The organism is Paraoerskovia marina, from assembly GCF_900105445.1.
GTDB classification, from domain to species: domain Bacteria; phylum Actinomycetota; class Actinomycetes; order Actinomycetales; family Cellulomonadaceae; genus Paraoerskovia; species Paraoerskovia marina.
Map to the genome: position 1 here is coordinate 2,914,401 of NZ_LT629776.1, position 57,055 is coordinate 2,971,455.

The 57,055-nt window shown below is 70.8% G+C and carries 50 protein-coding genes and 4 tRNA genes (2 of these 54 only partly in view); 21 read left to right on the top strand and 33 right to left on the bottom strand.

What is annotated here, in order from left to right:
- Positions 1-740: the 5' portion of an MFS transporter gene (locus BLU20_RS13215; protein WP_157270505.1), read on the bottom strand. The gene continues 541 nt to the left of window position 1, outside the view; only the first 740 of its 1,281 coding nucleotides appear in the window; its start codon is at positions 738-740; the stop codon falls past the left edge of the window.
- Positions 741-973: 233 nt separating this feature from the next.
- On the opposite strand from BLU20_RS13215, the gene acs reads away from it, so the two are divergent.
- From acs to BLU20_RS13235, 4 genes are all read left to right on the top strand, one after another.
- Positions 974-2,983 carry an acetate--CoA ligase gene (gene acs, locus BLU20_RS13220; RefSeq protein ID WP_083372807.1) on the top strand — a complete coding sequence of 670 codons (2,010 nt, stop codon included), beginning with the start codon at positions 974-976 and terminating at the stop codon, positions 2,981-2,983.
- Positions 2,984-3,161: 178 nt separating this feature from the next.
- The gene (gene mshD / locus BLU20_RS13225; RefSeq protein WP_083372808.1) at positions 3,162-4,091 is read left to right on the top strand and encodes a mycothiol synthase; all 930 of its coding nucleotides are present in this window, start codon (positions 3,162-3,164) and stop codon (positions 4,089-4,091) included.
- 43 nt (positions 4,092-4,134) lie between these two features.
- Positions 4,135-6,387, top strand: a complete 2,253-nt coding sequence (locus BLU20_RS13230) for an RNA degradosome polyphosphate kinase (RefSeq protein WP_083372809.1) — start codon at positions 4,135-4,137, stop codon at positions 6,385-6,387.
- Entirely contained in the window at positions 6,387-7,406 is a 1,020-nt protein-coding gene (locus BLU20_RS13235) for an NUDIX domain-containing protein (RefSeq protein WP_231959231.1), read from the top strand. Before BLU20_RS13230 ends, BLU20_RS13235 begins: the two co-directional genes overlap by 1 nt.
- Before the next feature lie 9 nt (positions 7,407-7,415).
- On the opposite strand, the gene BLU20_RS13240 is transcribed toward BLU20_RS13235, so the two are convergent.
- The 3 genes from BLU20_RS13240 to BLU20_RS13250 all read right to left on the bottom strand — a co-directional run bounded on the left by BLU20_RS13240 (position 7,416) and on the right by BLU20_RS13250 (position 9,920).
- Positions 7,416-8,420 (bottom strand): inorganic phosphate transporter, encoded by a 1,005-nt coding sequence (locus BLU20_RS13240; protein WP_083372810.1) that lies wholly within the window; start codon positions 8,418-8,420, stop codon positions 7,416-7,418.
- A gap of 4 nt (positions 8,421-8,424) precedes the next feature.
- Complete coding sequence (locus BLU20_RS13245) at positions 8,425-9,045, bottom strand: DUF47 domain-containing protein (protein ID WP_029251977.1); 621 nt, start codon at positions 9,043-9,045, stop codon at positions 8,425-8,427.
- A gap of 275 nt (positions 9,046-9,320) precedes the next feature.
- The gene (locus BLU20_RS13250) at positions 9,321-9,920 is read right to left on the bottom strand and encodes a hypothetical protein (protein ID WP_083372811.1); all 600 of its coding nucleotides are present in this window, start codon (positions 9,918-9,920) and stop codon (positions 9,321-9,323) included.
- A 125-nt stretch (positions 9,921-10,045) separates the two neighbouring features.
- On the opposite strand from BLU20_RS13250, the gene BLU20_RS13255 reads away from it, so the two are divergent.
- From BLU20_RS13255 to BLU20_RS13265, 3 genes are all read left to right on the top strand, one after another.
- On the top strand, positions 10,046-10,507 hold the full coding sequence (locus BLU20_RS13255) for a MarR family winged helix-turn-helix transcriptional regulator (RefSeq protein ID WP_083372812.1): 462 nt from the start codon (positions 10,046-10,048) through the stop codon (positions 10,505-10,507).
- 13 nt (positions 10,508-10,520) lie between these two features.
- Positions 10,521-12,107 carry an MFS transporter gene (locus tag BLU20_RS13260; RefSeq protein ID WP_331713058.1) on the top strand — a complete coding sequence of 529 codons (1,587 nt, stop codon included), beginning with the start codon at positions 10,521-10,523 and terminating at the stop codon, positions 12,105-12,107.
- A gap of 78 nt (positions 12,108-12,185) precedes the next feature.
- Positions 12,186-12,605, top strand: coding sequence for a phage holin family protein (locus tag BLU20_RS13265; RefSeq protein ID WP_029251973.1), 420 nt, complete (start codon positions 12,186-12,188; stop codon positions 12,603-12,605).
- A 67-nt stretch (positions 12,606-12,672) separates the two neighbouring features.
- Here BLU20_RS13265 and msrB read toward each other — a convergent pair whose 3' ends face one another.
- Both msrB and BLU20_RS13275 read right to left on the bottom strand, forming a co-directional pair.
- Positions 12,673-13,080: a peptide-methionine (R)-S-oxide reductase MsrB gene (msrB, locus tag BLU20_RS13270; protein WP_172829081.1), complete on the bottom strand. Its 408-nt coding sequence runs from the start codon at positions 13,078-13,080 to the stop codon at positions 12,673-12,675.
- Positions 13,081-13,123: 43 nt separating this feature from the next.
- Positions 13,124-14,575, bottom strand: coding sequence for a DEAD/DEAH box helicase (locus BLU20_RS13275; protein WP_083372814.1), 1,452 nt, complete (start codon positions 14,573-14,575; stop codon positions 13,124-13,126).
- Positions 14,576-14,762: 187 nt separating this feature from the next.
- On the opposite strand from BLU20_RS13275, the gene BLU20_RS13280 reads away from it, so the two are divergent.
- Genes BLU20_RS13280 through BLU20_RS13290 form a run of 3 tightly spaced genes read left to right on the top strand, consistent with a single transcriptional unit; the run spans position 14,763 to position 16,646 of the window.
- Positions 14,763-15,503: a M50 family metallopeptidase gene (locus tag BLU20_RS13280; protein WP_083372815.1), complete on the top strand. Its 741-nt coding sequence runs from the start codon at positions 14,763-14,765 to the stop codon at positions 15,501-15,503.
- Between the two features lie 34 nt (positions 15,504-15,537).
- Entirely contained in the window at positions 15,538-15,942 is a 405-nt protein-coding gene (locus BLU20_RS13285; protein ID WP_083372816.1) for a DoxX family protein, read from the top strand.
- Positions 15,939-16,646 carry a hypothetical protein gene (locus BLU20_RS13290; RefSeq protein WP_083372817.1) on the top strand — a complete coding sequence of 236 codons (708 nt, stop codon included), beginning with the start codon at positions 15,939-15,941 and terminating at the stop codon, positions 16,644-16,646. Before BLU20_RS13285 ends, BLU20_RS13290 begins: the two co-directional genes overlap by 4 nt.
- A gap of 60 nt (positions 16,647-16,706) precedes the next feature.
- Here the strand turns inward: BLU20_RS13290 and BLU20_RS13295 are convergent, their stop codons facing one another.
- Positions 16,707-16,988: an iron-sulfur cluster biosynthesis family protein gene (locus BLU20_RS13295; RefSeq protein WP_083372818.1), complete on the bottom strand. Its 282-nt coding sequence runs from the start codon at positions 16,986-16,988 to the stop codon at positions 16,707-16,709.
- A 228-nt stretch (positions 16,989-17,216) separates the two neighbouring features.
- Between BLU20_RS13295 and BLU20_RS13300 the strand changes: the two genes are divergently transcribed.
- Positions 17,217-17,288 (top strand) — tRNA-Lys (locus BLU20_RS13300).
- A 20-nt stretch (positions 17,289-17,308) separates the two neighbouring features.
- On the opposite strand, the gene BLU20_RS13305 is transcribed toward BLU20_RS13300, so the two are convergent.
- Positions 17,309-18,691 (bottom strand): glycosyltransferase family 2 protein, encoded by a 1,383-nt coding sequence (locus BLU20_RS13305; protein ID WP_083372819.1) that lies wholly within the window; start codon positions 18,689-18,691, stop codon positions 17,309-17,311.
- 136 nt (positions 18,692-18,827) lie between these two features.
- Between BLU20_RS13305 and BLU20_RS13310 the strand changes: the two genes are divergently transcribed.
- Positions 18,828-19,598 carry a glycerophosphodiester phosphodiesterase gene (locus BLU20_RS13310; protein ID WP_083373084.1) on the top strand — a complete coding sequence of 257 codons (771 nt, stop codon included), beginning with the start codon at positions 18,828-18,830 and terminating at the stop codon, positions 19,596-19,598.
- 5 nt (positions 19,599-19,603) lie between these two features.
- On the opposite strand, the gene BLU20_RS14070 is transcribed toward BLU20_RS13310, so the two are convergent.
- Positions 19,604-21,472 carry a mechanosensitive ion channel family protein gene (locus BLU20_RS14070; protein WP_231959233.1) on the bottom strand — a complete coding sequence of 623 codons (1,869 nt, stop codon included), beginning with the start codon at positions 21,470-21,472 and terminating at the stop codon, positions 19,604-19,606.
- 376 nt (positions 21,473-21,848) lie between these two features.
- Here BLU20_RS14070 and BLU20_RS13320 point away from each other — a divergent pair, with 376 nt between their 5' ends.
- A complete protein-coding gene (locus tag BLU20_RS13320; protein WP_083372821.1) occupies positions 21,849-23,087 on the top strand; it encodes a M15 family metallopeptidase in 1,239 nt (412 codons plus the stop codon).
- A gap of 65 nt (positions 23,088-23,152) precedes the next feature.
- Here BLU20_RS13320 and BLU20_RS13325 read toward each other — a convergent pair whose 3' ends face one another.
- The 8 genes from BLU20_RS13325 to BLU20_RS13360 form a co-directional block, all read right to left on the bottom strand.
- Positions 23,153-24,019, bottom strand: a complete 867-nt coding sequence (locus tag BLU20_RS13325) for a prenyltransferase (protein WP_083373085.1) — start codon at positions 24,017-24,019, stop codon at positions 23,153-23,155.
- Between the two features lie 5 nt (positions 24,020-24,024).
- Positions 24,025-24,369, bottom strand: coding sequence for a lycopene cyclase domain-containing protein (locus tag BLU20_RS13330; RefSeq protein WP_083373086.1), 345 nt, complete (start codon positions 24,367-24,369; stop codon positions 24,025-24,027).
- Positions 24,366-24,710 (bottom strand): lycopene cyclase domain-containing protein, encoded by a 345-nt coding sequence (locus BLU20_RS13335; RefSeq protein ID WP_083372822.1) that lies wholly within the window; start codon positions 24,708-24,710, stop codon positions 24,366-24,368. Before BLU20_RS13335 ends, BLU20_RS13330 begins: the two co-directional genes overlap by 4 nt.
- Entirely contained in the window at positions 24,707-26,380 is a 1,674-nt protein-coding gene (gene crtI, locus BLU20_RS13340) for a phytoene desaturase family protein (RefSeq protein ID WP_083372823.1), read from the bottom strand. Before crtI ends, BLU20_RS13335 begins: the two co-directional genes overlap by 4 nt.
- A gap of 2 nt (positions 26,381-26,382) precedes the next feature.
- Positions 26,383-27,264, bottom strand: a complete 882-nt coding sequence (locus tag BLU20_RS13345) for a phytoene/squalene synthase family protein (protein ID WP_083372824.1) — start codon at positions 27,262-27,264, stop codon at positions 26,383-26,385.
- Positions 27,261-28,412, bottom strand: a complete 1,152-nt coding sequence (locus BLU20_RS13350) for a polyprenyl synthetase family protein (RefSeq protein ID WP_231959234.1) — start codon at positions 28,410-28,412, stop codon at positions 27,261-27,263. Before BLU20_RS13350 ends, BLU20_RS13345 begins: the two co-directional genes overlap by 4 nt.
- A gap of 100 nt (positions 28,413-28,512) precedes the next feature.
- Positions 28,513-29,505, bottom strand: coding sequence for a UDP-glucose 4-epimerase GalE (gene galE / locus BLU20_RS13355; RefSeq protein WP_083372826.1), 993 nt, complete (start codon positions 29,503-29,505; stop codon positions 28,513-28,515).
- Positions 29,506-29,591: 86 nt separating this feature from the next.
- Positions 29,592-29,936, bottom strand: coding sequence for a metallopeptidase family protein (locus tag BLU20_RS13360; RefSeq protein ID WP_052366909.1), 345 nt, complete (start codon positions 29,934-29,936; stop codon positions 29,592-29,594).
- Positions 29,937-30,041: 105 nt separating this feature from the next.
- On the opposite strand from BLU20_RS13360, the gene BLU20_RS13365 reads away from it, so the two are divergent.
- The 5 genes from BLU20_RS13365 (at position 30,042) to BLU20_RS13385 (ending at position 31,297) form a co-directional block, all read left to right on the top strand.
- A tRNA-Glu gene (locus tag BLU20_RS13365) sits at positions 30,042-30,114 on the top strand.
- Positions 30,115-30,200: 86 nt separating this feature from the next.
- Positions 30,201-30,274, top strand: a tRNA-Asp gene (locus tag BLU20_RS13370).
- Positions 30,275-30,319: 45 nt separating this feature from the next.
- A tRNA-Phe gene (locus tag BLU20_RS13375) sits at positions 30,320-30,392 on the top strand.
- Between the two features lie 126 nt (positions 30,393-30,518).
- Positions 30,519-31,013, top strand: a complete 495-nt coding sequence (locus BLU20_RS13380) for a phage holin family protein (RefSeq protein ID WP_052366782.1) — start codon at positions 30,519-30,521, stop codon at positions 31,011-31,013.
- Entirely contained in the window at positions 31,010-31,297 is a 288-nt protein-coding gene (locus tag BLU20_RS13385; RefSeq protein ID WP_029251953.1) for a DUF3618 domain-containing protein, read from the top strand. Before BLU20_RS13380 ends, BLU20_RS13385 begins: the two co-directional genes overlap by 4 nt.
- A gap of 82 nt (positions 31,298-31,379) precedes the next feature.
- On the opposite strand, the gene BLU20_RS13390 is transcribed toward BLU20_RS13385, so the two are convergent.
- Entirely contained in the window at positions 31,380-31,589 is a 210-nt protein-coding gene (locus BLU20_RS13390) for a BldC family transcriptional regulator (protein WP_029251952.1), read from the bottom strand.
- Between the two features lie 324 nt (positions 31,590-31,913).
- Between BLU20_RS13390 and BLU20_RS13395 the strand changes: the two genes are divergently transcribed.
- Positions 31,914-32,099, top strand: coding sequence for a DUF3073 domain-containing protein (locus tag BLU20_RS13395; protein WP_029251951.1), 186 nt, complete (start codon positions 31,914-31,916; stop codon positions 32,097-32,099).
- A 215-nt stretch (positions 32,100-32,314) separates the two neighbouring features.
- Here BLU20_RS13395 and purM read toward each other — a convergent pair whose 3' ends face one another.
- The 11 genes from purM to BLU20_RS13450 all read right to left on the bottom strand — a co-directional run bounded on the left by purM (position 32,315) and on the right by BLU20_RS13450 (position 47,527).
- Positions 32,315-33,427, bottom strand: a complete 1,113-nt coding sequence (gene purM, locus BLU20_RS13400; protein WP_083372827.1) for a phosphoribosylformylglycinamidine cyclo-ligase — start codon at positions 33,425-33,427, stop codon at positions 32,315-32,317.
- A gap of 120 nt (positions 33,428-33,547) precedes the next feature.
- A complete protein-coding gene (gene purF / locus BLU20_RS13405; protein ID WP_083372828.1) occupies positions 33,548-35,095 on the bottom strand; it encodes an amidophosphoribosyltransferase in 1,548 nt (515 codons plus the stop codon).
- A 70-nt stretch (positions 35,096-35,165) separates the two neighbouring features.
- Positions 35,166-35,543 (bottom strand): hypothetical protein, encoded by a 378-nt coding sequence (locus BLU20_RS13410; RefSeq protein ID WP_083372829.1) that lies wholly within the window; start codon positions 35,541-35,543, stop codon positions 35,166-35,168.
- 62 nt (positions 35,544-35,605) lie between these two features.
- Positions 35,606-40,252 carry an ExeM/NucH family extracellular endonuclease gene (locus BLU20_RS13415; protein ID WP_083373087.1) on the bottom strand — a complete coding sequence of 1,549 codons (4,647 nt, stop codon included), beginning with the start codon at positions 40,250-40,252 and terminating at the stop codon, positions 35,606-35,608.
- A gap of 266 nt (positions 40,253-40,518) precedes the next feature.
- The gene (locus BLU20_RS13420; protein WP_083372830.1) at positions 40,519-40,893 is read right to left on the bottom strand and encodes a sterol carrier family protein; all 375 of its coding nucleotides are present in this window, start codon (positions 40,891-40,893) and stop codon (positions 40,519-40,521) included.
- 99 nt (positions 40,894-40,992) lie between these two features.
- Positions 40,993-41,868 carry an ABC transporter ATP-binding protein gene (locus BLU20_RS13425; RefSeq protein WP_083372831.1) on the bottom strand — a complete coding sequence of 292 codons (876 nt, stop codon included), beginning with the start codon at positions 41,866-41,868 and terminating at the stop codon, positions 40,993-40,995.
- The gene (locus BLU20_RS13430) at positions 41,868-42,725 is read right to left on the bottom strand and encodes an ABC transporter ATP-binding protein (RefSeq protein WP_029251944.1); all 858 of its coding nucleotides are present in this window, start codon (positions 42,723-42,725) and stop codon (positions 41,868-41,870) included. Before BLU20_RS13430 ends, BLU20_RS13425 begins: the two co-directional genes overlap by 1 nt.
- Complete coding sequence (locus BLU20_RS13435; RefSeq protein WP_029251943.1) at positions 42,722-43,756, bottom strand: ABC transporter permease; 1,035 nt, start codon at positions 43,754-43,756, stop codon at positions 42,722-42,724. The genes BLU20_RS13430 and BLU20_RS13435 overlap by 4 nt, the downstream gene beginning before the upstream one ends.
- Positions 43,749-44,738, bottom strand: a complete 990-nt coding sequence (locus BLU20_RS13440) for an ABC transporter permease (protein WP_083372832.1) — start codon at positions 44,736-44,738, stop codon at positions 43,749-43,751. The genes BLU20_RS13435 and BLU20_RS13440 overlap by 8 nt, the downstream gene beginning before the upstream one ends.
- Positions 44,739-44,818: 80 nt before the next feature.
- Positions 44,819-46,525, bottom strand: coding sequence for an ABC transporter substrate-binding protein (locus BLU20_RS13445; RefSeq protein WP_083373088.1), 1,707 nt, complete (start codon positions 46,523-46,525; stop codon positions 44,819-44,821).
- 276 nt (positions 46,526-46,801) lie between these two features.
- Complete coding sequence (locus BLU20_RS13450; protein ID WP_083372833.1) at positions 46,802-47,527, bottom strand: copper homeostasis protein CutC; 726 nt, start codon at positions 47,525-47,527, stop codon at positions 46,802-46,804.
- Positions 47,528-47,683: 156 nt separating this feature from the next.
- Here BLU20_RS13450 and BLU20_RS13455 point away from each other — a divergent pair, with 156 nt between their 5' ends.
- On the top strand, positions 47,684-49,915 hold the full coding sequence (locus tag BLU20_RS13455; protein WP_083372834.1) for an NADP-dependent isocitrate dehydrogenase: 2,232 nt from the start codon (positions 47,684-47,686) through the stop codon (positions 49,913-49,915).
- Between the two features lie 90 nt (positions 49,916-50,005).
- Here the strand turns inward: BLU20_RS13455 and BLU20_RS13460 are convergent, their stop codons facing one another.
- The 3 genes from BLU20_RS13460 to BLU20_RS13470 all read right to left on the bottom strand — a co-directional run bounded on the left by BLU20_RS13460 (position 50,006) and on the right by BLU20_RS13470 (position 53,897).
- Entirely contained in the window at positions 50,006-50,371 is a 366-nt protein-coding gene (locus BLU20_RS13460; protein ID WP_231959236.1) for a hypothetical protein, read from the bottom strand.
- A gap of 129 nt (positions 50,372-50,500) precedes the next feature.
- Positions 50,501-52,867 carry a phosphoribosylformylglycinamidine synthase subunit PurL gene (gene purL, locus BLU20_RS13465; RefSeq protein ID WP_083372835.1) on the bottom strand — a complete coding sequence of 789 codons (2,367 nt, stop codon included), beginning with the start codon at positions 52,865-52,867 and terminating at the stop codon, positions 50,501-50,503.
- Positions 52,868-53,000: 133 nt separating this feature from the next.
- On the bottom strand, positions 53,001-53,897 hold the full coding sequence (locus tag BLU20_RS13470; RefSeq protein ID WP_083372836.1) for a LysR family transcriptional regulator: 897 nt from the start codon (positions 53,895-53,897) through the stop codon (positions 53,001-53,003).
- Between the two features lie 72 nt (positions 53,898-53,969).
- Between BLU20_RS13470 and BLU20_RS13475 the strand changes: the two genes are divergently transcribed.
- A complete protein-coding gene (locus tag BLU20_RS13475; protein WP_083372837.1) occupies positions 53,970-54,929 on the top strand; it encodes an EamA family transporter in 960 nt (319 codons plus the stop codon).
- A gap of 4 nt (positions 54,930-54,933) precedes the next feature.
- Here the strand turns inward: BLU20_RS13475 and BLU20_RS13480 are convergent, their stop codons facing one another.
- Positions 54,934-57,055, bottom strand: the 3' portion of a protein-coding gene (locus tag BLU20_RS13480) for an acyl-CoA dehydrogenase family protein (RefSeq protein WP_083372838.1). The gene runs 23 nt beyond the window's last position; only the last 2,122 of its 2,145 coding nucleotides appear in the window; its start codon lies beyond the right edge, outside the window — the gene reads right to left on this strand; its stop codon occupies positions 54,934-54,936.

Genomic DNA, 57,055 nt, shown 5'->3' on the forward strand with positions numbered 1-57,055 from the left:
CCCCAGGGTGCCGCCCAGGTCAGGTTGAACACGAGGATGACGATCGCCAGGGTGCGGATGGCCGCGTGGTTCCACGTCCACCGCAACCCCTCGGCGATGTCGCGCAGGACGTGGGTGCGGGCACCAGCACCGGCGGGCAGCGTGCGGGACGGCAGCTCGAGCCGGAAGATCAGGTACACCGCGAGCAGCACGCAGACGACCTGCACGACGAACGGCCATGCCGCCCCCAGGGCGAAGAGCGAGGCGCCCACCAGCGGTCCGACGAGCTGGTTGGCGGTGAGATAGCCGGCCTGGAGCCGCGCGTTGCCGGTGCCGAGGTCCGCAGGTCGGACGAGCATGGGCAGCAGGGTCTGGGACGTCGTGTCCACGAAGACCTCGGCGATGCCGATGAGCAGCATCGCGACCAGCACGACGGCGATGTTCACGGAACCGGACACGATCGCCGCGCAGAGGACCGCGACCACGACCACGCGGGCGAGGTTCGCACCGATGATCACGCGGCGCCGGTCCCAGCGGTCCGCCACGACCCCGGCCCAGAGCCCGAAGACGAGCCACGGCAGACGCTGCAGCACCGCCGCGAGGGCGACGAGGAACGCCGACCCCGTCTGGGAGTTGACCAGCAGCGGCCCGGCGGCGAGCGCGATGCCGTCACCGATGTTGCTGGCCCAGGACGAGCCGAGCAGCCACCGAAACCCCCGGCCCATCCGGGGCGGGACGACGGCGTCGACGATGCGGCTCACGGGCGCCGACGCTACCGGAGCGGCACACGACCGGCGGACCGGTGCGACGTCGCCACGGTTCCGGCACGTTTGTCAGCACCCTGACCGAATCGCGGTCCAGGGTGACCCCGGTCACCGCCAGGGGTCTACACTCACGCTCGTCGGGTGCATGCAGAGCCCCGACGTGTCCGTCGAGCGCGTACGTGCGTGCGTGCCACGGACCGCACCAGCGTCGATGCGCACAGGAGGTCCGCGTGCCCGAGAACGAGTCCACCCCCGCCCAGACAGGTCTGGAGAACCTCCTCCACGAGACCCGGGCGTTCCCTCCCAGCCCCGAGTTCGCCGCGCAGGCGAACGCGAAGCCGGAGATCTACGGCCAGGCTGCCGACGGCCCGGCGTTCTGGGCGACGCAGGCCCGTGACCTGATCAGCTGGAAGAAGGACTTCACCGAGACGCTCGACTGGTCGGGCGCGCCCGTCGCCCGTTGGTTCGCCGACGGTCAGCTCAACGCCGCGTACAACGCCGTGGACCGCCACGTCGAGGCCGGGAACGGCGACCGTGTCGCCATCCACTTCGAGGGAGAGCCGGGCGACACCCGCACGGTGACGTACGCCGAGCTGCAGCGCGAGGTCTCCCGCGCCGCGAACGCCCTGGCCGCTCTCGGGGTCGAGAAGGGCGATCGCGTCGTCATCTACCTGCCGATGATCGTCGAGTCCGTCGTGGCGATGCTCGCCTGCGCGCGCCTGGGTGCACCGCACTCCGTCGTCTTCGGCGGCTTCTCCGCCGACGCGCTGCGCAGCCGGATCTCCGACGCCGGCGCCAAGGTCGTCATCACCGCCGACGGCGGCTACCGCCGTGGCAAGCCGTCTGCGCTCAAGCCGGCCGTCGACGACGCGATCGCTCCCAAGGACGGGGCCGAGGCCAGCACGGTCGAGCACGTCCTGGTGGTGCGCCGCACCGGCCAGGACACCGCGTGGACGGACCACCGGGACGTGTGGTGGCACGACGCGCTCGAGTCCGCCGACGTCCAGCACACCCCTGCATGGGTCGACGCCGAGCACCCGCTGTTCATCCTCTACACCTCCGGGACCACCGGGAAGCCCAAGGGCATCCTGCACACGACCGGCGGCTACCTGACCCAGGCCGCGTTCACCCACAAGAACGTCTTCGACCTCAAGCCCGAGTCGGACGTCTACTGGTGCACCGCCGACATCGGATGGATCACCGGTCACTCGTACGTGACCTACGGACCGCTCGTCAACGGCGCCACCCAGGTCATCTACGAGGGCACGCCCGACAGCCCGCACCAGGGCCGCTGGTGGGAGATCGTCGAGAAGTACAAGGTCTCGATCTTCTACACCGCACCGACCGCGATCCGTGCGTGCATGAAGTGGGGCGAGGAGATCCCGGCGAAGTACGACCTGTCCTCGCTGCGCGTCCTCGGCTCCGTGGGTGAGCCCATCAACCCCGAGGCGTGGATGTGGTACCGCCGCGTCATCGGCGGCGACAAGGCGCCCATCGTGGACACCTGGTGGCAGACCGAGACCGGCGCGATCATGATCTCGCCGCTTCCCGGCGTCACGGCCACCAAGCCCGGCTCGGCACAGGTGCCCCTGCCGGGGATCGCGGCGACCGTCGTCGACGACGAGGCGCACGAGGTCCCGAACGGTGGCGGCGGCTACCTGGTCCTCTCGGAGCCGTGGCCGTCGATGCTCCGCGGCATCTGGGGCGACCTGGAGCGGTTCAAGGACACCTACTGGTCCCGCTTCGAGGGCATCTACTTCGCCGGCGACGGCGCCAAGAAGGACGAGGACGGCGACGTCTGGCTCCTGGGCCGCGTCGACGACGTCATGAACGTCTCGGGGCACCGCCTCTCGACCACGGAGATCGAGTCGGCGCTGGTCTCCAACCCGCTGGTGGCCGAGGCCGCCGTCGTGGGTGCCGCGGACGAGGTGTCGGGACAGGCCGTCGTCGCGTTCGTGATCCTGCGCGGCGAGCACGCCGAGGAGGCCTCGACGCCCGAGGGGTCGGCGACCATCGAGAAGACCCTGCGCGACCACGTCGCGAAGGAGATCGGCCCGATCGCCAAGCCGAAGAAGATCCTCGTCGTCCCCGAGCTCCCGAAGACCCGCTCGGGCAAGATCATGCGTCGCCTCCTGCGCGACGTGGCGGAGAACCGTGAGGTCGGCGACGCCACGACGCTCGCGGACTCGTCGGTGATGAACCTGATCTCGTCGGGTCTGAACACGCCGTCCGAGGACTGACGCTCGGCCCTCTGCGCCAACTGCACCAACTGCGCCGAGGTCGACCCTCAGCGCGCGAGGTAGTGCCTGGCAGGCACTACCTCGCGCGCTGGGGTCGACCTCGGCGTCGTCGTTCCGGGGAGCGGTCGTCATTCCGGGGACCGGTCGTCGTTCCGGGAAACAGTGGTGTGATGGGGGCATGCGCCCTGACCTGGAGATCGGCCCGCCCGACGACGCCACCGCGACCGCCGTCCGCACCCTCGCCGCCGCAGCAGCCGCGGCCGACGGGGTCCCGCCGCTGTCCGAGCAGCCCCTGCTCAACCTCCGCACGGACAGCGCCGACCTGACCCACGCCGTCGTGCGCGTGGGTGACGACGTCGTGGGATACGCCCAGGTCGACCGGGGGGCGGACCCCGCGTCGGCCGAGCTCGTGGTCCACCCCGACCACCGACGCCGCGGGCTCGGCACGACGCTCCTGCGCACCGCCGTCCGCGACGCTCGCCTGCCCGCCCGCTCCGGGGCGCCCGGACGACGCAGCGGCCGGCTTCACGTCTGGGCCCACGGCTACGTCCCGGCCGCGCAGGCGTTCGCGGCCGCACTCGGGTGGGAGCCGGTCCGTGACCTCCGCATCCTCGAGCGAGCGCTGTCCCCCGCCGACTCAGACCCGCAGTTCCCGGACGGGCTCCGCCTGCGCACCGCACGCCCGAACGACGACGCGGCCTGGCTCGACCTGAACTCCCGGGCGTTCGCCGACCACCCCGAGCAGGGTCGGACGACGCAGGCAGACCTCGACGCCCGTCGGGCCGAGGCGTGGTTCCGGGAGGACGGGCTGCGGCTCCTCGTCCCCGACGACGGCGCGCCGCTGGGTTTCATCTGGACCAAGGTCGATCCCGAGAACCCGTCCGAGGGTGAGATCTACGTCGTCGGCGTCGACCCGGCGGCCCAGGGACGCGGTCTCGGCAGGGCGCTGACGATCGCCGGTCTGGCGCAGCTGGCAGCGCGGGGATGCACGACGGCGGTGCTGTACGTCGACGGCGACAACGCCGCAGCCGTGCACACGTACGCCGCGCTCGGATTCGACGCCCGAGCGACGGACGTCCAGCTGGCTCCGTCGGCGACGCGCGAGTGATCTTGTCACCCGCCGTTCACACGATGGTGTCAGGATAAGCAGCATGAGCGACTCGACCGCGCCGCGGACCATGGACCCGGAACTCGCTGCGTACATCGCCGAGCACATCGCCGAGGAGCCGGAGCCCGAGCACGAGGGTCCCACGCGTGCTCCGCTGCCGGACGACCGCTTTGCGGACCGCGAGATCAGCTGGCTCGCGTTCAACGAGCGCGTGCTCGAGCTCGCGGAGGACGACCGGCAGCCGATGCTGGAGCGCGTGCGCTTCCTGTCGATCTTCGCCTCGAACCTCGACGAGTTCTTCATGGTGCGCGTGGCCGGTCTCAAGCGGCGCATCGCCACCGGGCTCGCGGTGACCGCGGCGTCCGGGCTGAGCCCGCGCGAGGTCCTTGAGGCGATCAGCGTCCGGGCGCAGGACCTGATGGCCCGCCACGCCCAGGTCTTCCGCGACTCGGTCCAGCCGGCCCTCGCGTCCGAGGGGATCACGCTCGTCCACTGGGACGAGCTGGAGGCCAAGGAGCAGGACCGCCTGCACAAGTTCTTCCGCAAGCGGATCTTCCCGGTGCTGACCCCGCTCGCGGTCGACCCGGCGCACCCGTTCCCGTACATCTCGGGACTCTCGCTGAACCTCGCGGTCCTCGTCGCCAACCCGACGACCAACAAGGAGCACTTCGCGCGGGTGAAGGTGCCGCCGCTCCTGCCGCGATTCATCGCCGTCGACGCCAAGGGCCGTCCGAGCGAACCGACGTCGTCGCCGGTCGCGGCGGGCAAGCCGATGTCGTACGTGCCTCTCGAGGAGGTCATCGCCCAGCACCTGGACCAGCTGTTCCCCGGGATGGAGGTGCGCGAGCACCACACGTTCCGGGTGACCCGCAACGAGGACGTCGAGGTGGAGGAGGACGACGCCGAGAACCTTCTCAAGGCGATGGAGAAGGAGCTGCTGCGCCGCCGTTTCGGACCGCCCGTGCGGCTCGAGCTCGCGACGGGCATCAGCGCCCGCATCCGCTCGCTGCTGGTCCGCGAGCTCGGCGTCGCCGAGCACGAGGTCTACGAGCTCCCGGCGCCGCTGGACCTGACCGGGCTCAACGTCATCGCGGACCTCGACCGTGCCGACCTGCACTTCCCGCCGTTCGTCCCGACGACGCACCGGCTGCTCGCCGAGGTCGAGAGCGCCAGCCCGACCAACGTCTTCGCCGCGATCCGGCAGCAGGACATCCTGCTGCACCACCCGTACGACTCCTTCTCGACGTCGGTCCAGACGTTCCTGGAGCAGGCCGCGGCCGACCCCGCGGTCCTCGCGATCAAGCAGACGCTGTACCGCACGTCCGGGGACTCGCCGATCGTCGACGCGCTGATCGACGCGGCCGAGGCCGGGAAGCAGGTCCTCGCCCTCGTCGAGATCAAGGCCAGGTTCGACGAGCAGGCCAACATCTCCTGGGCCCGCAAGCTCGAGCAGGCAGGTGTGCACGTCGTCTACGGCATCGTCGGCCTCAAGACCCACTGCAAGCTCTCGCTCGTCGTCCGGCAGGAGGAGGACGGGCTGCGGCGGTACTGCCACGTCGGGACGGGCAACTACCACCCGAAGACCGCCCGCCTGTACACGGACCACGGCCTGCTGACGGCGTCGACCGAGGTCGGGCAGGACCTGACCCGGCTGTTCAACCAGCTCAGCGGCTACGCCCCGACGTCGCGCTTCCACCGGCTCCTCGTCGCCCCGCGCACGGTCCGCAGCGGCCTCGTCGAGCGCATCGAGCGCGAGGCCGACGCCGCCCGCCAGGGGCACGAGGCCTGGATCAAGATCAAGGTGAACTCTGCGGTCGACGAAGCCACGATCGACGCGCTCTACCGGGCGTCGCAGGCCGGCGTGCAGGTCGACCTCGTGGTGCGCGGCATCTGCGCGCTGCGTCCCGGGGTGCCGGGCCTGAGCGAGAACATCCGCGTGCGGTCGATCCTCGGGCGGTTCCTCGAGCACTCGAGGATCTACGGCTTCGCCAACTCGGTCGGCCCCGCCATCGGCGACGGACCGGACTCGGGCCCCGAGGTCTTCATCGGCTCCGCCGACCTGATGCACCGCAACCTCGACCGTCGCGTCGAGGCCCTCGTCCGGATCAGCGAGCCGAGCCAGATCAACGAGCTGATCGACCTGGTCGACGTGTCGATGGACGAGAACACCTCGTCCTGGCGCCTCGAGGACGACACCTGGTCGCGGCGCTCGCGGGACGAGCACGGCGAGCCGTTGCGAGACCTGCAGTCGAGCCTCGTCAAGCGTCAGCGGCGGCGCACCACGGCAGGCCGCTAGTGCCCGCCTCCGCCAAGGCCTCGCCGCTGCACGAGCCGATCCGACCGGCCCCGGTGGAGCACGCTCCCGTGGTGGAGACCGCGGGGGCACTGGTCTGGCGCGTGCGCCAGGACGCCCTGCAGGTCCGACTGATCCACCGCCCGCGGTACGACGACTGGTCGTGGCCGAAGGGCAAGCTCGACACCGGAGAGGCGTTCCCGACGGCCGCCGCGCGCGAGGTCGCGGAGGAGACCGGCGCCCCCGTCTCCCTCGGGGTCCCGCTGCCGGGTCTGCAGTACCTGACGAGCGACGGCAGCGTGAAGCGCGTGCACTACTGGGCGGCGCGGCGCGCTCCTCGCCGGTCGGCGCCCGTGACCGCCCGCGCACCTGTCTCCGACGTCGACCCGCAGGAGATCGACGACGTCGTCTGGCTCGACGTCGCGGAGGCGTCGGCGCGCCTGACGCGAGCCGTGGACCGCGGGCCGCTCGAAGCACTCGTCGAGGAGCACGAGAACGGTCGCCTCGACACGCATGCGGTCGTCATCGCCCGTCACGGCCGCGCCGAGGCGCGCTCGCGGTGGGTCGGCGGCGAGCAGGACCGCCCGTTGACGCCGATCGGCCACGCCCAGGCCGTGGCGGCTGTCCCGGTGCTCGCCGCCTACGGCGTCGAGGCGGTGGCGACGAGCATGTGGGAGCGCTGCTCGGCCACGATCTCCCCGTACGCCCAGGCGGCCGACGTCGACACGGCTCGCTACGAGACGTTCACCGAGGCGCACCACGAGCGCAAGCCTGGCCGAGTGGCGGCCGCGGTCCGCGCGATGCTGGAGTCGCGCCGCTCGTCGGTGCTGTGCACCCACCGGCCGGTGCTCCCCACGGTGCTGGACGTGCTTGGCCAGCACGCACGTCGCTCCGTCGCGGACATGCTGCCGACGGTCGACCCGTTCCTCGAGCCCGGCGAGATGATCGTCGCGCACGTCGCGCAGATGAAGAGCGGTCCGCGCGTGGTGGCCGCGGAGATCGCCGCGCCACCGCTGTACTGAACGCTCCGCTCAGACCATGATCGGCGCGAGCACGAAGTAGACGGCGGCGGCGACGAGTGCAGCCGCGGGGATGGTCAGCACCCAGGCCCCCGCGATGTTCTTGGCGACGCCCCAGCGCACGGCGGACAGCCGCTTGGTGGCGCCGACCCCCATGATGGCCGACGTGATGGTGTGCGTCGTCGAGACGGGCGCGTGCAGGATGAACGCGTTGGCGTAGAGCACGAGCGCCGAGACCGACTCCGCGACGAACCCGCGGGCCGGGTCGAGCTCGATGATCCGGCGGCCGAGGGTCCGCATGATGCGCCAGCCGCCCGCGTAGGTCCCCAGGGAGATGGCGGTGGCGGCGGAGATCTTGACCCAGAACGGGATCTCCCCGTTGTCCTCGTGGTAGCCGCCCGCGACGAGCGCGAGGAGGATGACGCCCATCGTCTTCTGGGCGTCCTGCAGCCCGTGGCCGAGGGCCATCGCGGCGGCGGAGGCCGTCTGCGCGATCCGGAAGCGACGGTACGTCTTGTGCGGGTTGGCCCGGCGGAAGATCCAGAGCAGCGCGACCATCGCGAGGTAGGCGCCGAAGAAGCCGATCAGGGGCGAGAAGATCATCGGGAGGACGACCTTGTCGACGATCGCGCTCCAGTAGACCGTGATCCCCGAGGCGATCCCGACGCCGGTGAGCCCGCCGATGATGGCGTGCGTCGAGGACGACGGCAGGCCCAGCCACCAGGTGATGAGGTTCCACGTGATGGCGCCGATCAGCCCGCAGAGCACGATGACGAGGCCCTGGTGGGCCGGCGCGTCGTCGATCGCGATGATCTCCTCGGCGATCGTCGTCGCGACCTCGGTGCCGAGCATCGCGCCGACGAGGTTGAAGAAGGCTGCCATGAGGAGCGCGGCGCGGGGGGTGAGCGCGCGGGTGGAGACGGACGTCGCGATGGCGTTGGCGGCGTCGTGAAACCCGTTCGTGTAGTCGAACGAGAGCGCGACCACCACGACGATGATGACGAGTGCGAGCTCCACGGGCTCAAGACTCCTTGAGCACGATGGTCTCGACGGTGTTGGCGACCTTCTCGAAGGCGTCGGCCGCCTCCTCGAGGATCTCGACGATCTCCTTGAGCTTCATCAGCAGGATCGGGTCGGTGATCTCGTCGAAGAGCTGCGCGATGAGCTTGCGGTGGATCTTGTCGGCCTGGTTCTCGAGCCGGTTGACCTCGATCCAGTAGTCCTCGAGGTCGTCCATCGTCCGCAGCTTCGGCATGGCCTCGCAGGTCAGCTCGGACGCCCGCTCGAGGACCTGGACCTGCTCGGAGACCCGCCGCGGGATCTCGTCGATCTTGTACAGGACGATGAGGTCGGCGGCCTCCTCCATGCAGTCCATGCAGTCGTCGAGCGCCGAGGCGAGGTTGTAGATGTCGTCACGGTCGAACGGCGTCACGAAGGTCTGGTTGAGCATCTTCATGATCGCGTGGGTCGAGTCGTCGGCGGCGTGCTCGGCGTCGTTGAGCTTCTTGGCGATGGCCTTCCGTCCCGGCCGGTCTGCCCCGAGGAGCTCGGAGAGCAGCTTGGAGCCGTCCACCAGGTGCTGGGCCGACTCCGTGAGGAGATCGAAGTACGACGTTTCTCGGGGGGTGAGTCGAAATCGCACGGGGCGCTCCGGTCCGACGCAGGAAGTGAGGTCGGGTTCAGCCTAGGGCAGCAGTTCCCTGACGAGGAATTCAGCCCGTGTTCACCGTGCGTTCACCGATCGACGCGCCGATCGAGAGGCGAGGAAGAGGTACGACGCCGGACCGGGAGCGCCTCTCGGCGGGTGGCCACTCGTAGTGGCTCAAGATGGAGCCCGGGGCTACCGCGGCCCGACGTCGTCCGTCCACGGTACGCCTGCCGCGCCGGTGAACGAAAGCGGGGCGGACGCGATCCGTGTCACTCCAGCATCCCGGCCCGCCAGAGCGCCCCGGCGTGCTCGAGCTCCTCGGCCGTGCGAAGCAGCGCGGAGGCTCCGTGGGTCATGCGGGAGGCGGCGAGGTCGTCCGAGGCCTCCCGGGCGTCGGCGTCGTGCGCGGCACCCGCCGCGAGGATCCGGCAGAACGCGCCGGCGCGCTCGAGCGCCACGTCGAGGTCTCCGGTGAAGACGCCGGACAGGACCGCGTCGGCGAGGTCGCAGAGGTCGTCCGGGCCGGGTGGCGTCACCGCGCCGGCGACGACCTCCGAGACCGGGGCGGCCCCGACCCCGAGCCGGTACCTGAGGGTGACCGTCTGCGGGTCGTGCCGTACCCACGTGCGCAGGACGTAGAGCCGCCACAGCGCGCCCGGCAGGGTGTTGGAGGCGGCGTCCGCCCACAGCCCGGCGACGACGTCGAGCCCCTCGTCCTCGACGAGGCGCACGAGCCGGTCGATGACCGCAGGGTCCTCGCTCGCCCTCCCCCGGTGCACGACGACGGCTGCCGTCGTGTGGGCGATCTCCTCGCGGTCTGCGGGCGCGAGGTCGCCGGGAATCTCCTGGGCGGCGTTCTGGTCGAGCATCGCAGGACGACGTGGTCGGTGTTCCATCCCTCCAGCATGCCCCCGGGACGGGCCATCAGGCGAGACGGATTTCTTGCATGCTGCAAGCAATATATCTATCCTGGGCGACGACCCCGGAGGACGACATGACCACTGAGACCACCGACGCCGTCGGACCGCACGGCGGACGCACCGTCGACCTGCTGCGCGCCCTCGACGAGTTCGCCCGGACGCAGCGCGACATCGGCAACCGCATGGCCGCCGACCTCGGCCTGCAACGTTCCACGCTCACCGTGCTCCGCATCCTGGAACGCGAGGGCTCCCTGCCCCTCGGCGACCTCGCGGCCGCTCTTCGTGTCGACCTCTCGGTGGCCAGCCGCCACGTCAACGCGCTCGTCGAGCGGGGGTACGTCGACCGTGAGGTCTGCGCGACGGACCGACGGGTGCGCCTCCTGACGCTCACCGGGACGGGCCACGCGACCGTGCGACGCATCTCCGAGGTCGGAGCAGAGATCGTCGCCGCCACCTTCACCTCCTGGACCGACACCGAGATCGACGACGCGGTCGCGGTCGTCACCCGGGTCACCGAAGCCCTGCAGAACGCCTGACGAAAGAGAACTGTTGACCACGCCACCCTCAGCCCCCGCCACCACCCCCGGCACGGGCATGACGCATCGCCAGACCCTGGAAGCGCTCTCGGGAATCCTGCTCGGGATGTTCGTCTCCGTGCTCGCGACGACCGTCGTCTCCTCCTCCCTCCCCCGCATCGTCAGCGACCTCGACGGGTCCCAGGAGTCGTTCACCTGGGTCGTCACCGCGACCCTGCTGACGACGACGGTCTCCACCCCGCTGTGGGGCAAGCTCGCCGACCTCGTCGACCGCAAGCTTCTCGTCCAGATCGCGCTGACGATCGCCGTCGTCTCCTCCGCGCTCGCGGGGCTCTCGCAGAACGTCGGGACGCTCATCACGTTCCGCGCGTTCCAGGGCCTGGGAGCCGGCGGCCTGACGGCTCTGTCGACCGTCCTGATCGCCGACATCATCTCCCCGCGCGAGCGCGGCCGGTACATGGGGATCCTCGGCTCCGTGATGGGCATCAGCATGGTGGGTGGCCCGCTCCTCGGCGGCGTCATCACCGACTCGATCGGATGGCGCTGGAACTTCTACGTCGGCCTGCCGTTCGCCATCGCGGCGATCGTCGTCCTGCAGCGCACCCTCCGGCTCCCCGGCGTCCCGCGCCGCCGCGTCTCGATCGACATCTGGGGCGCGGTCCTGATCGCGACCGGGATCTCCCTCCTGCTGCTGTGGGTGACCTTCGCCGGCCACGACTTCGACTGGGCCTCGTGGCAGACCGCGGCGATGCTCGGCGGGTCCGCGCTGACGCTCGTGGCCGCCGTCTTCGTCGAGAAGCACGCGGCGGAGCCGATCATCCCGCTCGCGCTCTTCCGCAACCGCACCCTCGTCCTCGCGGTGATCGCGTCCGTCGCGGTCGGTCTCGCGATGATCGGCACGTCCGTGTTCCTCAGCCAGTACATGCAGATCGCCCGGGGCAAGACCCCGACCGAGTCCGGGCTGATGACCATCCCGATGGTCTTCGGGCTCTTCGCGGTCTCCACCGTCGTCGGCCAGCTGATCTCGCGCACGGGCCGGTACAAGGGCTTCATGATCGCCGGGGGCGTCGTCCTGACGACCGGCCTGCTGCTCCTGTCGAGGATCGACTACGAGACGAGCTTCGTCGTCGTCGGCGCCTACCTCATGATCCTCGGCGCGGGAGTCGGCGCCCTGATGCAGAACCTCGTCCTGGCCGTCCAGAACACGTTGTCGATCTCGGAGATAGGCTCCGGGACCGCGATGATCGCGTTCTTCCGCACCCTCGGGGGCGCGATCGGCATCTCCGCGCTCGGGGCCGTCCTCTCGCACCAGGTCACGGCGTCGATCACCACCGGGCTTGCCGAGCTCGGGGTCCCCGCGTCCGCGATGGACGGGGGGACCGGCTCGATCCCCGACGTCACGGCGCTGCCCGAGGCCGTCCGGACCGTGGTGGAGAAGGCCTACGGCGACGGGATCGCCCACATCTTCCTCGTCGCGGCCCCGCTCGCGGTGATCGCGACGATCGCGATCATCTTCATGAAGGAGATCCCGCTCGGCACGAGGTCAGGCGTCGAGCAGCTCCTCGAAGAACAGGCCGACGCCGTCGCACCCGGCGCGTGAGCCGACCGGACCCCGACGGCACCCTCGGACCGGCGCGTCAGCGCGCGCCGGTCCGTCGACCGGACTAGCATCCGGCGCATGGTCAAGTTCCTGCTCCGCACCCTCGTCTTCGTCCTCGCCGCCGCGGTCGGCATCGTCCTGACCGACTGGATCTTCGGCATCTTCGACCTGTCGACGTTCGACGTCCACTGGTCCGACCCGGTCGGCTTCATCCTCGCGATCGTCATCTTCGCGCTCGCGCAGGCGATCCTGTCGCCGTTCATCGCCAAGGCGGCCCGCAACAACGCCCCGGCGCTGCTGGGCGGTGTCGGTCTGCTCTCCACCTTCATCGCGCTGCTGATCGCGGCCCTCGTCAGCGACGGGCTCGAGATCGGCGGCTGGGCCGGCTGGATCCTCGGCCCGATCATCGTCTGGCTCGTCTCCATGGTCGCCACGCTCGTCCTCCCGGTCTTCCTCCTCAAGGAGGGGGCGGAGAACCGCAAGGACGGCGACGACTGACAGCACTCACCGCAGGAACGCGACGAGGCCCGGACGGAGATCCGTCCGGGCCTCGTGCTGTGCCGACCTACTCGTCGGGGGTGAAGCTCAGGCTCACCGAGTTCATGCAGTAGCGGTCGCCCGTGGGCGTCTGCGGGGCGTCCGGGAACACGTGGCCCAGGTGCGACCCGCAACGGCGGCAGCGCACCTCGGTGCGTCGCATGCCGAGCGTGTTGTCCTCGAGGAGCTCGACGGCGTCGGACTCCTTCGGCGCGTAGAAGCTCGGCCACCCGCAGTGGGAGTCGAACTTCGTCTCGGCGCGGAACAGCTCCTGCCCGCAGCCTCGACAGGTGTAGAGCCCCTCGCGAGACTCGTGGAGCAGCTCACCGGTGCCGGCACGCTCGGTCCCGGCGCGGCGCAGCACCGCGAACTCCTGCTCGCTGAGCTTCTCGCGCCACTGCTGGTCGGTCCATGTCACGTCGTACGTCAATTGCATCGCCTCCACCCTCTCCAACCGGCGAGGGTGGCCGTGCATTCCCTCAGCCCTGGCGCGGCGCGCCCGCAGGGCGACCGGAGCGGCCACCGCGACGACGGCCACCGCCGCCGCCCGAGGTCGACGAGCCCGCAGGTGCTCCCGCGCGCCCTCCGCTCGAGCGACCGGTGCCGGCGTGCCCTGCACCCGACTGGCCGCCGCTCGCGCGACCCGACGACGAGCGCGGCGCGCCGGAACGACCGCCGGAGCGTCCGCCTCCGGACCGTGCGGGCTGGCCGCTCTTGGGCTTGCGAGCCTGCTGCTGCGGGGCCTGGACCGGTGCCGGCTTCACGTACGGCGCGACCTCGCCCACGAGGGCCTTGATCGTGTCGTCACCCGGCGCCGCGGGCTTCGGCTGCGCCGAGATGCGGGCCTTGCGGGTCAGGTCGCGGACATCGCCGCGCTGCTCGGGGAGCATGACGGTCACGACGACGCCCTCCTCGCCGGCACGCGCCGTCCGGCCCGAACGGTGCAGGTACGCCTTGTGCTCGGCGGGCGGGTCGACGTGGACGACGAGCTCGATCTCGTCGACGTGGATGCCGCGTGCCGCGATGTCGGTCGCGACCATCACCTTGACAGAGCCGTCGGAGAACGCGGCGAGGTTGCGCTCGCGTGCGCCTTGCCCGAGGTTGCCGTGCAGGTCCACGGCGGGCACGCCCTGGGCGGTGAGCTGCTTGGCGAGCTTCTTGGCCTGGTGCTTGGTGCGCATGAACAGGATGCGGCGGCCGGTGCCCGAGGCGAGCTCGCGCACGACCTCCTTCTTGGCGTCCGCGTCGCGCACCGCGAGGATGTGGTGCGTCATCTTGGGCGGAGCCGAGGCGGCGTCGTCCACCGAGTGGCGCACGGGGTTGTTCAGGTACAGCTTGACGAGCTGGTCCACGCCGTTGTCGAGCGTCGCCGAGAACAGCATGCGCTGGCCGACCTTCGGGGTGCGCGCCATGATGCGCTTGACGCCGGGCAGGAACCCGAGGTCGGCCATGTGGTCGGCCTCGTCGAGGACCGTGATCTCGATGCCGTCGAGCGTCAGGACACGCTGGTTCAGCAGGTCCTCCAGACGCCCGGGGCACGCGATGACCACGTCGACGCCCGCGTTGAGCGCGGTGACCTGACGCGACTGGGCGACGCCGCCGAAGATCGTCGTCGTCACGAGCCCGAGCGCCTTGGCGATCGGCTCCATCGTGGCGTTGATCTGGTTGGCGAGCTCACGCGTCGGGCAGAGCACCAGCGCACGGGGACGGCGCGGCTGGCGCGACGTGCCGGCGCCGTCGAGTCGCGAGACGAGCGGCAGGGAGAACGCGAGCGTCTTCCCGGACCCGGTGCGCCCACGGCCGAGCACGTCGCGGCCCTGGAGCGAGTCCGGGAGCGTGGCGGTCTGGATGGGGAACGGAGCGTCGATGCCCTGGCGCGACAGCTCGCGGACGACAGGGGTGGGTAGGCCGAAATCGGCAAAGGTAGTCACAGAAAGTATCGCCTCTCGAGGCAGCAAAGTGCTGGGTCGGGATCCGCCGCACGACAATCCGGGGGGATCTCTACGACGCGGGGCGCGCAGGTGTGCGCAGCCCTCGTCCTGACATCATGACACGTCCGGCGCCGGATCGGGGACGACTGTGACCCGACGCACCCGTCGCCCGGCAACGTGTGGTTGCATGACGCGCGTGGAAGATGCCCTCAGATCCGTCGGCGACGTCGTCAGCACCATCTGGACGGCAGCGACCTCACCGGTCGCCGTCCCCGACCAGACACTGGCCCTCGCGACCGCCGCGGTCGCCCTCGCCGTCGTCCTGGTCACCCCGGTCTGGAGGGTGGCCCGTCACGTCGTCACGATCGCCCACGAGGGCGGGCACGGGGTCATGGCCCTGCTGACCGGACGCAAGCTCTCCGGCATCCGTCTCCACTCGGACACGTCCGGCCTCACCGTCTCGTCCGGACGCCCCCGTGGCATCGGGATGATCCTGACCGCCGCCGCCGGCTACACCGCCCCGGCCCTGATCGGTCTCGGCGCGGCCGCCCTGCTCGAGGCGGGGTACGCCGTCGGACTGCTGTGGCTGCTCGTGCTGCTCCTCGCGCTCCTCCTGCTCCAGATCCGCAACTGGTTCGGGCTCTGGTCCGTCCTCGTCAGCGGTGCGGCGCTCGTCGGCGTGTCCTGGTTCCTGGACGCCGAGACGCAGACGGCCGTCGCCGCCACCGTCACGTGGTTCCTCCTGCTCGGCTCGGTCCGGCCCGTGCTCGAGATGCAGGCGCAGCGCCGCCGGGGCCGCGGGGGCCGGTCGGACGCAGACCTGCTCGCCCGCATCACACCGCTGCCCGGGCTCGCCTGGGTCGGGATCTTCCTGGTGGTGACCGTCGCCTGCGTCGTCGTCGGCGGCCGGTGGATCCTCGGGTACTGACGCGCCGGGGCCCTCGGGTCGATAGCCTCGGGGTATGGCTCGACTCCCGGACGTCCTCGCCACCTCGCTCAGCGTCGGCCTCGCCGCCGCCGGGGTGCTGCACCTTGCCCGCCCTCGCGTCTTCGAGTCGCTGATCCCGCCCGCGCTCGGCAGCCCGCGCCCCTGGGTGGTCGGCAGCGGTGTCGCCGAGCTGGCGTGCGCCGCTGCCGTCGCCGTGCCCACCACGCGCCGCGCGGGCGGGTACGCGACGGCCGCCCTGTTCGTCGCCGTCTTCCCCGGCAACGTGCAGATGGCCCTGAACTCCCGGGAGAACGCCCGGCACTGGTCCCAGAACCGGGCGATCGCGTGGGGTCGCCTGCCCGGGCAGGTCCCCCTGGTGCTCTGGGCGCTGCGCGTCGCCCGGACCGCCCCCGCCCGCGCGACGGCGGTCGGCGCGTGAGGGGGCGGGCGCGCGTCGCGCTCGTCGCCGCGGTCGGCGTCGCTGCCACGACCCTGGCCCTCGCGGGATGCTCCGAGGGCATGGGTGGGCCGACGGGGTCGGGCGAGGTGTCGATCTCTGACGACGGCGTGACCCAGGCCTACCTGCTCGTCGAGGGCGGGGCCGACCGGCTCGAGATCAGCGCGGACGCCGACGACGGCACGCTCGTCGACGTCGCCGGGACCGACACGAACAAGCCGCCGTCGAGCGAGTCCATCGACGTCGACGCGGACGTCGACGAGGCGCTCGCCGTGCGGGCGGACGGCGGGACGATCGAGGTCCACGTCTCCCCGACGTCGTCGTGGACGATCGAGATCGAGGCCGGGACCGAGACGTTCGTCGCCGACTTCACCGACGCGACGCTCGATCGCCTGGCGATCAAGAACGGCTCCTCGGACGGGACGATCCGGCTCTCGACGCCCGACGCCGTCGTGCCGATCGAGCAGACCGCGGGGTTCAGCTCGCTCACGCTCGAGGTGGAGTCCGGCACCCCGGTGCGCTGGACGACCTCCGCCGGGGCCGGAGAGATCGACTTCCTCGGGGACGTCACCGAGGGAGCCGAGGCAGGCCTCGAACTGACGTCCGACGCGTTCGACGAGTCCCAGCCCTACGTCGACCTGCGCAGCTCCGCGGGACTCGGCAAGCTGACCGTCTCCGACGAGTAGCCCAGGACGCACGAACGGCGGGCCACCCGAGGGTGACCCGCCGCCGTCCTCAGTCTGGGACTAGCCCTGAGGGGAAAGCACGAACGCAGGACCCTCTGCTGCGGGGTCGCTGTCAAGCGTGAGGTTGTCCAGGCTCACAGAAGCCTGCTGGTCCACGAACACGCGGGCCTGGCCGTTCTCGACCACCGCGTCCTCCGGCTCAGGGCTGGGCACGAGCGCGAGCTCGAAGCTGCCCTCCTGCGCCTGAGACGCCGCGATCCGCAGGCCTCCGCCCTCGGGGACGCCCGCCTGGGTGGCGAGCTCGGTCACAGCAGTGCTGGCGTTGTCAGTCAGGGTAAGCACGAGAGCTCCTCTCGTCGCCGGACGGACCCACGGAACACCTGTCGGTGCACCCGTCCATGGGCCTCTCGGACACCAACCACCGAATCAACCACAGCCGCTCGTGGCAAGCCCGGACACGAGAATCGGCCGAACCTCTCACCCATCAAGACCCCGCGTGACGCGGGCGCCGTCGCCGGTTACCGTACGCGCGAGGGCTGCACGTAGGGTGGTCTCGGACCACGCGGTCCAGGGCCTCTAGCTCAATGGTAGAGCTGCGGACTTTTAATCCGTAGGTTCCGGGTTCGAGCCCCGGGGGGCCCACCCGCAGCACGTCGCCGGACTCAGGCCGCGGCCCCGTACCCGTCGTCGAGGCTCGGGCCACCCGGCCCCGCCGACTCCTGCGGCACGGCGTCCTTGACCGGCTCGCGCGCGGTCTTGGCCCAGCTCGACCGCCCCATCAGCTGCCGGAAGAGCGCGCGCCAGACCACCGGGTACATCACGAACGCGTAGAGCAGGTACGGGACGAATGCGAGGATCGACCGCAGGAAGGCCTTGAAAGATCCTCCCCGCCCGAGAACTCCCAGCGTCACCGGCCCAAGGCCCGCGACGAGGAGGCCGACCATCACGGGCAGCTCCCGCGGAATGATCGCCACTCCCTCGACGGCCCCCAGCCAGAGCGCGAGCAGCATCGCGACGGCCATCAGGGACTGGATGACCGGGATCAGCAGGTAGAACAGCGCGTCCGCCCGTGCCGGGAGCGCGACGTGCTTCATCGAGCCCGGGAGGCTGGGCAGCAGATCCAGAACCTGCCAGCCCCCCTGCGCCCACCGGGTGCGCTGCCGGTAGAGGCGGCGCAGGTTCGAGACGCCCTGCTGGTCGACGACGGAGCGCATCGACTGCTCCCCGCGCCAGCCCGCCTGGATCATCCGGACACCGAGGTCCTGGTCCTCGGTCAGACGGTCCTTCCACGGGCCGCGTTCGACGCCGCCCGGCATGTGGTCGTCGGTCGCCAGGTCGTCCAGCGTGGACAGGCGGTTGAACTGCCCGTTGCCGCCCATGTTCGCGGTGCCCCACCGGGACCGTCCCATCTGCATGACGTTGCCGAAGACGGAGAACTCGATCCCCTGGGCCCACGTCAGCGGGTGGTCGTCGTTGTAGATCCGCACGGCCGACTGCAGGCCGCCGACCCGCGGGTCCGCGAAGTGGTGCGCGAGGGCCGAGGGCGCGTCCGGGTCGAGCCGGCCGTCGGCGTCGACGACGCCGAAGATGATCCGGTCCGACGGGATGTGCGCGAGCTCGGTCCGCACCATCTCCCAGGCCTGGTCGAGCACGGCAGCCTTGCCGGTCCGTGCCCGAGGGAGCTCGCGGCGCACGACGTGCAGCCCGGGCACGTCGAGCCCCGCGAGGATCTGCGGGGTGGCGTCCTCGGACGCGTCGTCGACCACGATGATGTGCCGGTGCGTCGCCCGCACGGCAGCCAGGCGCGAGACGGAGTCCGCGATCGTCACCTCCTCGTCCATCGCGGGGACGACGAACACCCACACGAAGTCGGCCTCAGAGGCGGTGGAGTCGGTCTCGAAGCGGCGGAGCCTACGGCGCTCCAGCATCGCGGACCATGCCAGGGTGGCCGTCCAGCCGACCGAGCCGAGGGCCACCACCAGGAAGAAGGTCAGGATGATCTGCAGTCCTGGGGCGAGCCCGGCATAGAGTTCGAACCCGCTCATGAAAACGCTTTCAGACACATCACGGCGGAGAGACTACGCAGGCGATTTCAAGGAATTGCTGCCGATCAGGTGTGATCTGATGCGGTCGCGGTGAGGGTCGTGTGCGAGCCGGTCAAACGGCTGATTTACTGCTGTGATGCAGGCCTCTCTCGTGCCCCAGATCTTCGCTCACCGCGGCAACTCCTCCGTCGCACCGCAGAACACCCTCGCCTCGTTCGAGGCGGCGTGGCGCACGGGCGTCCACGGCATCGAGACGGACCTGAGGCTCACCGCCGACGGGATCCCCGTCGTCATCCACGACCGCACGGTCGACAGGACGACCGACGGGAACGGCCGGGTCGCGGACCTGACGCTGGAGCAGGTCCGCGCCCTCGACGCCGGGATCGGATTCTCTCCGGCCTACGCCGGCCAGCAGGTCCCGACCTTCGACGAGCTCGTCGCGTTCTTGCTCGTCCGGCCCGACCTCGACGTGCTGCTCGAGCTCAAGGGTCGGTGGACCGCCAGTGAGGTCTCGCCGGTGCTCGACGCGGTCGCCGACGCGGGCATCGCCGGTCGCATCGTCGCCCAGGGCTTCGACCCCGCGACAGTCCGCGCGATCGCGACCGTCGCCCCGACGCTCCGGCGCGGCTGGCTCGTGGAGGACCCCGCCGTCGACGTCGTCGCGACGGCCCGCGACCTCGACGTCTGGACGTGCAACCCCCGGCACGACCTCGCCGCCCAGGACCCCGGTCTCGTCGACCGGCTCCACGACCTCGGCTGCAAGGTCATGGTCTGGACCGCGAACACGGAGGAGTCGTGGCGCTGGGCTCTCGACGCCGGTGTCGAGGGCGTCGTCACCGACCACCCGGACCGCCTGCGCGGGTGGCTGGCTGGCGTCTCGGCCCGCCAGGCCCCGAGCCTGCTCTGAGGGGCTCAGCCGCCCTCTCCGTCGCCTCCCCCGTCGCCGTCGCCGTCGCCGCGGTTGCCCGTGACGTCACCGTCACGCGGCGCACGACGCCGGCGCTCCTCCTCGTCGTCCCCGTCCGGGTGGTCCTCGTCGTCGGACTCGTAGCGCTCCGCGATCTCCTCACGCTGCGCGTACACCTCCTCGCCGGGCCCCCCGAACGCCTTCGACCGCTCGACGCCCTCGTCCGTCCCGGAGAACAGAGCCGACTCCGACGCCGAGTTCTCGCCCGTCAGGATCGCTGCCGTGTTCATGGCAGCTGTCCCCGTGGACGCCTCGCTCGTCCGGACCGACGACGTCGAGCCCGCGGCTCTCGGGTCGACGGGCGCCGCGGGCACGTCGTCGCGCGGCGCGTCGGCGACGGTCTCGGCGCCGTCCGCGGGGTGGGCAGCTCCCTCTGAGCCATCGGGCACCTCTGCGCCGGGTGCGTGGGTCCGGCCCACGACCTCGTCGTTCCCGCTCGACCCGGCGCCGGACGACGGAACCGCCTGGTCGGCATCGAGCACGACGGTCTCCGCGGCGCTGGGGTCCGGCGGCAGGTTGCGGGACAGCACGGCCTTGCGGCGGGGCACGCGACGAGGGCCACGGCGACGCGCTGCGTGCTCGTCCGGCACCACCGGCTCCGCAGCCTCGCTCGCGAGCGGAGAGTCCGCCGTCGCCGACTCTCGGCGCTCCGTGCCCGACCCGTCCTCCGCGGCCGGAGCGTCGGCGAGATCGCCCTGTCGGGCGAGCGCCACGGGGGCGACGTCGACCGCCTCGTCCTCACCGGGCGGGATGGCGAGCGGTACGTCGGCGCGCTCCAGCGCCTCCCCGACGCGGACGCGGGGCAGCGCCTCGGGCGCGGCGCGCTGGAGCCAGTCGACCATCCCCTCACGGACGTAGCAGCGCAGGTCGAACAGGGTCGGCGCGTCCGCGGCCGAGACCGTGGCACGCACCTGGACGTATCCCTGGACCGCCTCGGTCACCTGCAGGACGCCGACACGATGGTCCCAGAGCGGCGTCTGGGCCAACAGGTCCTTGAGCGCTCCGCGCATCGCCGCGACGGGAGCCTCCCAGTCGAGGTCGAGCTCGACCGTACCGAGCAGCTCGGACCGCCGTCGCGTCCAGTTCTCGAACGGCGTGGTGGTGAAGTACGTCGACGGGAGGATGAGTCGCCGGTCGTCCCAGACGTGCACGACCACGTACGTCATCGTGATCTCCTCGATCCGACCCCACTCCCCCTCGAGCACGACGACGTCGTCCTGCCGGATCGCGTCGGTGAAGGCGATCTGCATACCGGCGAACACGTTGGCCAGGGACGTCTGAGCGGCGAGACCGGCGACGATCGAGAGCAGACCGGCCGAGGCGAAGACGCTGGCTCCCGCCACGCGCGCCGCCGGGAAGGTCATCAGGATCCCTGCGATCGCGCAGAGCACGAGGAGCGCGACCGTCAGGCGTCGCACGACGGTCACCTGCGTCCGGATCCTCCGAGAGTGCCGGTCGTCGAACCCGTCGCCGGGCGAGTAGCGGCGCAGCATCCGGTCCTCGAAGACGAACGCGAGCGCGCCGACGGCCCACGCGCCGACGGCGATCAGCACGATCGTCAGCAGGTGCAGCAGCGGCCCGCGCCACCAGATCTCCGACTCTCCCTCGGCCAGGTCGGCCGCCGCCGGGACGGAGACCCGCACCGCCACGATGAGTGCGACCACCATGAGGACCGCCCGGATCGGACGCCGCAGGCGCAGGGCCAGGTCACGCATCAGGCGGCTGCGCTTGCCAAGACGCCTGATCAGGAAGCCCGCGACGGCGACGAACACCATCGCGATCAGCAGGCCGACGGCAGCCGCGACGAGCGTCACGCCGACACTGTAGGCATCTTGCACCGCTTCAGGAATGTCAGGATCGTCCATGGTCCTCACCCTAGGGTCGCTGGGGCGTGGCTCGCAGAATCTTGCGCTCCGTGACCCGTTCGTGACCAGATCTGTCCGACGTTCACACGATCCGACGAACTCCGCCACGGAACCGTCGAGGTACGAGCGCCTGATTTGGATCTGACGCTCAGTTTCGTCGCGCAGTATGGATGGTGCAGCCCGCGCAGCCGTCGATCGTCCCCCCGCGATCCGGCGCGCGGGTTGCACACTGTCTCCGAGGTTTGGATCAACGCATGCCCCCCGCACTCCACTCTCTGCCGATTCTGCCGATGCCGCACCCCGCGACGTCGAGGACGCAGCACTGATGGGCCGGCACACCGCTCAGCGCCCGCCGCTCTGGATCCGCGCGCGGACGTACCCGATCCTCCTCGCCCGGCGCTCCCCGCTCGGGCTGACGGCCGGCGTCACCGTCCTCGCACTGACGACGTCGGCGGCGAGCGCCGCCCTCGTCGCCACGCCCGCGTCGATCAAGGCCGAGCCAGCAGAGGCTGCGACGACCGACACCGGCACGACCGCGCCCCTGGACGACTCCGTGACCGAGCTCGTCTCGACCGCGACGTCGGAGATCGCCCGGGCCGACTACGTCACCGAGTCGGCCGAGCTCTCCGACGAGAGCGCGCAGGAGATCGAGGAGGTCCGGACCGAGCTCGACTCACTCGTGGCCGAGGCTGAGACGGTCGCGACCGAGGCGTCCGCCCCGGAGGCCACCGAGACGCGGGACACCTCGGAGACCGCGAGCCGCTCCACCGAGCGGAGCGCCGCGCCGTCGTCGTCGACCGAGTCCGAGGACGGATCGACGACGGACGTCGAGTCGGCCGAGCCGGTCGCCGACGAGGACCCCGCGGCCGACGCGACGTCGGACGCGACCGAGGCCGCCGACGGGAAGACGGGCGCCGACGCGTCGTCGGACGACACGGCAGGGCTGAACACCGACGCGGAGACGACCGAGGCGGTCGCGGCCGCGGCCGACGAGATCGAGGCGACGACGGCCCACCTCTCCGAGCTGCTCGACGCCGCCGAGAGCACCGTGCCGGTCTCCGTCGAGGCGGCGCCGCCCACCGCCGAGGAGATCGCGGCCGAGGAGGCCGAGCAGGCTGCCGAGGAGGCGGACGAGATCGCCGCGATGGCTGCCGCGACCGAGTCGTACTCGAACGGGAACATCCCGTCGAGCGCGCTCTGCTCACCGGACTTCGCCCCGTCGGCGCTCCTGCGCTGCGACGCGGCCCACCAGCTCGAGGCCCTCAACCGCGCCTACGAGGCGCAGTTCGGCCAGTCAATCCAGATCTCGGACTCCTACCGCTCCTACAGCGCGCAGGTGTCGGTGAAGGCGAGCAAGGGCTACCTCGCGGCCGAGCCCGGCACCTCGAACCACGGGTGGGGCACCGCGATCGACATCGGCGACTCGGTCGGCGGGTACGGCACGACGGAGTACAACTGGATGCTGGAGAACGCCCCGGCCTTCGGCTGGGACAACCCCGACTGGGCACGCGCCGGCGGTTCGAAGTCGGAGCCGTGGCACTGGGAGTACGGCACCTCGTCCTGACGCCCACCGACGTCGCCCGACGGGCCCGGTCGCAACCTCCTGGTTGAGACCGGGCCCGTCGCGTACTAGAGGTTCATGGCGATGAGCAGCATCGTCACAAGGAAGCCGGTGACGAGGTTCAGCCAGAGGAAGGTGCGCCACCCGGCGTTGGCGCGGGGGGCGTCGTCGTCCGTGATCGTCCGGAAGCGCGCGACGTTCAGGGCGTAGGGGATCGGGAGGATCGCCGCGAGGTTGCCCGGCCACGGCAGCAGCGCGAGCACCGCCGCGGCGACGAGGTAGGCGAGGAACGCGAGCACGACGGTGGCACGCGCGCCGACCACGGTCGCGACGGAGCCGAGGCCGGCCTCGCGGTCGGCGGTCACGTCCTGGACCGCGCCGAAGGCCTGCGAGGCGGCGCCCCAGAGCAGGAACGCGACGAGGACGGGCCAGACGCTCGGACCGTTCAGCGGGACGTCGAGCAGCACGAGGGCGTAGAGCAGCGGGCCGAGGAAGTGCATCGCCGACGTGAACGAGTCGACGAACGCCCGCTCCTTGAAGCGCAGCACCGGCGCCGAGTACGCGACGACGAGGAAGACCACGACGCCGAGCGTCACGTTCGCGGCGAGGTCCCCCTGGAGCAGGAGCCAGGCGAGGAACGGGACGTTCGTCAGCGCCGCCGCCCAGAGGATCCGGCGATGGGCGATCTTCGCCTGGTCCCGCGGGACCAGGGCACCCTCGATCCCCCCCTTGCGCGGGTTGCGCAGGTCGGACTCGTAGTCGAAGACGTCGTTGATCCCGTACATCAGCAAGTTGTACGGGATCAAGAAGTACAGCGTGCCGACGACGAAGAGCGCGTCGACCCGCCCGCCCGTCGCGAGGAGGTAGCCGGCTGCGAAGGGGTAGGCCGTGTTGATCCAGGAGAAGGGTCGGGACGCGGCGACGACGTCGCGCAGAGCGTTCACGGAGACGCCTCCTCGGGGTCGGTGCTCGATGCACGACGACGGTCCGCCCGGCTCTCGAGCGCCGTCCAGGTCGCCGGGATCAGCAGCGCGGCGACGAGCGGGTAGAAGAAGTCCTCGAGCGGTGCACCCCACAGGTAGATCCCGAGGATCTTGTCGGGGTCGAACTCGTACAGACCGACCGCGATCATCAGCGTGTCGAAGACGAGCGTCAGGGCGCACAGGACGAGGGCGGCGACCAGGATCGGGGTCAGCCACGTCCCGGCACGGTGGCGGCGCACGACGGGTACGCAGACGACGATCGCCACCGCGAGCACGATCAGGTTGAGGACGATGTTGGTCATGACACCTCCGTCCTCGCGCGCGTCCACCGGTCGGCGGCGCGCCACACCAGCAGGGTCGAGTAGCACATGAGCGTCAGGAACACCGCCTCCTCGACCGGCAGCTCGGGGGCGAGGAGCAGCCCGGTCATGTGCGGCGAGTCGCCGCGCGAGAAGATCCCGAGGAGCAGACCGGCGACGTCCCACAGCAGGAAGACGACGACACCGAGGGCGAGCACGGCCGTCGTGCGCCGCGCGTCGTGCCAGAACGCGAGGGCGAACCGGCGGTCGAGGATCGCGAGCCCGCCGAGGGAGACGGCGAGCGCCCCGAGGTAGGCGAGCCCGATCGGGTCGAACCCGCTCATGCACGCCCCGTCCGCTCGGGCCGACGGCTGGCGTCGAGGAATCCACGTCGCAGCGGCGTCGGCAGAGGGCGGGCCGAGGTCTCCCCGAGGAGCCGCTTGGCGACGAGCTCGGCACTGATGATGCACATCGGCAGGCCGACGCCGGGCGCCGCACCGGCACCGACGTGGTAGAGCCCGGAGACCCGGTCGGAGGCCCCCGGTGGTCGGAACATCGCCGACTGCGCGAGCGTGTGCTCCATGCCGAGCGCGGTGCCGCGCCAGGCGTGGTGCGCCTCGTCGAAGTGCGCCGGGCCAAGCACCGTCCGGGTGGTGACACGGCCCGGGAGGTCCTCGACGCCCGCCCACGTCCCGATCTGCGCGAGGTAGCGGTCCGCGAGCGCCTCGAGCTCGGCCTGGGACGCGGCGTCGGCTCCCATCGACTCGTCCGCGGGGAACGGCACGAGCACGAAGAGGTTCTCGTGCCCGGGTGGAGCGGCGGGCGCCGGGCTGTCGGCCGTGTCGGTGGCCGAGGTGCGCGAGACGTAGATCGAGGCCGGGTCGGGGGCGCGCAGGCGCTCCGCGCTGCTGGCGGTGTCCGTCCCGAGGATGTCGCGGAAGTTCGTGTCCCAGTCCCGGGTGAAGAAGAGACTGTGGTGCGCGAGCTCCGGCAGCTCGCCGCGCACGCCCGCGAGCACGAGCAGCGCGGAGATGCCCGGCCCCCGCCGCTCCCAGTACGACTCCGGGTAGGTGGCGAGCTCGGGCGGCAGCAACGCGGTCTCGGTGTGGTGGCGGTCCGCCCCCGAGACCACGACGTCGGCCTCGACCGTCCCGCCGTCGGCCAGGCGCACCCCGGTGACCCGGCCCGTGGCGTGTCCACGACGGCGTCCCGTGCGCTCGGTCTCGATCGCGGCGACCTCGGTGGAGGTGCGGACGGTGACCCCCTCGGCGATCGCGAGCCGTTCCATCGCCTCGACCAGCGTGTACATCCCCCCACGTGGGTAGCGGACACCGTCGGCCAGGTCGAGGTGGCTCATGAGGCTGTAGAGGGCGGGCACGCGTCCCGGTGCGGAGCCGAGGAAGACCGCGTGATAGCCGAGCACCTGCCGCAGGCGCGGGTCGTTCACCGTCCGGGCGACCTCGCGCTCGAGCGTGCTCGACAGCAGCGTCGCGAGCCGGGGCAGACGGCGCAGGACGTCGCCGTCGACCAGTCGATCGGGCCGCTCGAACGTGGTGTAGAGGAAGTGCTCGAGCGCCATGCGGTAGGCGTCGCCCGACCGCTCCACGTACTCGCCGATACGGGCTCCGGCGCCGGGCTCGAGCGTGTCGAACCGGTCGAGGTTCGTCGCGAGGTCGTCGCCCACGTCGAGGACGTGACCGGGTTCCTCGCGGCACACCGCGCCGTCGGGCGTCTCGAAGAACACCCGGTAGGCGGGGTCGAGGGTGACGAGGTCGAGGTGGTCGTTGATGTCCTCGCCCAGGAGGGCGAAGAAGTGCTCGAACACCTCGGGCATCAGGTACCAGGACGGCCCGGTGTCGAACCGGAACCCGTCGACCTCCCACGACCCCGCACGGCCTCCCACCTGCTCGTTGCGCTCGAGGAGCGTGACGTCGGCGCCGCCCCGGGCCAGCAGGGCGGCGGTGGCCAGCCCGCCGACGCCTCCCCCGACGACGACGATCTTGCTGCTGCCCATGACTACCCTTCTCGCAACGCGCGCAGTGCCGCCGCACCGGCGACCACGATCTTCTCACCGTCGGGGACCCGGACCCGTCGCTCGAGCACCTGCGCGGGCGGCGTGTCGGCGAGCCGTCTCAGCAGACGGTCGTACAGGGCGATGGTCGCGGCGACCGCGGCGCGTGGTCGCCGCGGCAGGCCGGGCAGCGCCGTCCGTGCCTGGTCGACGTCCGCCCGGATCTCGGCGAGCAGCCGCACCATGCACGCGTCGTCGAGGTCGTCGGGCCGGACCCCGGGGAAGTACGACCGACCGCGCTCGACGTGGTCGGCTCGCAGGTCCCGCAGGAAGTTGATCTTCTGGAACGCGGCGCCGAGCGCACGGGCACCGACGACGAGGTCGGGCGGTGACGGCGCGTCGGGGCCGAGCGGAGGCTCCGCGTCCTGCAGGAAGACCCGCAGGCACATCAGGCCGACCACCTCGGCCGAGCCGTAGACGTAGCGCTCGTAGCTCTCCTGCGTGTGCACGTCGACGCTGAGGTCGGCCGCCATCGAGTCGAAGAACGGGTCCACGAGGTCGGCGCCGATCCCCGTGGCCTGCGCGGTTCGCGCGAAGGCGTGGACGACGAGGTCGGCGGACCACCCGCGGCTCGTCGCGGCGTGGGTCTCGGACCGCATCGCCTCGAGAACCCGTCCGGCGCCGTCGCCTCCGTAGGTGTCCACGATCTCGTCGGCCACCCGGACCAGGGCGTAGACCGCCTCGATGCGTCGGCGGGTCGTCCGGCCGAGGAGTCGCGACCCGAGGCCGAACGACGTCGAGTAGCGGCGGATCACGAGCGACGCGGCCCGCTGAGCCGTCTCGTCGTACTGGGCGACGTCGCGTGCCACCAGGACGTCGTCGCTCATTCGGCACGCTCCACGAGCTTGTCGAGCATCGCACCGAGCTGCACCCGCAGACCCTGCGGAAGGTCGTCCGTCAGCGACGCGGCCGCCTCGGCGGACAGCGCCCGCACGTCGCCCGCGACCGCGTCGACGGCACCCGTGGCGTGCAGGACGGCGCGCACGGCCGCCGCACCGGACTCTTCGAGGTCGGGATCGCCGAGATGGCGACGGAGGACCGCGGACTGCTCGGCGTCCGCCCGCCGCCATGCCACCGCGACGAGCTCGGTGCGCTTGCCCTCGCGCAGGTCCGAGAGCGCAGACTTTCCGGTGACCGCCGGGTCCCCGAAGGTACCGAGCATGTCGTCGACGAGCTGGAACGCGACCCCGGCCGCACGGCCGTATCGCTCGAGCTGTTCGCACGTGGTCGCGTCGGCCCCCGCGAGCTGCGCGCCGGTCACCAGCGGAAGCACGGACGAGTACACCGCCGTCTTGAGCAGCGCGACGGTCCGCGCGTCGACCTCGCCGGGCGCTCGGTACTGGCCGAGCACGTCGAGCAGCTCTCCGCGGATCGTCGTGTGCACCGACCGCACGAGCAGTCGCAGGACGAACGCCTGGACCGCCGGCGCGAGGTTGGCGTCCAGGACCAGGTCGACCGCGCCCCACATCGCGAGGTCACCGCCGAGGAGAGCCGCGGCGTCGGCCGCGACCGCGGGTGCTCCCTCGACCTCTCCCGCGCGATAGGTTCCCGCGACGTTCGGGCGCCCGCGCCGCACGCTGTCGTGGTCGATCAGGTCGTCGTGGATGAGCATCGCGGTGTGGAGCAGCTCGTGCGCCGCGGCGACCGGGACGATCGCGCTCGTGTCGCGCCCGCCGAGGCCGAGGTAGGCGGTGGCGGCCAGGCGCGGCCGGAGGAGCTTGCCGCCGACCTGGTCACCGACGGACGCCCACAGGCGTGCGGCGTCCCCGGGCGCGTCCGTGCCGGTCCGGTCCGTGGCTGCCTGCCGCTGCACGTAGGCGTCGGCCGCCGCCTGGATACGCGGAAGGACCTCGTCGACGGCGCGGCTGAGCTCCGGGGCGCTGGGCGCTCCCGCGTGGACGAGTCGTAGCGACTCGGCGTGCCGCTCGGGCACCTGGAGGGCCGAGGTCACGGATTCGTATGCCGATTCGGACAACGGGTCCACCCTTCGTCGAGATGCTCAGCATACTGAGGAATCTCCACCTCGCCACCCCTGGTGCACCGCCGCCCGAGGTGTGTCGACCGTCCTTTCGGCTCTACCGCTCGCCGACGTCGATGGCGCGGGGACCCGCCTGCCAGGCTTCCCAGGCCGAGTCGATGATCTCCTCCAGCCCCTGCTTGGCCACCCATCCGAGCTCGAGCCGGATCCGCTCGGGCGACGCCACGAGCTGGGGCGGGTCGCCGGCGCGCCGAGGCTCGACGTCGGCCGTCACGTCCAGCCCGGAGGCACGCCCGATCTGCTCGATGACCTCACGCACGGAGGCCCCGGTGCCCGTGCCGACGTTGAAGACGTCGTGCTCGCGCTCGTCGAGGTCGAGGTAGTCGAGCGAGGCCAGGTGCGCCTCGGCCAGGTCGAGGACGTGGATGTAGTCCCGGATGCAGGTGCCGTCCGGCGTCGGGTAGTCGTCCCCGAAGATCTTGGGGCGCTCGCTGCGCTCGAGGCGGTCCAGCACCATCGGGACGAGGTTCAGGATCGCGGGGTCGCCCAGCTCCGGCCATCCGGCACCGGCGACGTTGAAGTAGCGCAGCGCGACGAACCGCAGGCCCCAGGCCCGGCCGGCCGCACGCCCGAGCCACTCGCCGATCAGCTTGGTCTCGCCGTACGGGTTGATGGGCTCCGCGTGCAGCTTCTCCTCGACGGACGAGACCGACGGCATGCCGTAGGTGGCCGCCGAGGAGGAGAAGACGAGCCGGTCGACGTCCGCGGACTCCATCGCCGCAATCACGTTGGTGAGACCGCCGACGTTCTGCTGGTAGTACCAGGCGGGCTTCTCGACCGACTCGCCGACCTGCTTGCGGGCCGCGAAGTGGACGACGGCGCGCACGTCGTGCTCCACCATCGCCACCCTCATCGCCTCGACGGCGCCCGGACCCGCGACGTCGCACTCGACGAGCACCGCGTCGCCGATCCGCTCGGGCCGCCCCGTGCTCAGGTCGTCCACGACGACGACCTTCTCCCCCCGCTCCTGCAGGAGTCGCACCACATGAGCCCCGATATATCCGGCCCCGCCGGTCACCAATGTCGTCATGCTCACAGCCTATCGCCCGCCACCACGCGAAGTGAGTTTTTGTCCGGTCCTGTGAATCGTCGGACGGCCCGGCGCGCGGCCCGACATCAGCCCCAGCCGAGAGCGTGCAGGCGCTCGTCGTCGATCCCGAAGTGGTGGGCGATCTCGTGCACCACCGTGATCGCCACCTCCTCGACGACCTCCTCGACCGACTCGCAGATCGCGAGCGTGGGGTTCCGGAAGATGGTGATGCGGTCGGGCAGGCTCCCGGCCGCCCATCCGAGGTCGCGCTCTGTCAACGGCACGCCCTCGTAGAGGCCGAGAAGAGTCGGCTCGTCGGCCGGCGCGTCGTCCTCGACGAGCACCACGACGTTGTCGATCTGTGCCGTCAGCTCCGGCGGGACGAGATCCAGCCCGTCGCTCACCGCGCCCTCGAACTCCTCGCGCGTCATCTCCACCACGGGCCCATCCTCTCGCACGGGCGCGGCCGCGCGCTCGCGTGTGGACAGCGACCGGTGCGCGTCATCTATGATGGTCCGGTTGCTCTCGGGCAACGGGCCCCCATCGTCTAGCGGCCCAGGACCCCGCCCTTTCACGGCGGTAGCACGGGTTCGAATCCCGTTGGGGGTACGGAATCAGTCGCCAGACAGGCCGATTTCAAGTTCAGCCAGGTTCTGGGGTAAGGTTCTCATCGGTTCGCCAAGCGGATCACGCAAGGCCCTGTAGCGCAGTTGGTTAGCGCGCCGCCCTGTCACGGCGGAGGTCGCGGGTTCAAGTCCCGTCAGGGTCGCACTGCACATCCGCCCGGTCTACATAGACCGGGCGTTCGTGTCAGGGCTCTGTAGCTCAGTTGGTAGAGCGTTCGACTGAAAATCGAAAGGTCACCGGATCGACGCCGGTCGGAGCCACAGCCGAAGGCCCCCAGGGAATCCCTGGGGGCCTTCGCCATTCAGTCAGCACCGGGCCGGTGCAGAGTTGCGCCGACCTACCTGTGGCTGTTGAGTGGGAACACTCCGCATCGAGAAGGGCGTGACATGAGCGACTGGGACGACGGGACCGAGCCCCCGAAGCCGACGATCGGCAAGCTCGTCGAGCAGCTCACCGAGCAGACGACACGACTCATCAAGGCCGAGATCGCGCTCGCCAAGCACGAGCTGACCACCAAGGCGACCAACGCCGGGATCGGCATCGCACTCTTCGTGGTCGCTGGCGTGCTGGCGCTCTACGCACTGGGATGGCTGCTGTTCTCGGCCTACGCCGGCCTCGCCGTGGCGATGCCCGAGTGGCTCGCGGCGCTGGTGCTCGGCGTCGTGCTGCTGCTGATCATCGCCGTGCTCGCGCTGGTCGGCAAGACCCGGCTCCAGAAGGGTCTTCCTCCGAAGCCGGAGGCCGCGATGGCCTCGGTGCAGGAGGACATCGCAGCGGTCAAGGGTGGCGACGCGAAGACAGCGCGGCCGACCGACGAGGCCGACACCGAAGATGGCCTGACGGCCACGGCACGGACCGAGAAGAAGGTGGACGACAAGTGAGCGACGACCCGCAGTCCCTCATCGAGGCCGAGATCGCCAAGACCCGGGCCGAGCTCGCCGGCACCGTGGACGAGCTGACCGACCGGCTGGCACCGGCGAACCTTGCCAGGTCGGCGGGAGCGGCCACCAAGCAGGCGGCGCTTGACACGCAGGACTTCATCACGGGCAAGGGTATGCCGACGACCTCGCCGCGACGCCAACGGAACGTGAAGGCGCTCCTCGGGACCGCCGCCGCGGTCGCGGTGGCGGTGACGGTCGTCGTCATCCGCATCGCGCGGAAGTAGCCGCAGGGCCACGACCCGGGCGAATCAGCGCACGTCGGACGCCGCGAACCTCCGGGTTCGCGGCGTCCGCTGTTTCCCGGCCTCAGCTGTCGGCGTGGTCGGCGTCGTCGCTCGCCGCGCCCAGCAGGGCCTGAACCTCGGATTCCTTGTACCGACGGTGACCACCCAACGTACGGATCGACGAGAGCTTGCCGGCCTTCGCCCACCGCGTGACGGTCTTGGGGTCTACCCGGAACATGCTCGCCACCTCGGCGGGCGTCAACAGGACCTCAGAGTCGCCGTGCACAGACATTCGCTGCACCTCCCCAGCGGCGGGCCCGCTCTGACAGGAATGCCAAAAGACTGGGACGGACCACACCCGTCTCTCTATTGTCACAGGATGTGGTTTTTTCACGACTTGAGAGCCGATTCCATCGAGGATGATGTGCTGTATATCCCATCACAGTGCCTCGAATCTGGGCCATCTGGGCACCACTTACGCCCAGGGCGCAGAGGGTCGAGTGGAGAGAACCGCCCTCGGCGCGGTAATGTGACGCCTGAACAGACACTCGTGAACATTCGGGGCCGCGCGTCGTTGACGTCGCCGCCCCGCTCCTAGTTGAGGGGGGTCGGAGCCATGGGCCGCGGCCGTCAGAAGGCAAAGCACACCAAGGTTGCACGGGAGCTGAAGTACTACAGCCCCGAGACCAACTATGCAGAGCTCGAACAGGAGCTCAAGAAGTCAGAATCAGGTGTGGCGATCCAGTCGCGCGCCTCGGACGACGACGACGAGCGCTACGCGAACTGGTCGGACGACCGCTAGATCGTCAGGCTGGACCCGGGCCCGCGGAGCCGTGACGCTCCGGCCCGGGTCTCGTCGTGTCCGGACGTCGTAGACGACCGACCGAGCGCTGTCGCGCCCCGACCTCGACGCAGGACCCACCGGCAGCAGTTGCTCGCGCCTCGAACCGGGTCACGAGGCCCGGCAGGACTGCACCCCGCCGGGCCTCCTCGATGTCCGGGTCTCCCCGGCGCTGCCTACGCGCGGTAGTCGTTGACGAGTCGCACCGCGCCGGCCTGGACACCCTTGGTCCCCGCCACGAGGTCGCCGTCCGACACCGCGCCGTCGCCCAGGTCCTCGACCTGGCCGAGGACCCAGGCAGGCAGGCCCAGAGCAGCGCACCGCGCGAGCGCGGCATCCACGCCGTCGGCACCGACGACGGCGACCATGCCGACGCCCAGGTTGAGCGTGTTCTCGAGGTCGGTGCGCGGGACACCACCAAGCTCCTGCATCACCAGGAACACCGGGGGCACGGACCAGCTCGCCCGGTCCACGACGCCGACCAGCCCGGCCGGCAGCACGCGCGCGAGGTTCGCGGCGAGGCCCCCACCGGTGACGTGCGTGTACGCGTGCACCTCCGCCGCCTCGTCACGAGCCAGTGCGAGGCAGTCGGAGGCGTACACGCGAGTCGGCTCCAGCAGCTCTTCGCCCAGCGTCCGTCCGAACTCCTCGACGTGCCGGTCGAGGCTCCAGCCCGCACGGTTGATCACGCCGCGCACGAGCGAGTACCCGTTGGAGTGAATGCCCGACGACGCCAGCCCGATCAGGACGTCACCGGCACGGACCCGGTCCGGACCGAGCAGCTGATCGGCCTCGACGACACCGGTGGCAGCACCCGCGACGTCGTACTCGTCCTCGCCCAGCAGCCCCGGGTGCTCCGCGGTCTCCCCGCCGACGAGGGCGGTGCCAGCCACCTCGCAGGCCGCCGCGATTCCGCGCACGACGTCCGCGATGCGCTCCGGGTGCACCTTGCCGCACGCGATGTAGTCGGTCATGAACAGCGGCTCGGCACCGACCACCACAATGTCGTCGACGACCATGCCGACCAGGTCGAACCCGATCGTGTCGTGGACGTCCATCGCCTGGGCGATCGCGACCTTGGTACCGACCCCGTCGGTCGACGTCGCGAGCAGCGGCTTGCGGTACCTCGTCAACGCCTGCGCGTCGTAGAGACCTGCGAATCCGCCGACTCCCCCGAGGACCTGGGGGCCGTGGGTGCGCTGGACGGCATCCTTCATCAGCTCGACGGCGCGGTCGCCCGCCTCCGTGTCGACCCCGGTCGCGGCGTAGGTCAGACCTTCGTTCGTCACGTCAGATTCTCCTGGTAGATCGGGAAGAGCGGGTCGTCGATCGAGCCTGTCGAGATCGGCCGACCGTCGATCGAGCCTGTCGAGATCGGCCGACCGTCGATCGAGCCTGTCGAGATCGGATCACGGTTGTTGCAACGCCGTGCCGCCACCCGCACTCGCGGTGAGGTGACGCAGCCCGTCCTCCGGCGCACCGAGCGGCAGCTCGTTCTGCTCCAGCAGCAGCTTGCCCAGACGGTCCTCCGGAGGAAGCTCGATCGGGTACTCGCCCGTGAAGCAGGCGGTGCACAGCTGGGACTTCGGCTGCTCGGTGGCGGAGATCATGCCCTCGGTGGAGATGTATCCGAGACTGTCGGCGCCGAGCGACGATCCGATCTCCTCTGGGGTCAGGCCATTGGCGATCAGTTCGGCCCGCGACGCGAAGTCGATCCCGTAGAAGCACGGCCACTTCACCGGCGGGGAGCTGATCCGCACGTGGACCTCTGCAGCCCCGGCCTCGCGGAGCATCCGGACGAGTGCCCGCTGGGTGTTGCCGCGCACGATCGAGTCGTCCACGACGACGAGCCGCTTGCCACGGATCACCTCGCGCAGCGGGTTGAGCTTCAGGCGGATCCCCAGCTGACGAAGCGTGTCGGACGGCTGGATGAACGTGCGCCCCACATAGGCGTTCTTGGTCAGGCCCTGGCCGAACGGGATCCCGGACTCGGCGGCATAGCCGACCGCGGCGGGGGTCCCCGACTCGGGGACCGGGATGACGAGGTCCGCGTCGACGTGGTGCTCGCGCGCGAGCTGGCGGCCCATCTCCACGCGCGCGGCGTGCACCGAGCGGCCGTTGATGGTCGCGTCAGGACGCGCGAGGTAGACGTACTCGAAGACGCAGCCGGCCCGCTCGATCGGCGCGAACCGCTGCGAACGCAGGCCGTTCTCGTCGATGGCGATCAGCTCGCCCGGCTCGACCTCGCGGACGTACGAGGCACCGACGATGTCGAGCGCGGGGCCTTCCGAGGCGACGACCCAGCCGCGCTCGAGACGTCCCAGCACGAGCGGCCGGACGCCCTGCGGGTCGCGGGCGGCGTAGAGGGTGTGCTCGTCCATGAAGACGAGGCTGAACGCCCCCTTGAGGTGGGGCAGCACCTCGAGGGCGGTCGCCTCGAGCGAGTGGTCCGGGTCGCCCGCGAGGAGTGCGGTCACGAGCGCGGTGTCGGTGGTGTTGCCCCGGGCGAGCTCGCCGCGGCGCTGGCTGCCGTAGCGTTCGGCGACGAGGTCGACGAGGTCCGCCGAGTTGGTCAGGTTGCCGTTGTGCCCGAGCGCGACGGTCCCGCCAGCGGTCGCTCCGAGGGTCGGCTGCGCGTTCTCCCAGGTCACGCCCCCGGTCGTCGAGTACCGGCAGTGCCCGACGGCGAGGTGTCCCTTGAGGGCGTCGAGAGCCGTCTCGTCGAAGACCTGGGACACGAGGCCCATGTCCTTGTAGACGAGGATCTGCTCGCCGTTGCTCGTCGCGATGCCTGCGGACTCCTGCCCGCGATGCTGCAGCGAGTAGAGCCCGAAGTAGGCGAGCTTGGCGACCTCCTCGCCGGGGGCCCAGACGCCGAAGACGCCACAGGCGTCCTGGGGGCCCTTCTCGCCAGGCATGAGGTCGTGATTGAGTCGGCCATCTCCGCGGGGTGCCACGGCTCTATCATCCCACACCGGCCGCCGCGTGCAGAAAGCCGTCCGCGTTCAGGACGCGGCCGACGGAGAATTACCTGTCGCGCGAGCGAAGACTCCGTCGATCGGCCATCACCGCGAGGAACCCTGCGAACAGCACGGTGAACGTCGTCGTTCCGAGGACGACCACCGAGAGGTACACACCAGGCTTCATGAGCCCGCCGGCCCCGGGCGTCGAGAGCACGACGGCGCCGAGGACCAGACCGAGGACGATGCCCACGATCGCCCCGGTCCAGAAGAAGGCCTTGTAGCGCGGTGCGCGCCGCACCGCGGCCGGGTCGATCACGTCGTCGACCTCGACCTCGCCGGTCTGATCGCCGGTCTGATCGTCGAGGCGCTCGTCGCCATCCGTACCGACTGACTCGTCGCCAGGCACGGACGGGGGGCCGGAGGCAGGCTGCTCGGTGCTCACACACCGAGGCTACCTGCGCTCCGACCCCCCATCGTCATCGGGCGGTCAGCCGCACGCCGAGATCAGGCGCACTCCCCCAGGTCCTTCCACGGCCCCCACGGGGTCGCGGCGGGCGTCTGGTTGCGGGTCCACCACTGAGCCTCGTACTGCGTGCCCTCGTGGACGACGACGTCGCCGCGCGTGTAGACGGCACTCGCGGTCCACTCCTGGCCGCACGAGGTCTCGGCACCGATCTGCTCCCACGGGCCCCACGGCGTCGCGCCGGGGACCTGCCCCAACGTCCACCACTGCGCCCGGTACGTGACGCCCTCGTACGTGACGACGTCACCTCCGGTGTAGACGACGGAGGCATCCCAGGCGGGAGCTCCGGCGTCGGCCGCGACCGTGAGCGGCACCCGGACCGTCGTGCCCGACGGCTGGGCGACGACCCAGAGGTCGTACTCCCCCGCGGCCGCGTCGGCCGGGACCGACACGGAGAGGTCGGCCGCCCCCTCGGAGACCGAGGCTGTCCCGACGGGGGTGCCGTCGGCCGGCTCGCCGCCGCGTGCGACGAGCGACGCCTCCACCTCGGTGTTGAGCGGGCTGCCGAGCGACGTGAGGTCGAGGTCGGAGACCGCGACGGTCACGTCGGTGCCGGCCGCCACGGGCTCTGCGGGAGCATCGACGACGACGCCGCGGCGTGCGAACGTCGGCTCGAGGTCCGGGTTCTCGCCCAGGTACTCGACCCACGCGTCACGATCGACGAGACCCGTGTCGCTGACGTCCGTCCCGTCGCGGAAGACCCGGAAGTTGTCACCACCGGAGACGAGGAACGAGAACGTCGCGACCGTGTACTCGGCGGACGGGTCCAGCGCAGCACCGTTGATCGTGACGTCCGTGACGTTGTCGCCGGGCGTCGCGTTCCCGTCGGCCGTCGTCGCCGTGTAGGTGACGTTGTCCGAGAGGCCCAGCGCCAGGTACGGACGCTGCGGACGCTCGCCCGTCTCCGTCGTCTGCCACTGCTGCTCGAGGAGGGTGTCGATCTGCTCGCCCGTCAGGGTGACCGTGTAGACGTTGTTGACGAACGGCAGGACCGCGTTGGCCTCCGCGTAGGTGATGACGCCGTCATCGCCGTAGTAGAGCTCGTTGCGGAGACCGCCAGGGTTGACGACGCCGATGTCGGCACCGCCGCGCCCCGCGCTGTTGAGGGTGTCGCGCAGCGAGTTCGCCACGGTGATCCCCAGCGAGGACTCCGACGCGCGGTCGTCCCGCGCACCGCCCTGGTAGCCGTCCGCCGTGTACTCGCCGCCGCTGAACGCGGTCGTGATGTCCGCGGCGACGGAGCCCACGGGCTGGGCGCCGATCACGTCGGCCTCGGCGATCGCCGCGTCGACGATCTGCTTGACCTCGGCGACACGCGGGTAGGTCGAGACGAGCTGGTCCGCCGCGGTCGACGTGCGTGCCACGTTCTCGGCGCTCGAGGCGAGGATCTCGCCGTCCGAGCCCACCGTGAGCGACACGTGACCGATGAACTCGCCGTACGAGCCGGTCTGGATGATCGGCCGTGTGCGGTCGGTGCCGGGGACCGGCGCGTCCCACGCGTACTGCTTGTGCGTGTGACCCGTGTAGATCGCCGCGACGCGGGGATCCGTGTCCTCGACGATGCTGGCGAACGGTCCGCCGGCTGCGACCTCGTCCTCCAGGCTTGCCCCCTCGGGCGTGCCCTCGGACGCACCCTCGTGGATCATCGCGACGACGACGTCGGCCTCGCCGTTGGCGGGGTCCCCGTCCATCAGGTCGTCGGTGACGCGGTTGACGGCCTCGACCGGGTCGCCGAATTCGACGTCGGCGATCCCGTCGGGCGTGACGAGGGTCGGCGTCTCCTCGGTGACGGCACCGATGAAGCCCACGTCCACGCCGTCGACGTCGATCACGGAGTACTCGTTGAGCACCGGGGTTGTGGTGCCCTTCGCGTAGACGTTGGCACCCAGGTAGGGCCAGCCGGCCTCGTCGGTCACGCGCCCGGTCAGGTCGTCGATCCCCTGGTCGAACTCGTGGTTCCCGACGGCCGACGTGCGCAGCTCGAGGGCGTTGAGCACGTCGATCGTCGGCTGGTCCTGCGCCACCGCGGACGCGAAGAGCGATGCACCGATGTTGTCACCGGCGGACACGAACACGGTCCCGTCGGGGCTCTCGGCACGCAGCTCCTCGACGGTCCCGGCGAACGCGACCGTGCTGCTGTTGATCCGCCCGTGGAAGTCGTTGATGCCGAGCAGGTCGATCTCCGTCTCCCCCGCCGTCGCGGCGAGGTCGAGGCCGACGATGATCGGGTCGTGGTCAGAGGACCGGTACGCCGTCTCGTCGTAGAGGTTCGACACGTTGTAGTTGAAACGTGAGTACTCGTTCGCCACCGGCTCGTACGCGTTGATGTTCCAGATGTCGGTGCCGGTGACGTCGGCGAGCGCCGCCTCCGAGGCGAACACGTGGTCGAGGGATCCGACCTGTCCACCGAACGAGTAGGTGTACTCACCCGTCGTCGCGCCGAGGTCGGTGTACCCGGCCTCGTGGAGCACGACGAGCGGGTCCTCCATGTCGTAGGCGTTGAAGTCGCCGACGAGCAGCACACGTTCGGTGCCTGCGTCGGCCGCGACGTCGTCGGCAAAGGCGGCGAGCGCCGTCGCCTGGTTCACGCGCGACTGGTTCGACGCGCCCTGACCGTCGCCCTGGTCGGCGTCCTCGCCGGACCCCGATCCCTTGGACTTGAAGTGGTTCGCGATGACGACGACGTCCTGGTCGGCCGTCCCGCCCACGGGGCGGAACGTCTGCGCCAGCGGCTCCCGGGCGTTCGAGAAGGCGGGGTCGTCGAGCAGGATCGTCGAGGCTCCGACGGTCTCGGCCGCGCCGGCCCGGTAGATGAAGGCCGTGCGGATGACGTCCTCGTCGGCGGGGGTGGCGTCCGGGGACGCGACGGCTGCCCACGTGTCCGCACCGTCGACGGCGTTGAGGGCCGCGACGAGGTCCTCGAGCGCGGCGTCGCGGTCCTTGCCGAAGGCCTCCGAGTTCTCGATCTCCTCGAGGGAGACGACGTCGGCGTCCAGCGCGCTGATCGCGGCGACGATCTTGGTCTGCTGCCGCTCCAGGTCCTCGGAGTCCCAGGCGCCTCGGGCGTCGCAGCCGCTGCGGACGGTGACGGGGTTGCCCTCACGGTCGGTGTAGGCGCTGCAGCCCGAGAGGTCGGCGCCGAGGCTCGTGAAATAGTTTAGGACGTTGAACGTGGCGACCTGCAGGTCACCGCCGACCTCTTCGGGTGCCTCGGTGCGCGTGTTCTCGAAGGTCGCGGGGGCGGTGTCCTCACCGGTGAGCTGCGTCGTCGGCTGCAGACCCCAGGTGCTGAACCGGTAGTCGAGGACGACCGGCTCTGTGAACGTCACGGCGGCACCGACGCGGACCGGTTCGCCACCGGTGAGGTACGGCAGCGGCTCGTCGGCGTAGGAGTTCAGGTAGTCCCAGCTCGCGCCGTCGTCGAGCGTGACCGCACGGGCGGCGTTGTCGGCGACCTGTGCGGCTGCCTCGGCACTGCCGGGGCGTCCGACGGCGGTCGGCTGGACCAGCGGCGACGTCCCCGAGGCCAGGCCGACCGACCCGTAGCGGTTGGTCGAGTACGTGTCGGTGACCGTGTAGTCGCCCTCCGGGGCGAGGAGCATGCCCTCGAGGGCCTCACGGCCGGCGTCGTCGGCGGGCCAGGCCACCGTGGCCGGCTTGATCGCCTCGGCCGGTTCGGTCAGCACGTCCCACGACGTCGCCGCGATCTGCGTGAGTCCGTAGAACTCCGTGGCCTCACCGGTCACGGAGACGTGGTCGCCCACCTCCACCTGTGCGGCTCCGGCGGCGGAGTAGACGAAGATTCCGTCCGACGCCGCGTGGTCCGCCGGCAGGTCGCCGCCGGTCCCCGGTGTCTGGAGGTAGAAGCCGTCGAATCCGCCGGTCGGGTAGGCGGCGGTGACGACACCGGAGGTCTGCACCTGCTGCCCGGCGACCGGTGTCGACTCGCCGGAGCCCTGGATCTCGGCGATCGACAGCGCCGTCGGATCGGTCGGATCGGTCGGGTCCGTCGGGTCGGTCGGGTCGGTCTCACCCGCGGAGTTCTGCGGGGTCACCGTCGTCGAGAACTCGAAGTCGAGCGAGTTGTCGTCAGCCGTGCCCGTGCGGGTCAGCGAGCCGACCGTGCCGGTGCCCTGCCCTGCCGGCGCCGGCGCGACCTCGAACGTGTCCGCCGAGCCGTAGCCCAGGAGGTCCACGACCGCGGTCCCGGGCGCCGTCGCGCCCTTGGGGATCGTGACGGTCGCGTCGTCCTCGACGAGGCCGATCACGCCGTTGGAGCCGCTCGGGCTGAGACCGACCTCCGCGTCCGGCGTCGGGAGCCCCTCGCCGTCGGGGGTCGAACCGCCGTTGGCCGACGCCTGGACGAGGAAGTAGCCGCCCGGCTCGACGGAACCGTTCAGAGCGCCCTTGCTCGTGAACTTGGTACCCGTCGCCGAGCCGTACTGCAGGCTCCACCCGCTCAGGTCGACGGCCGCGTCGGTCGGGTTGTAGAGCTCGATGAACTTGTGGTCGTAGGCCTGTCCGCTGCTCCCGCCCACCAGGTAGGCCTCGCTGATGACGAGGTGCTCGTCGTCCGGCCCGTCACCGGCCGGAGCAGCGAACGCCGTCCCCGCCACCGGGACGGTCATGGCGATCGCGAGCGCTCCCGCGGTCACCGCCCGCCGTCCGTGTCGCTGTCTCTGTGTGAACACATCTGCTCCTTCGCGTCGCGCCGGGGTGACCGGCGACGGATCGGCGTCATTGCCCTGTCGTCTGGATCAAACCGTGCACAGGTGAACCCCAGGTTGTGGTGGGGCATCCGCACGACGTCGTGCGGTGCACGGTTAGGCCTCCGCACGTTACCTGTGATGTACGACATAGTCATGTGAGCCACACATGACGCGAACTTCATCCGCTACGGACGACGACGTGCCGCCTGCAGCGGGAGGAGATCTGTGAGGTCGGCGCGGTCCCCCGACGCCCGGATGCGACCCTGGGCCGTCGCGTCCGTCCAGGTCAGGACGCCGGATACAAGCTCGAGCCAGGTCTGCGGGTCCGTCTCGACGACGTTCGGCGGCGTTCCGCGCGTGTGGCGCGGACCCTCGACGCACTGTACGGCTCCGGCCGGCGGGATCCGGACCTCGACGGCATGGCCCGGGGCGACGTCCGCAAGCTCTTCGAGCGTGAAGCGGACCGCCGTCGCGACGGTGGTGCGGTCGGTCGCACCGTCGCGCCATCCGGCGAGGGCTGCGCGGCCGTCCGTGGGGTCTATGCGTCGTCGTGCGGGCACGGGGTCAGGTTACCCGCGGCACGACGACGGCCCCCGAGGAGCTGAGTTCTCGGGAGCCGTTCGACGTGTTCCGGCGCGGTGACGGTCCGGCGCGTGGCGTCAGTCCTTGGCGGCAGCCGCCGCGAACTCGGCGCGGACCTCGTCGCGCATCTGCCCGATCCGCTCCGGGTTCGGTGCCGCGGCGAGCAGCGTCTTGGTGTACTCGTGCTGCGGGTTCAGGATCACCTCGTCCGACGGCCCCTGCTCGACGACGTCGCCGCGGTACATCACCATGATCTCGTCCGAGAAGTGACGGGCCGTGGCCAGGTCGTGCGTGATGTAGAGGACTCCGAGGTTCTCCTGGCGCTGCAGGCGGGCCAGCAGGTTGAGCACGCCGAGCCGGATCGAGACGTCCAGCATGGAGACCGGCTCGTCGGCGACGAGGAACCGCGAGCCCGGGGCGAGCGCGCGGGCGATCGCGACGCGCTGGCGCTGGCCGCCGGAGAGCTCGTGCGGACGACGCGGTGCGATGTCGGCTGCCGGGGTCAGGTTCACGCGCTCCAGGAGCTCGTGCACCTTCTCCTCGATCGTCATCCCCTCGGGGACGGCGCGGTGGATCCGCAGCGGGCGCTCGATGTGGTGTCCGACCGGATGGAAGGGGTTCAGCGACCCGAACGGGTCCTGGAACACCATCTGCACGTCCTTGCGGTACCGCCGCAGTCCCGCACCGTGCCGGGCGATCGGCTTGCCGTCGAGCAGGATCTGCCCCTCCGACGGCTTGACGAGCTGCATGATCGACTTCGCGATCGTCGACTTGCCCGAGCCTGACTCGCCCACCAGGGCGATCGTCTTGCCCGCCTCGAGGGTGAAGGACACGTCGTTGATCGCCCGGATCTTCTTTTGCGCGCCACGGACCTTGTAGTCCTTGACGAGGTTGCGGACCTCAAGGACTCCGCCGCTCTCGCGCCGGACCTGCTGAGCGCTGTCGTCCGCCATCACGCCACCTCTTCCTCGCCGCGCACGAACCCACCGCGCTCCCCGGTGAGGCTGGGGAACGAGCTGAGAAGCCGACGCGTGTACTCGTGCTGTGCGTTGGTGTAGATCTCCTCCGACGTACCGCGTTCGACGATCTCGCCGTCGAGCATGACGGCGACGTGGTCGCTGATCTCGAGCAGCATCGGCAGGTCATGGGTGATGAAGACGACCGCGAACCCGAAGATCTCGCGCAGCCGCATGATCTCTCGGATGATCTCGCGCTGAACCACGACGTCGAGCGCCGTGGTCGGCTCGTCCATGATCATCAGCTGCGGCTCGAGGGCCAGGGCCATCGCGATCATCACGCGCTGCCGCATGCCGCCCGAAAGCTCATGGGCATAGCTGTCGATCCGGTCCGGGTCCACCCCGACGAGGCCGAGGAGCTCGCGCGACCGCTTCTCCTTCTCCTCGTTCCCCATCTCCGGGCGGTGCGTGGTGAAGACGTCGAACAGCTGCGCACGGATCTTGATGACGGGGTTCAGGGAGTTCATCGCACCCTGGAACACCATCGAGACCTTGTCCCAGCGGAACGCACGCATCTGCTGGTCGTCGAGCGCCCGCACGTCGATGTCCGTGCCGGACTTGTCGTGGAAGACGATCTCGCCGCCGGTCATCAGTGCCGGCGGGCGAAGCAGCCTGTTCAGGCCGTAGGCGAGCGTGGTCTTGCCGCAGCCTGACTCCCCGCAGAGGCCGAGGATCTCGCCGCGGTAGAGCGTCAGCGACACGTCGCGGACGGCCTTGACCACGGGCTCGACCTCGTACTCGATGGAGACGTTGCGGGCGGTGATCACCGGCTCACGCTTCTGGTCGACGCTCATGCGGTGGCCTCCTTCGACTGCTCGTCACGGGCCTCGCGGGCCTTGCGGACGGACCGTGCGGCTGCCGGCGCGGCCCGCAGCTTGGGGTTGATGACCTCGTCGATGCTGAAGTTGATCAGCGCGAGCGAGGTGCCGACGAGCGCGATCAGGATGCCCGGCGGGATGAACCACCACCACGCGCCCCGGGTCAGCGCGCCGCCAGCCTGGGCCTCGTTGAGGATGGTCCCCCAGCTGATCGACCCGGTGGGTCCGAGACCGAGGTAGGACAGGCCCGCCTCGCCAAGGATCGCGAAGATGACGCCGAAGAGGAACTGGGCCGTCAGGAGGGGCAGCAGGTTGGGGAGGATCTCGACCGCGACGATGCGCAGCGGGCGCTCGCCGGCGATGCGGGACGCCGCCACGTAGTCACGGTTGCGCAGAGACTGCGCCTGCTTGCGCAGGACCACGGCCGAGCCTGCCCATCCCGTGACACCGAGGATCGCGGCGACGAGCAGCGCCGACCTTCCAGGGACAAGCGTCGAGATGACGATAGCGAGCGGCAGGCCCGGGATCACGAGCATCACGCCGATGATCGTGTAGAGCACCTCGTCGGTCCATCCGCCGACGTACCCGGCGACCACGCCGAAGAGGATGGAGAGCGTCACCGCGAGGAGTCCGGCGGTGATGCCGACGAAGAGCGAGGTGCGGGCGCCGACCGCGAGCTGTGCGAAGACGTCGTAGCCGAGCGACGTCGTGCCCATCCAGTACGTCGAGTCCGGCGGGACGAGTGCAGGGTTGCTCGAGTCGCGCGGGTCGAACTGCCCGATCAGCGGCCCGAAGAGCGCGAACAGCACGATCGCGCCGAGGAGCGAGAGCCCCACCACGAGCTTGGCGGACGGCTTGCGGAACCGAATCTTGCGGCGGGCGGCGGGCGTGCCCGCCGGTGCGGGAGCCGTGGTCGTGGCGGTCGGGACGCCACCGCCGGCTGACTCGTCGACGACGGAGCCGGGAGCGCCCGCCGGGGTCTGGGTTGCTGTGGTCTGCTCAGGCATTCTGTCGCGCCCTCGGGTCGATGAGCCCGTACACGATGTCCGTGATGAACATGGTGACGAGAACGGTCAGGGTGATGACGAGGAACACGCCCTGCATCAGGGCGTAGTCGTTGCCCCGCACCGCGGTGATCATGAGCTTGCCGAGGCCCGGGTAGCTGAAGACCTGCTCCATGATCACCGAGCCGCCGACGACGAAGCCGAGGGCGATGCCGACTCCGGCGATGGAGGGCAGGACCGCGTTACGTGCGCCGTACGTGATCATCACGCGGCGGGGGCTGAGGCCCTTGGCCTCGGCGGTGGTCACGTAGTCCTCGCCCATGGTGGAGACCATCATGTTGCGCATGCCGAGCAGCCAGCCACCGACGGCGCTGATGACGATCGTCGCCGCCGGCAGGACCGCGTGGTAGAGCACCGAGCCGACGAAGGCCCAGCTCCACTCGGGGGCGTTGAAGACGAAGAAGTTGTAGCCGCCGACGATCGGGAACCACTGGAGCTGCACCGCGAACACGTAGATGAGAACGAGCGCGACCCAGAAGTAGGGCAGGGACTGCAGGAGGGTCGTCGACGGGACGAGCTGGTCGACCCACGTGCCGCGCTTCCACCCGGCCAGGGCGCCGAGCCCGATGCCGAGGGCGAAGGCGATGAGGGTCGCGGTCCCGATCAGACCGATCGACCAGGGCAGTGCCCCGCCGATCAGGCTGGTGACCTTCTCCGGGAAGAACTGCGAGGAGATCCCGAGGTCTCCCTTGGCGATCTGCTGCCAGTACTGGATGTACTGCTCCCAGAGAGAGGCCTCGGGGTTGCCGAAGAGGCGCCTGATGTTCATGATCTGTGCTTCGGAGACGTCGCCCGACCTGCTCATCTGCGCGATCATGATGTCTGCCGGGTTGCCCGGCAGGAGTCGCGGGAGAAGGAAGTTCAGGGAGATTGCCGCCCAGAGCGTGATCGCGTAGACGACGATCCGCCGGCCGTAGTAACTCATCGATCGGTCTCGCTTTCCGGCGTACGGAACGCCGTGCACAGGTGGAACATCAGGCGCCTCTTCAGTGGCTCAGCAGCGTCTTACTCGGTGCCGCCGAGCTGGTGCAGCACGACGCCGGAGGCTCCGGAGCCCCAGGACGGCGGGAAGGCGTAGAGGTTGTCCTCCGTGGGCCAGCCCGTGTAGTCCGTCTGGTTGTAGAACGTCTGCGTCGCGTTGATCACGAGCGGGATGTAGGGAAGGTCACGGGTGATCTCCTCCTGGATCGCGGCGTACGCAGCCTTCTTGGTGTCGACGTCGTTGGTCGAGGCAGCCTCGCTCACGGCGTCGTCGACGACCGGGTTCGAGTAACGCGCGAAGCCCCAGTAGCCCTCGGGGATCGACTCGCCAACCTCAGAGGTCGCGGGACCGGAGAACCAGTCGCGGTAGATCTGGAACGGGTCCGGCACCGAGGTCCCGACGACACCGCCCATGATCATCTCGAAGTCACCCGTGTCACGGGCGGCGGCGAACTCGTTCCAGGAGATCGTCGAGGCGGTCACCTTCATGCCGGCGGCCGTGGCCTGCTCCTCGATGAGCTTCGCGGCGTTGTTGTAGTCGGTCCAGCCGTCGACCGACGTCAGCGTGAGCTCGATCGGGTCGCCGTCCTTGGCGTAGATGCCGTCGTCGCCCTTGGCGTAGCCGGCCTCCTCGAGGATCGCGCCGGCGGCCTCGACGTCCGCGGTCTGCGGGCTCTCCGCCTCGACGTCGGGCGAGATCCAGTCGTCGTCGCGGCCGAGCAGCGCGAACGTCGGGGAGATGTCGCCGGCCAGGCCGACGAACGCCTTGTCGTTGATCTGACCACGGTCGATCGCGAGGTTCAGCGCCTGACGGACGGCGACGTCCGTCTGGTCGCCCTCGCACCCGAGGTCGGCGTTCGAGCAGGTGTAGAGCACGGTCGGGTCCTGCGGCGTGTTGATGTAGCCGAGGTTCGCCGAGGCGACGAGGGAGTCGGCGTCCGGCACGAACATGCCGGCCCAGTCGAGCTGGCCGGTGCGCAGGAGGTCTTCGGCCGACTGGTTGGCGTCGATGCCGATGTAGCGGACGCTCTTGACGTTCGGCTCGCCACCCCAGTAGTCGGGGTTCGCCTTCGCGGTGTAGGCGGCGTCGGAGAACGTGTCGAGCAGGTACGGGCCGGTCCCGACCGGCTCGGCGTTCGGCCAGGTCAGCGGGTCCTCGCCCAGGTCTGCCCAGACGTGCTCGGGGAGCATCCAGGTCGAACCGAGGATCGAGAACTCGTTGGTGAACTGTGCGCCGTCGAAGGTCACCTTGACGGTCGTGTCGTCCACGGCCTCGGCGCCGGTGATATACGCAGGCTTCGAGTTCTCGTTGGTGAGCGAGTAGACGACGTCGTCGACCGTGAAGTCCTCGCCGTCGCTCCACTTGACGCCCTGGCGGACCTGGATCGTCAGCTCCGTGCCGTCCTCGTTGAACTCGAAGAACTCACCGAGCAGCGGCGTGGGCTCACCGGACGACGCCTTGTTGTAGTAGAAGAGCGTCTCGTAGACGCCACCCGTGGCGAGGTGCTGGACCTCGGGCGCGTACGGGTTGAAGTTCTCGGGGATCGGCTGCTGCGCGCCGGCCCAGACCACGAGCTCGCGGTCGGTCGCGGTGCCCTCGGCGCTGGCGGTGGTCTCGTTCGAGTCCCCCTCCTCCGAGTCGCTCGAGCCGCAGCCTGCGGCGAGGAGGGACACACCGGCCACCAGGGTGACGGCCGTGTACAGGCGCTTGCGGCCCGTGCTTCGGATCATCATCGGTCCTTTCGGAAGGCGATGGTCGGCGTGTGCACGCCGCACATCGTTGTGCGTGGTCGCCCCCTGCGGGGCGTTGTGTGAGGAACCCTAACCAATGATTCTGGTCACACCGCCAATTGCTCTGGAAAGTTACCTAACCGAGACCCGCGCCCGGCGAATGCTGTGGTGGCCTGCATCGACACCGCTGGTGCCCGTTCGACGGAGGGGCCGTGAGTGGCATCGCTCCCACGCGGCACGGGACACGCCCGCGACCTACGCCCACATCGCGAGACGCTAGTCGAGGGCCCGAACAGCCTCGGCCGCGGCCGTCGCGATCTCCGCGCTCGTGACCTCGTAGCCCGCGTCCGCCCCGCCGCCGGGGCCGGCGGCGTCCGCACGGAGCGTCTTGGCCGACAGGTGCACGGCGTCGACGCCGACGGCGGCCAGCGCAGCGACGTCCGAGGGGCGCACGCCGCCCCCGGCCATCACCTGAAGCCCCCCGTCCGCCGCACGGACCGTCTCCCCGAGCCGCAGCAGGCCGTCGGCAGCCGCGGCCGCACCGCCCGAGGTCAGCACCCGGGTCACACCCAGCGCCGTCAGCGCGTCCACCGACAGACCGACGTCCGGGACGACGTCGAACGCCCGGTGGAAGGTGACCTCACGCCCGTCCGCCGCCTCGACAAGTCGCGCCACCGCCTCGGCGTCCACGGCGCCGTCCACCGTGAGGACACCGACGACGACCCCGGCGGCACCGGCCCGGACGGCCGCGCGCACGTCGCGCACCTGGGTGTCGAGCTCGTCGTCGTCGTAGACGAACCCCCCGGCACGGGGCCGGATCAGCGGATGAACCCCGACGGTGCCGGCGGCGCCGACGGCCGCCTCCAGCAGGCCGACGCTCGGCGTCAGGCCCCCGGTCGCCCCGAGGGCGGCGCACAGCTCCACCCGGGCTGCACCCACGTCTGCGGCCACCCGCACCCCGGCGACGTCCTGGACAGCGATCTCGAGCACGGGGGCGGGCATGGTTCCTCCAGGGGTGTCGGGCGTGGCGGGGCCAGACTATCCAGCCGCGACCGCGCCCCTGCGCGCCTGCGGTGCGGCCGCGGGCACAGTTTCGACAGCGGGACGACGCGGAAGATATCTTGATATCAAACAATCTCTCCCAGGAGGACCCACCGCATGGTCACCGAGTCACAGCCCGACGCCGCCACGATCATCTACACGCACACCGACGAGGCTCCCCTCCTCGCCACCTACTCGCTCCTCCCGATCGTCGAGGCGTACGCGGCCAAGGCCGGGATTTCCATCGAGACCCGCGACATCTCGCTCGCCGGGCGCATCCTCGCGCAGTTCAACGACCGTCTCCCCGCGGACCAGCAGGTCGACGACGCGCTCGCCGAGCTCGGCGCGATGGCGACCACGCCCGAGGCGAACATCGTCAAGCTCCCGAACATCTCCGCGTCCGTGCCGCAGCTCAAGGCCGCCGTCGCCGAGCTCCAGGAGCAGGGCTTCGCGCTGCCGGACTACCCGGAGCACCCGCAGACCGACGAGGAGAAGGACGTCCGCGCCCGCTACGACAGGGTCAAGGGCTCGGCCGTCAACCCGGTGCTGCGCGAGGGCAACTCGGACCGCCGCGCACCCGGCGCCGTGAAGAACTACGCCAAGGCGCACCCGCACCGCATGGGGGCCTGGTCCCCGGAGTCGCGCACGAACGTCGCGACGATGGGTGCCGGTGACTTCTTCTCGAACGAGAAGTCCGTCGTCCTGCCGTCCGACGACTCCCTCACGATCCGTCTCACGACGCCGGAGGGCACCACCGTGCTCAAGGACGGCATCCCCGTCCTCGCGGGCGAGGTCGTGGACGCCACGTTCATGTCCGTCTCGGCGCTGCACACCTTCATCCGCGAGCAGATCCAGCGGGCGAAGGACGAGGGTGTGCTGTTCTCCGCGCACCTCAAGGCCACGATGATGAAGGTCTCGGACCCGATCATCTTCGGGCACATCGTCGAGGCGTTCTTCCCCGACGTCTTCGCGCAGTACGGCGACCAGATCCGTGCCGCCGGCCTGTCCTCGAACGACGGCCTCGGCGCCCTGCTCTCCGCCACCGACAACCTTCCCGACGGCGAGGCCATCCGGGCCGCCGTCGAGGACGTCCTGGACAACGGCCCCGCCCTGGCGATGGTGGACTCGGACAAGGGGATCACCAACCTCCACGTGCCCTCGGACGTCATCATCGACGCCTCGATGCCCGCGATGATCCGCGGCGGCGGCCACATGTGGGGCATGGACGGCGGAGAGCACGACACGCTCGCCGTGATCCCCGACTCCTCCTACGCCGGCGTCTACCAGACCGTGATCGACGACTGCCGCACGCACGGCGCCCTCGACCCGGCCACGATGGGCACCGTCCCGAACGTCGGGCTCATGGCCAAGAAGGCCGAGGAGTACGGCTCCCACGACAAGACCTTCGAGATCCCCGCGTCGGGCACCGTCGAGGTCGTCGACGGCGCCGGCGAGGTCCTGATCTCCCACGAGGTCGAGACCGGCGACATCTGGCGCGCGTGCCAGACCCAGGACGTCGCGATCCGCGACTGGGTCAAGCTCGCCGTCACCCGCGCCCGCGCCACCGGCGTCCCGACGGTGTTCTGGCTGGACGCGCACCGCGCCCACGACGCCAACCTGATCGCCAAGGTCGAGCAGTACCTCGGCGACCACGACACCGACGGCCTGGACCTGCGCATCATGGCGCCGGCCGAGGCGTGCGCGTTCTCGCTCGAGCGCATCCGTCAGGGCCTCGACACCATCTCGGTGACGGGCAACGTCCTCCGCGACTACAACACGGACCTGTTCCCGATCCTCGAGGTCGGCACCTCGGCCAAGATGCTGTCGATCGTGCCGCTGATGAACGGCGGCGGACTCTTCGAGACGGGCGCCGGCGGCTCGGCACCCAAGCACGTGCAGCAGCTCCTCGAGCAGAACTACCTGCGCTGGGACTCGCTCGGCGAGTTCTTCGCCCTCGCCGCGTCGCTCGAGCACCTGTCCGGTGTGGCGGGCAACCGTCGCGCGCAGGTCCTCGCGGAGACGCTGGACCGGGCCACCGGCTCGTTCCTCGAGCACGACCGCTCGCCGTCGCGCCGCCTGGGCGGCATCGACAACCGCGGGTCGCACTTCTACCTGGCCCTGTACTGGGCACAGGAGCTCGCGGCCCAGTCGCAGGACGCAGCCCTCGCGGCGGCCTTCGGACCGCTCGCGGAGAAGCTGGTCGCAGCCGAGTCCACGATCGTGGACGAGCTCGCCGCGGTCCAGGGCTCCCCGGCCGATGTCGGGGGCTACTACCGTCCGGACGACGCCAAGGCGTCCGCGGTGATGCGCCCCTCGGCCACGTTCAACGAGGCCCTCGCCTCGCTCTGACGTCCCCCGCGCGACGACGCCCGTCCGACCCTCGTGGTCGGGCGGGCGTTCGTGCGTCGCGGCCCGGCGCCGACGAACTGGGTCGACGGGTCACCAGGACCAGCCGCGCGAGCTCAGCTCGAGCTCCTCGCGCAGGCGCTCGTCCGCGCCCTCCTGCTCCCCGGCACGCAGGATCCGCTGCGTCGTCGTCAGTCCCACCAGCTCGCAGGCCTCCTGCAGCAGGGCGTCGTACGCGCCCCGGACCGCGAAGTAGTGGTGCGCCCGCCCGTAGAGGGCACGGTCGGCCTCGATGCGCCGCAGCTCGGCGGCGAGCTCGCCCAGCCGGACCTGGACGCGCAGCACCCGCATCGGGTCGTGCTCGACGTGCAGGTCACGGCGCTGCGCCCGCACGCGAAGGAGCGCGGCGAGCACCACCACGCCCGCCACCACCGTCGCAACCGCACCCGCGAGCCACACGGCCGTCCTCCTCGTCCTCCTCGACGCCTCCTACGCTAGCGATGCGGAGGCCCGGGGGCCATCGGTGTCCCAGGACGACGACGCCCCTCCCCCTGCGTCGTCGGCAGGTGGGAGGGGCGTCGGGGTCGGTCAGCCGAAGATCGCGGGCAGCGTCCCCCGGTAGGCAGCGTCGGCCTCGGCCAGCGGGATCTCGAAGAGGCCCTCGACGACGAGCGCCTCGCCCTCCTCGTCGGCCGAGAGCGCACCGGTCTCGCCGAGCCTGGCGTAGGGCACGCCGCGGGCGACGCACGAGTCGGCGAGCTTCTGCACCTCGTTGCGCGGCACCGAGACGATCGCCCGCGCGGTCGACTCCGAGAACAGCAGCTCGAACGGGGTGACGCCGTCGCGCTCGCACACCTCGGCGAGCGACACCGAGGCACCGACCCCGAACCGCAGCGCGGACTCGAGCAGCGTCTGGACCAGGCCGCCGTCCGCGACGTCGTGCGCCGAGACGACGAGGTCGTCGCGGCTCGCGTTGACCAGCACACCGGCGAGCGCCTTCTCCGCGGCCAGGTCCAGCCGCGGCGGCAGCCCACCCAGGTGCTGGTGGACGACGTCGGCCCACGCCGAGCCGTCGAGCTCCCCACGCGTGGTGCCGAGCAGGAAGATCACCTCGCCGGCCTCACGGAACCCGGTCGGCGTGGCGTGCGCGACGTCGTCGAGAACACCGAGGACGCCGACGACGGGCGTCGGGTGGATCGAGGAGTCGATCTGCCCGGGCTCGCCGGTGCCGTTGTAGAGCGAGACGTTGCCGCCCGTGACCGGGACGCCGAGCTCCTGGCAGCCGTCCGCGAGACCCTCGATCGCCTCGACAAGCTGCCACATCGAGTCCGGGTCCTCGGGCGAGCCGAAGTTCAGGCAGTCGGTGACCGCGAGCGGGCGGGCACCGGTCGCGGCGACGTTGCGGTAGGCCTCGGCGAGCGCGAGCTGCGCGCCGGTGCGCGGGTCGAGCTTGGCGAAGCGGCCGTTGGCGTCGGTGGCCAGCGCGACGCCGAGCCCCGTCTCCTCGTCCACGCGGACCACGCCGCCGTCGTCGGGCTGGGCGAGGGCCGTGTTGCCCTGGACGAACCGGTCGTACTGGTTGGTCACCCACTCCTTGCTCGCGAGGTTCGGCGACGCGATCAGGCGCAGCGCGGTCTCTCGCAGCTCGATGCCGGTGGCAGGACGGGCGTAGCGAGCCTCGCCCTCGGGCCCGGAGACCGAGTCGGCGTTGAGACCGTCGAGCCAGGCCGGGCGGGCGTACGGGCGGTCGTAGACCGGGCCCTCGTGCGCGACGGTCTTGGGGTCGACGTCGACGATCCGCTGACCGTGGTGGTCGATGGTGAGACGGCCGGTGCCGTTGACCTCGCCGATGACGGAGGTCTCGACGTCCCACTTGGCGGTGATCGCCAGGAATGCGTCGAGCTTCTCGGGCGTGACGACCGCCATCATGCGCTCCTGCGACTCCGACATGAGGATCTCGCCGGCGTTCAGGGAGGGGTCGCGGAGCAGGACGTCGTCGAGCTCGACGTGCATGCCGCCGTCGCCGTTCGAGGCGAGCTCCGACGTCGCGCAGGAGATCCCGGCCGCGCCGAGGTCCTGGATGCCCTCGACGACCTTGGCCGCGTAGAGCTCGAGGCAGCACTCGATCAGGACCTTCTCCATGAACGGGTCGCCCACCTGGACGCTCGGGCGCTTGGCCGGCACGCCGCCCTCGAAGGTCTCCGACGCGAGGATGGAGGCGCCACCGATGCCGTCGCCGCCGGTGCGCGCACCGAACAGGATCACCTTGTTGCCGGTGCCCGAGGCGTTGGCGAGGTGGATGTCCTCGTGCCGCAGCACGCCGAGGCACAGGGCGTTGACGAGCGGGTTGCCCTGGTAGCAGGAGTCGAAGACGAGCTCCCCGCCGATGTTGGGAAGGCCGAGGGAGTTGCCGTATCCGCCGACTCCGGAGACCACGCCGTGCACGACGCGCGCCGTGTCCGGGTGGTCTACGGCGCCGAACCGCAGCTGGTCCATGACGGCGACGGGACGCGCGCCCATCGAGATGATGTCGCGGACGATCCCGCCGACGCCGGTGGCCGCACCCTGGTAGGGCTCGACGTAGCTCGGGTGGTTGTGCGACTCGACCTTGAACGTCACGGCCCAGCCGTCGCCGATGTCGACGACGCCCGCGTTCTCGCCGATGCCGACCAGGAGGTGGCGCTTCATCTCGTCCGTGACCTTGTCACCGAACTTGCGCAGGTGGTTCTTGGACGACTTGTAGGAGCAGTGCTCGGACCACATCACGGAGTACATCGCGAGCTCGGCGGCCGTGGGGCGGCGGTCGAGGATGTCGACGATGCGCGCGTACTCGTCGGGCTTGAGGCCCAGGGCGGCGTACGGCAGCTGTTCGTCGGGGGTCGCTGCGGCGTTCTCGACGGTGTCCAGCGTGGGACGAGCGTCGGGGCGTGCGGCAGGCGTGGAGGCGGCGGTCATCGGATCCCTCGGGTGGAGTGGTCAGGGTGCGCGACGGCGCGGGCCTGAGTCTACCGGCGTCGCGACGTCGGCCCGGAGCCCGTCCGCCCTTCGGCCTCCAGCGGCGCTCCGGCGCCCTGGAGCGGGCAGCGGATCACCCCGCCTGCGCGATGGCAGCCCCGCGCACCGCGGCGACGGCGGGAGACGCCGTCATCGACGCCCGCCAGACCACGTCGACCGGCCTGGTCGGCTCCGGGTCGCGGGCCGGGATCGCCACCACCGACGCGGGCAACGTACCGCGGCCCAGGCGTGGCACGAGCGCGACCGCCAGCCCGTGCGCGACGAGCTCGACCTGGGAGGCGAACTCGAGGCACCGGAACGCGACGGTCGGGGTCCGCCCGGCGTCGCGGAACATGTGGCAGAACCACTCGTGGCAGATCGTGCCCTCGGGCGACGACGCCCACGGACGGTCGAGCAGCTGCGTCGCCGTCACGACCTCCCGGCCCGCCAGCGGGTCGTCGCGGTGCACCAGCACGTCGGCGACGTCGAGAAGCACCCGTTCGCGCCGTAGCGCCGGCGGGATCTGCAGCCCGACACCCTCCCAGTGGTGGACGAGCGCGACGTCGGACCGGCCGGCCGCGACGTCGGCGACGGCGTCCCACGGGTCCAGCTCGCGCACGGCCACGTCGAGATCCGGGGCGTCGCGGCGTACCGCGGCGATCAGGCCCGGCACCAGGCCGCGCATCGCGGTCGAGAACGTGGCGAGCCGGATCAGCCCTGTCGGTTGCCCGGCCTCCGCCTGCACGCCGGAGCGCAGCGCCTCCACGCGGGTCGCGAGGTCCGCTCCCCCGGCAGCCACCTGCCGACCGGCGGCGGTCAGCACGACGCCGCGGCCCGCCCGTTCGACCAGCACGGCGCCCATCTGGGCCTCCAGCCGCTTCACCTGCTGCGAGATCGCCGACGACGTGAAGCCGAGCTCGTCCGCCGCTCCGCCGACCGAGCCGCAGCGGTCGATCGCGACGATGGCCTGAACAGCACCGAGATCGATCATGAAGCAATGCTACGACGTCATGGTCAAGAATCTTCGCTAGACATGAACAATCGACCGCCCGACGATAGGGCCATGCCCTCCCGCCACATCGCACTTGCCCTTCTCGTCGTCGCGATCTGGGGCTCGAACTTCGTCGTCATCGACATCGGCGTGGCCGACGTACCCCCGACCGTCCTGCTCGCCGTCCGATTCGTCGTCGTACTCTTCCCGGCCTTGCTCCTCGTGCCACGTCCGGTCGTCCCGTGGCGCGACGTCGTCGCCGTCGGGGCGTTCATGAGCCTGGGGCAGTTCTCCCTGCTCTACACGGCGCTCGCGCTCGGGATGCCCGCCGGACTCGCGTCGTTGGTGCTTCAGGCCCAGGTGGTGCTCACCGTCGTCGCCGCCGCACTCACGTTGCGGGAGCGACCGAACGGTCGACAGCTGGCCGGGGTCCTCATCGGCGCTGTCGGGCTCGGCGTCGTCGCGCTCGGCCGCACTGAAGCAACTCCGGCGCTCGGGCTGCTCCTCGTCGTGGCTGCCGCGACCTCGTGGGCGATCGGCAACGTCGCGGCCCGGCGTGCGGCAAGCCGCGCGACCTCGACGCCCACGGCCACCGGCGGGCTGTCCATGACGGTCTGGTCCGCGACCGTCGTCCCGGTCCCGCTGTTCGCGCTCGCGATGCTGACCGAGGGGCCGGCCGCCGTCGCCGACGCCGTCATGCACCCCACGGCCGCGGCTGTGCTCTCCACGCTCTACACCGCGTGGCTCGCGACGCTCGTGGGCTACGGCATCTGGAACACCCTGCTCGCGCGCTACCCGGCGTCGGCGGTCGTGCCGTTCGCGATGCTCGTCCCCGTCGTCGGCACCACCGTCGGCTGGCTTGTCCAGGGGGAGGTTCCGGGACTGTGGGAGATCACCGGTGGCGTCGTACTGCTGCTCGGGGTGGCGGTGACGACGCTCCGTCGGGGCCGGCCCCGACGAGCGCGACCCGGTGGCCGCACGGCGTTCCCCGCGGGGACCGGCGCGCGACCACCGGGTCGGCAGCAGACTTGAGGCGTCAGCTCGGGTTCGGCGTGGACCCGTCGCGTGCCGCGCTGGAGTCGGTGGCCGGCGCGCCCTTGGGCTTGCCCTTGCCGTCGCGCCCGCGCAGCGACTTCTCGCTGACCGGGGCGTCACCGGAGGCACGCAGCGCACGGAAGTACGCGCGAGCCTCGTCCTGGCGCTCCGCCTCGATGCCCGAGGCGATCGGCGCGCGCAGGTGCTCCTGGCCGAAGCCCCAACCGTCGACGAGGTCCTGGGCGTGCGGGCGCAGACGCGTGAGCAGCCGCTCGATGTAGCTCGTGACGGTCCGCGCGCGCTGGGCCGAGATGCGGCCCTCGATGAGGTACCAGGCGAGGTTGCGCTCGACGAGGGTGAGGCCGAAAAGGTCGCGGACCCGCGTCAGGACGGCGCGCGTCCCCTCGTCCTCGATCGTCGACAGCGCCTGGGTGAAGGCCTCCCAGCGCAGCAGGTCGGCGTGCGCCTTGGCGGCCTCGACGAGCTCGTACTGGTGCGCGTCGAAGATCGCCGCAGCCTTCTCCGGGCTGGCCTTCTGGGCCGGACGCAGTGCCATCGCGACGGCCTCGACCATCGCGTCCACGCGGTCGGTCAGCAGCGCGCGCTGCGTCTCCTCCTCGCGCAGGTGGCCCGCGGCGCGACGTGCGGAACCCTGGTCCGTGATGTTCTGCACTGCACGGCGCAGACCGGTGCGGTGGTAGGCCGCGTCGGCGGCGCGCTCGACCACGAACCGGGCCATCCCGCCCGGCGTGATGCCCTTGAGCTCCTTGGCGTAGTCGCCCAGCAGGCGCTTGCCGACGAGCTGCAGCAGCACCGTGTTGTCGCCCTCGAACGTCGCGTAGACGTCCATGTCGGCGCGCAGAGACGTGAGCCGGTTCTCGGCGATGAACCCGGCACCGCCGCAGGCCTCGCGGGCCTCCTGGAGCGTGTCGAGCGCGAACCGCGTCGAGGTCGCCTTGAGGGCGGCGGCGGTCGTCTCGAGGTCCTCGCGGGTCTCCGGCGTGTCCTCCTCACCCGAGAACACCGAGTGGAAGAGGTCGAGCAGACGGTCGTGCGCGAAGTGCGTCGCGTACGTCTCGGCGATCGCCGGGATCAGACGACGACGGTGCGTGCCGTAGTTCATGATCGTGACCTCGTCGATCGGCGAGGCACCCGTGAACTGGCGGCGCTGGTTGCCGTAGGTCACCGCGATCTGCAGGCCGAGCTTGGAGGCGTTGGAGGCCGCGCCGTCGAGCGAGACACGGCCCTGCACGAGCGAGCCGAGCATCGTGAAGAACCGGCGTCCGGGGCTCTCGATCGGGGAGGTGTAGGTGCCGTCCGGGGCCACCTGGCCGTAGCGCGCGAGCAGGTCCGTGCGCGGGATGCGCACGTGCGTGAAGTGCAGCCGGCCGTTGTCGATGCCGTTGAGGCCACCCTTGAGGCCGTCGTCCTCGCCGCCCACGCCGGGCAGGAAGTCGCCGGCGCTCCCGTCGGGACGGGTCTCGCGGATCGGCACGTAGAAGCAGTGCACGCCGTGGTTCACACCCCGGGTGACGAGCTGGGCGAAGACCGTGGCCGCCGTCGCGTGCAGACCGGCGTTGCCGAGGTACTCCTTCCACGCCGCGCGGAACGGCGTGTGGATCTCGAACTCCTCCGTCTCCGGGTCGTACGTCGCGGTGGTCGCGATGCTCGCGACGTCGGATCCGTGACCGATCTCCGTCATCGCGAACGCACCGGGAACGGTCAGGTCCATCGCGTCGGGCAGGTAGCGGTCCTGCTGCGCCTCGTCGCCGAGGTGGAGGACGGCGGAGGCGAAGAGCCCCCACTGGACACCCGCCTTGATCTGCAGCGAGGGGTCGGCCGCGACGAGCTCCTCGAACCCGGCGAGGTTGCCGCCCGGGTCGTTGCCGCCGCCGAGACGCTCGGGGAAGCCGAGGTGGACCTGGCCGATGGCGGCGAGCTGGCGGCACTGGTCGAGCACGCGCTCGCGGTGGTCCTCCTTGCTCAGGCCCTCGATCTTGTGGAAGGCGGACTTGCCGGCCGTGGCCCGGGCCTCGCGCCGCAGGTCGGCCCAGCGGCCCAGCAGGTGCTCCTGCAGCCCGGCGACGTCGATGCGCGATTCCGTGTCGTCGGTGGTCTCGACG

What these genes read in the sequence shown, in the direction of transcription:
- mshD (WP_083372808.1), top strand. Translation starts at nt 3,162, where the DNA reads ATGCGCCCTGACCTGGAGATCGGCCCGCCCGACGACGCCACCGCGACC.
- BLU20_RS13230 (WP_083372809.1), top strand. Translation starts at nt 4,135, where the DNA reads ATGAGCGACTCGACCGCGCCGCGGACCATGGACCCGGAACTCGCTGCG.
- BLU20_RS13250 (WP_083372811.1), bottom strand. Translation starts at nt 9,920, where the DNA reads ATGCTCGACCAGAACGCCGCCCAGGAGATTCCCGGCGACCTCGCGCCC.
- BLU20_RS13255 (WP_083372812.1), top strand. Translation starts at nt 10,046, where the DNA reads ATGACCACTGAGACCACCGACGCCGTCGGACCGCACGGCGGACGCACC.
- BLU20_RS13265 (WP_029251973.1), top strand. Translation starts at nt 12,186, where the DNA reads ATGGTCAAGTTCCTGCTCCGCACCCTCGTCTTCGTCCTCGCCGCCGCG.
- msrB (WP_172829081.1), bottom strand. Translation starts at nt 13,080, where the DNA reads ATGCAATTGACGTACGACGTGACATGGACCGACCAGCAGTGGCGCGAG.
- BLU20_RS13280 (WP_083372815.1), top strand. Translation starts at nt 14,763, where the DNA reads ATGACGCGCGTGGAAGATGCCCTCAGATCCGTCGGCGACGTCGTCAGC.
- BLU20_RS13285 (WP_083372816.1), top strand. Translation starts at nt 15,538, where the DNA reads ATGGCTCGACTCCCGGACGTCCTCGCCACCTCGCTCAGCGTCGGCCTC.
- BLU20_RS13305 (WP_083372819.1), bottom strand. Translation starts at nt 18,691, where the DNA reads ATGAGCGGGTTCGAACTCTATGCCGGGCTCGCCCCAGGACTGCAGATC.
- BLU20_RS13310 (WP_083373084.1), top strand. Translation starts at nt 18,828, where the DNA reads ATGCAGGCCTCTCTCGTGCCCCAGATCTTCGCTCACCGCGGCAACTCC.
- BLU20_RS13320 (WP_083372821.1), top strand. Translation starts at nt 21,849, where the DNA reads ATGGGCCGGCACACCGCTCAGCGCCCGCCGCTCTGGATCCGCGCGCGG.
- BLU20_RS13330 (WP_083373086.1), bottom strand. Translation starts at nt 24,369, where the DNA reads ATGACCAACATCGTCCTCAACCTGATCGTGCTCGCGGTGGCGATCGTC.
- BLU20_RS13335 (WP_083372822.1), bottom strand. Translation starts at nt 24,710, where the DNA reads ATGAGCGGGTTCGACCCGATCGGGCTCGCCTACCTCGGGGCGCTCGCC.
- crtI (WP_083372823.1), bottom strand. Translation starts at nt 26,380, where the DNA reads ATGGGCAGCAGCAAGATCGTCGTCGTCGGGGGAGGCGTCGGCGGGCTG.
- BLU20_RS13345 (WP_083372824.1), bottom strand. Translation starts at nt 27,264, where the DNA reads ATGAGCGACGACGTCCTGGTGGCACGCGACGTCGCCCAGTACGACGAG.
- galE (WP_083372826.1), bottom strand. Translation starts at nt 29,505, where the DNA reads ATGACGACATTGGTGACCGGCGGGGCCGGATATATCGGGGCTCATGTG.
- BLU20_RS13360 (WP_052366909.1), bottom strand. Translation starts at nt 29,936, where the DNA reads ATGACGCGCGAGGAGTTCGAGGGCGCGGTGAGCGACGGGCTGGATCTC.
- BLU20_RS13380 (WP_052366782.1), top strand. Translation starts at nt 30,519, where the DNA reads ATGAGCGACTGGGACGACGGGACCGAGCCCCCGAAGCCGACGATCGGC.
- BLU20_RS13390 (WP_029251952.1), bottom strand. Translation starts at nt 31,589, where the DNA reads ATGTCTGTGCACGGCGACTCTGAGGTCCTGTTGACGCCCGCCGAGGTG.
- BLU20_RS13395 (WP_029251951.1), top strand. Translation starts at nt 31,914, where the DNA reads ATGGGCCGCGGCCGTCAGAAGGCAAAGCACACCAAGGTTGCACGGGAG.
- BLU20_RS13415 (WP_083373087.1), bottom strand. Translation starts at nt 40,252, where the DNA reads ATGACCGTCCCGGTGGCGGGGACGGCGTTCGCTGCTCCGGCCGGTGAC.
- BLU20_RS13425 (WP_083372831.1), bottom strand. Translation starts at nt 41,868, where the DNA reads ATGGCGGACGACAGCGCTCAGCAGGTCCGGCGCGAGAGCGGCGGAGTC.
- BLU20_RS13430 (WP_029251944.1), bottom strand. Translation starts at nt 42,725, where the DNA reads ATGAGCGTCGACCAGAAGCGTGAGCCGGTGATCACCGCCCGCAACGTC.
- BLU20_RS13435 (WP_029251943.1), bottom strand. Translation starts at nt 43,756, where the DNA reads ATGCCTGAGCAGACCACAGCAACCCAGACCCCGGCGGGCGCTCCCGGC.
- BLU20_RS13440 (WP_083372832.1), bottom strand. Translation starts at nt 44,738, where the DNA reads ATGAGTTACTACGGCCGGCGGATCGTCGTCTACGCGATCACGCTCTGG.
- BLU20_RS13445 (WP_083373088.1), bottom strand. Translation starts at nt 46,525, where the DNA reads ATGATCCGAAGCACGGGCCGCAAGCGCCTGTACACGGCCGTCACCCTG.
- BLU20_RS13450 (WP_083372833.1), bottom strand. Translation starts at nt 47,527, where the DNA reads ATGCCCGCCCCCGTGCTCGAGATCGCTGTCCAGGACGTCGCCGGGGTG.
- BLU20_RS13455 (WP_083372834.1), top strand. Translation starts at nt 47,684, where the DNA reads ATGGTCACCGAGTCACAGCCCGACGCCGCCACGATCATCTACACGCAC.
- purL (WP_083372835.1), bottom strand. Translation starts at nt 52,867, where the DNA reads ATGACCGCCGCCTCCACGCCTGCCGCACGCCCCGACGCTCGTCCCACG.
- BLU20_RS13470 (WP_083372836.1), bottom strand. Translation starts at nt 53,897, where the DNA reads ATGATCGATCTCGGTGCTGTTCAGGCCATCGTCGCGATCGACCGCTGC.
- BLU20_RS13475 (WP_083372837.1), top strand. Translation starts at nt 53,970, where the DNA reads ATGCCCTCCCGCCACATCGCACTTGCCCTTCTCGTCGTCGCGATCTGG.